Here is a 45,652-nt window from a genome sequence, read left to right as displayed (position 1 = left end):
CTTTTGGTTGAGCGTATTGACTGATTTACAAAATCGAGGCGTGGAGGATATCTTAATTGCCTGCATCGATAATCTAAAAGGATTTTCAGAAGCGATACAGAGTGTTTTTCCCGACACCGAAGTACAGACCTGTGTAGTACATCAAATCCGTAACAGCCTAAAGTATGTAGCCAGTAAGGATCAAAAGGAGTTCATGAACGATCTAAAACCCGTATATCGGGCCGATACGTTGGATCTAGCCGAGCTTCGGATGGATGAACTTCAGGATAAATGGGGTGAAAAGTATCCTGTGGTCATTGACTCCTGGCGACGCAACTGGGATCGTCTGACCACCTATTTCCGATACGATAAATCCATCCGAAAGTTGATCTACACGACTAACACGATCGAAGGATTTCATCGCCAAGTGCGTAAGGCTTTAAAACCATCTAGCATGCTTAGAAAAAATCTTTGAAAATCCGGGTTAATTTTTATTAACATACAATTATCTCTTTTCATATCTTAATACTATTTGCCATTTTAACCTTCTCATCTAACAACATATGTGAGTATATTTCTGTTGTTTTAACGTGTTGATGATGTAACATTTCTTTACCAGCATAAATCCCATGTTTTTCTATAACCATTACTGCATATGTATGCCTAAAATTATGCCATGTAATCTTTTTCTTTATCCCAGCTAAATGAAGCCATCTTTCTAATATTTTATTATTGTTTGCAGAATACTTTAATCCTTTAAAAACTTGCTCCGAGTCCTTTCCAATTGTTCCCATGTATTCAAAAGCTTGATCTGAAATTGGATGAATTATAAATTCATCAGGTTTTTTACTTTTTAAACGCAAAACATGCTTATTTTTTGAATCATATGAATACGATTTCCATTTTAAGGGAAAAACATCACTAACCCTAAGACCAGATACTATACAGAATAAAGCAGCCCTTTTAATTGTTTCATTTTCACAAGGTGTTGTTTGTAGCCTTTTTAATTCATCTACTTCTAAAAATTCACGAAATGGATTTTCACTTTTAGGAGACTGAACGCGTGCAGTAAAATTCTTTGAAATTAAGCCCTGTAAATAAGCTTCTTTTACTGCAGCCTTGAATTTATTGAAATACATATGTTTGGAATTTGCACTTAGCATCTTCATTTGACTCTTGAGAGTAGTTGTATTTTCCAAATATGCCTTAAAATTCTCACACAACTTTTCATTCAAATCTTTAAATAAACAGCGATTATTCATGAAATCACTAAAATATTTAAATGAACTTTTCCAACTATTGTAATTCCCATCTGATGTTGCACGCTTTTTACATTCTGTTTTATAAAAATCTAAAAAGCTTTCTTTCTGCGCAAAAAATGATCCTTCTTCAAATGCTCCTGTCAATAGTTTATTTTCCCTCTCAACTCTAATTTTTTCTGCTGCGAGCTTTATAATTTGATTTTTTTGTTTTTCATAAGAATCCTTAGTCTTTTTATTGTAATACATTTTTAAAAACTCTCTTCGAGTTGCTTTACCAGTCTTTGGATTTAAAATAGGTGGATAATAGTCTAAATAAAGACTCATCCTACCATCCTTTAGCTGATTTTCTCTTAATTTAACTTTAATCATGATTTTTTATTTAAATAATTCATAAATATTTTCTCGTGCGATTATTACTCTCGAGCCCAATTTTGTCACCTTCAAACGTTCATCTTTTATCAATCTCCATAATGTTGTACGACTAACTCTCAATAGCTGACAAGTTTCATTGATATTAAGGAATGGTTTTTCAACCATTAAACTATTTGTATTTTGAACACTAATTTTATTTTGAGTGTCGATGTGAGATTTAATCATTTTTTCTTCACGTATTTTTCTTTTATAAAAGCGACTATTACACTTTTTACAACAGAATCGTGTAACTGTAGTCTTAGCAATAAATGAATTACCACAATAATCACATAGCCTACTGATCTGAATATTACTTGACATGTTTATCCATTTTTCTAATCAATTCATTATGTTTACAGAAGTTTCATTATGTTTCATAATTCCACCCAAGTAAATATTTAGTTGTACTTTTTTGTATTTCTGTACGTCAAACCCAAATCACGTACAAATTACTAACAAAGCATATATTTAAATATAAATAATAATCAAACAAAAAAGCGCTTAAAATGTTAATTTTAAGCGCTTTATAAGCATTAATAATTATTGTTTATTATCGTTAATTACGATTTATTTGCCGATACAAAACTTAGAAAATATATTTTCCAGCAAATCGTCCGTAGTAACCGTACCTGTTATTTCACCTAAATGATGTAGAGCTTGGCGGATATCCATTGCTAAGAAATCCGAGGTAATAGGATTTTCGATGCCGTATAATACTTTTTCTAATGCAGTTTGTGTGTTTTGTAATGCTTCTACGTGGCGAATATTGGTAACCATTACATCATCTGTATTGATATTAGATAGATTAACTTGATTCAACAATTCCTCCTTTAATTCTTCAATACCAATTTGTTCTTTAGCGGAGATATATAGCGGATTTAAAATCGTGAACGCTACGCGCTGCGCTTCAGTCAATAAATCAGACTTATTGATAATAGTGACAAAAGGAATATTTAATCCTTGAACGTCTCGTATCTGTTCTTGTACTGCTACAACCTCATCTTGCGTTGGATCAAATAAGTAAATTATAAGACGCGCTTGTTTCATTTTCTCGCGTGTTCGCTCTACTCCTTTTGCCTCTATAATATCTACTGTCTCGCGAATCCCAGCTGTATCTATAAAACGAAAAGTTATTCCTTTAATGTTGATTTCATCTTCGATAGTATCACGTGTTGTACCCGCAATATCCGATACGATAGCACGCTCTTCATTCAGTAGAGCATTCAACAGTGTAGATTTACCTACATTTGGCTTTCCTGCTATCACTACAGGAACGCCATTTTTTAAAACATTTCCTTGTTCGAAAGAAGAAATAAGTTTCTGTATAACTGCGTATATTTTCTGAATCAAACTTTTTAATTGATCCCTATTAGCGAATTCGACATCTTCTTCTCCGAAATCTAATTCTAGCTCAATTAACGATGCGAAATGTACTAAGTCTTCACGAAGTTTCTTCAGTTGATCAGAAAAACCACCACGCATTTGCTGCATAGCGACTTGGTGTGAGGCTGCCGAATTAGAGGCTATCAAATCTGCTACAGCTTCTGCTTGAGACAAATCTAACCCTCCATTTAAAAATGCGCGTAACGTAAATTCACCAGGTCTTGCAGCCCGCCCGCCTTTACGTATCAATAAATTAATGACACGCTCAACAATATATTTGGAATTGTGTGTGGAGATTTCAACTGAATTTTCTTTTGTATACGAATTTGGACCAACAAATATGGAAACTAATACCTCATCTATGATTTCTTCCCCTTCTCGAATAGTTCCGAAATGAATCGTATGGGAAGTCTGTTTCGTTAAATCTTTTCCTTTGAAAACCGAATTCACTAAATTAATAGCTTCTACACCCGAAACCCGAATAACAGCTATTGCTCCTTGCGAGCCTGGCGATGTAGCCAATGCTACAATTGTATCTTGTGTATTTGATGTACTGATAGACATAGCAACAAAGGTACTAACATAGTTTAAGAAAAAGAATTATCGTTTTTCAATACATACTTTAAACCTAACAAGGTATTTACAATCTAATACATTTGATTTAACTATTTTTGCAATTAAGTATTATCCAATTGAATATGCATTATATAAACACACTCATATTTGTCATTGCATTATTGCCGTCATTTTTACTTGCGGATACGTATCCTGAAGTTATTTTTGATAATAGTATCGTAAAAGGTTCCTATGCTAAAAGTCAGGTTTCCTACTCGGGGCAAAGTTGGGTCGAGAATGTCAATAAGCATTTATTGGTTTCAGACACATTATTTTTTACACCAGGAAATTCCCTATCCTTAAAGTATCTTTCGAATGCTAACGGTGATTGGGAAACTTATATTAATTATAGTAGACAAAAGTATAATTATACGGTTGATGATTCAGATGTATTGAATCTGAGAATAAATATACAATCCAATAAAACTACTGTAAAAGATTTACCTAAAATATTTATTAGACAGCATCATGCGTCCTCGGATACACTTTCGTTGGAACCATTTATAGCTAAAATCGAGCATAAAAAATGGATTCACATACGTATTCCAGTTAAAAATTTTAAAATTTCAAATTACCAAACCCCTATTTTGGGAATTGGTTTCGCCCAACATGCTGCTTCTGACACTTATCACCATCTGTTTATAGACCAGATAGAATTTTTGCCAAATAAGTATTCTGAAATCCCCTTACAATCTGGGGCAATTCTAAGTTCTGTCAAAGGGTATGATAAATCTGTTCATTTAAGCTGGCAACTTCCACTAACTCCAAGTATACGCTATATAAAAATATATCGTTCACAAGACGGAAAAACCTTCAATCCAGTAAGTATTAGACCAATCCACATGCAATCGTGTTTGGATATTGTGCCATTAGTTGGACAAAAATACTTTTACAAAATTGCTTGGGTTGATTACAATTACAAAGAGTCTCCTACCTCAGCAGTAAAAGAAGTTGAGACAACAGCCTTGGATGACAAAGAAATACTTAAACTTGTTCAATTGGCTAACGCAAATTATCTTGTTGAAAATTTTGATATCAACAGTGGTATGTATATGCCCTTCAGGTCAAAAAATAAAGTAGTAGTTTCCACAAAAGAATCTGCTGGAGCTATTCTTTCTTTAATCGTAGGTGTTGAAAATGAATTTGTTAAACGTCAAACTGCGTTAAATAGAATTTCAAAAATTGCATTCTTTTTATTAAAGTCCCAAACTAAAAATGGTTTTTTTGCTTCTTACTATGATGCTCGAAAAGCAATTCCAGAATATAGAAATGATAAAGCAATCTATGATGTAGAGGCAACAGGATCCATCATTGAGGCATTACTAATAGCCAGAGAATACTTTAATGAAAACAATGAAGCAGAGAGTGATTTACGTAAACGTATAACACAGCTATACCAACAAGTAAATTGGACCGCGATTAAACATGACGAGGTATTCCTGAAATCCAAGCTTTCATTAGTAGATGAAAAAAATGATAAGGAAAAACCACTATCCGGCATTGAGAATGCAATTAATACCTATTTGTTAGCTATTGGCCATTCGAAATACGCTATTCCATCCTCAAGTTATTTTGATGCTGTTTATAATAGATTCGAAAAAATAAAGCAAGATACTACACAGTCTATAAATCCTTACTTCTATAATGAATCCATTATTCAAGACGAATTTCATGCTTTACAAACAAAACAAAGAATAGATACTACAGTACAAATTTCTGTATTAAATCCTACTACACTTTATGGCGTGTATTTACCATTTGGTAAACTTAATCACAGTCTATTAGACTTATATAAGCCTTTTCTAACTATACGACCATCAATTATCAATGATTCATTAATTAATTGGAATGAGACACTCCTTAATTATTTGCAATATGTAAAACGTAGAGATAACGAGATAGGTTTAGGTGCAAGTAACAGTGATATATGGGGTTTTTACAAAAACAAAGACAGTGCCTCCGAATATAAGATAAATCCCGCTATTGGCCCCTCCTCTATCAGTATTGATAAGACTATTGGTACTAAAGCTTTAATAAATCTTTACAAGCAATATGGAAACATTTTATTTACCGAATATGGATTTCGTTCATGGCTTGATTTACAGAATGATGATGTTTCGGATGAATATATCTCGGCCAACCAAGTTGCAATTGCAGTCATGATTGAAAATGCCAACACGGGTTTGATATGGAATTTATATGAAAAAATTCCAGAACTAAAATCCGCTCGTGAAGCTTTATTCAGTAAGGGTAAATAATGAAGGAAAAATAATTATCTTAGTAGCATACATAACAGTTATATTTTATACATGAAAAAATTACTAGTACTCTCTTTTTTAGCTGGCGTATTTACGCTCAATGCATGTAAGCAACAACAGTTAACTATTCTCCCTGGTGCAGTAGTAAGTAAAGATGGAACAGACGATGGTTTGAAAAACGTGAAATCTGAATTTAATGATGCATCTAGAACAGATGAAGGCATTAAATTTTCGTTATCCTCAGACGTATTGTTTCCAACTAACTCATCATACTTGACAGAGAAAGCTAAAACTGAGCTTAATAAACTAGTTAAAATATTGAACCAAGATAGAAGTAAGAAAATTCGTGTAGATGGTCATACTGATGCAACGGGTGAGGTAAATTATAATATCTGGTTGTCAGAAAAGAGAGCTGCTTCAGTTAAAAAATATTTGGAAGATGGTGGAGTAACGGGTAGTCGAATTACTACTAAAGGATTAGGTCCCAATAACCCAATCGCTGATAATAAAACAGCAGACGGCCGCCAAAAAAATAGACGTGTAGAAATTATAATTTTAAATTAGTTTTCAAATTCATATATAATACGAAACGCCCAACAATAATTATTTGTTGGGCGTCTTGTATTAAAAATTTTAATCTTATTGCTTTAAAGCATCCAATTTGTCTTGAACAGCTTTTGCTTTATCTTCAACTTGCAAGAAATCATATACACTTTTCAATCCACGCAATGCACTTTCATTATTTGATTCTAATTCAACAACTTTACTAAAGTACGCTTCAGCAGGTTTAATTTTCTCCTTCAATGCATTCACTTTCGTATTATATTGATTATTTGTCAAAGCTTTATCTGCATTAATCTCACTAAGTTCATCTTTTATAATATTTACTAAAGTCACTCCTGCATTTATATTCGCATCAACATAAGAAGGATCAATTTCTATAGCTTTTTTGTAAGCTTCCAATGCTTTCTCTGAATTCTGTAATGATGACTCTGCAATCCCTAAATAAAAATACAACGTTTTATTTGTTGGCTCTTTAGCGATTTGTGAATTCAATTCATCTAAAATACCTGTAGTATTTCCCAATGCAATATTGTAGTTAATATTTTGATTTGCTATTTCATTATCCTCTGGATACATTTTTGCTGCCATACCAGCATATTTGATTGCATTGGTAGTGTCGTTCAATGACAAATACAAATTAGGAATATCTTTTACAATTTTTTTATGTTCAGAATAGTCTTTTCTGTCAATTAATGCTAAATACTTTTCTAATCCCTTTTGGAAATCTTGACTCTGAACAGCAGCGATACCAGCATAATAAGTCAAAGTTGTATCACCTGGCATATAATTTAATGCGTCATTGAAAGAAGCATATGCTCCTGTGAAATCTTGTTTTTCCCAAGCTGCAACACCTTTGTTAAAACTGAAAGCATATAAATTATGCTCACTGTTTTTAATGTTTTCCTCTTGCTTTTTGTCTTTATCTAAACTTCTTGCCGTAGCAATAGCCTGTTTGGCTAAATTAATCTGCTCTTCATTATTATTATCAGCACCAATATTTCCATATACTAACGAATATATTGTCCATGCTTCTGCCGACTCCTTTGTTTTATCATGTAAAACAGCAGCATCAATTGCTTCCTTTGCAGTGTTGATATACGTAGTTCCTAACTGTGGAGTACCAGCTTGCTTAACTTCAAAATATTTTTGAAAGTTTGTTTGAGCCTTTTTTACATTTCCTGTTTGAGCAAATAATGAACCTGCCGAAACGAATATGGCTGCAAAAATAAGTCCTTTTTTAATGTTCATATGTTTAGTATTTAATTATTCGAAATTTGATTTAAAAGCGTTTTCACACGATCTAATTGTTCTTGATCATCAGATGTTTCGTAAAACAAAGAAAGACCTTTCAATGCATTCTCAGCGTAAGGGCGAATACCATTTGCTTTTAATAAATAATTTTGCGCAGAATACTGTGCTTCTAAATTATCTTTGTTCGCTAAAAATTCATTTAAGTGTATTAATCCCAATGCTAAATTTGCATCATAATTGCTATCATCCAAATCTAAAACTTTTCCGTAATATTTTTTAGCTTCTGCAGTATTTCCTACATTGTCATTTGCAAAGCCTGCCAAGTAATACAAATCCAGATTATCTGGTTCGTATTTAATAGCTTCCGCAATTATTGGTGTAATGGCCTGATAAGTTTTATTCTCCGCAAATGCATCAATTAATAAAAATAGAATCGTTTTGTCGTCTGGATAAATCTCGCGTGCCTTTTGCAAAGTACTCAGATAGTTCTGATTATCTTTATTAGATTTATAGAGTTTTGCAAGCGAGATGTAGGTTAATGGCTCAACCTCTTCTCCAACTACTAGCTTTTTATAATAATTGATTGCTTCTTCTGTCTTGCCAGCCTCAGCAGATAAAAAAGCTAAATTACGCAACACATCTTCAGACTGTGAACCCAATCGTTCGACTTCCAAAAAGCTCTTGTACGCATTTTCATATTCTTTTTTCTCCACTTCCTTATTTGCCTTATAAATATAGGCAGCAAGTAAGTTTTGATTGACGTAATTCAACTCGTTTTCGTAGTTGTGGTAATCTTTCTGACGAATACGCGTAAGTGCATCTTTTGTTACGTCTATATGATCTTTATCTCCTTTGATTTTACGGGTTGAGTCTGCATATGCCAAAGAGCTATAAACCATTGCACGCAAAATATTATTCTTTCTGGATGAAGAATCTCTCTTAGTTTTATAAGCGGCATCAATAAATTTTTTGGCATTTTCCAATTCCTTTATATCACCTTTAATAGTATACCGTGCAAAACTGTTGGAGCTCTCTTTATAATTAGATTGCGCAACAACAGTTGTGCCTAAGCATACAAATAATAATGAAGCGGTAAGTGCTCTCATATTTTTATTTATTCTTCTGAGTCAGTATTATTTTCTTGATCTACAGTTGAATCTTCAGTGCCTTCTATTTCCTCTATTTCTTCTTCCTCTTCACGCGCTACTTTAGTAATTGATGCGATTTCATCATTCTCCTTTAATGTAATCAAACGAACACCTTGTGTTGCACGTCCCATCACACGTAATGTGTCTACACCAATTCTAATTACAACACCAGACTTATTGATAATCATTAAATCATCATTATCAGTCACTCCTTTTATTGCAACTAATTCACCTGTTTTCTCCGTAACACTAATTGTTTTTACTCCTTTACCACCACGGTTTGTAATGCGGTAATCGTCGATATCGGTACGTTTACCGTAACCTTTCTCTGAAACAACTAATACAGATACTTCCGAACTATCAACACTAATCATGCCAACTACTTCGTCTTTTTCATGCGCAAGTGTAATACCACGCACACCAGTTGCTGTACGTCCCATTGGTCTTACCGTTGATTCATTGAATCGGATTGCTCGACCAGAGCGCAATGCCATTACAATTTCACTTGTTCCGCTAGTCAAACATGCTTCAATCAATTGGTCACCTTCATTGATGTTTATCGCGTTAATACCATTTGCACGTGGACGTGAATAAGCCTCCAACGAAGTTTTCTTAATAGTACCTTGCTTAGTACACATGATGATAAAGTTGTTTTCCAAGTATTCTTGGTCTTTCAAGTTTTTCACCAATATGTAGGCTTTAATTTTTTCTTCTTTCGGAATATTGATAATGTTCTGCAATGCACGACCTCTTGAAGTGCGACTTCCTTCCGGAATCTCAAATGCACGTAACCAGAAACAACGTCCCGATTCGGTGAACAACAACATGTAGTTATGTGCTGTTGCCGTAATAATATGCTCTGTAAAGTCTTCATCACGCGTATTAGATCCGATCGACCCTTTACCACCGCGACCTTGACGTTTGTATTCAGATAATGGTGTACGTTTTACGTAACTATTGTGTGATATAGTGATAACGATTTCCTCATCATCGATGAAATCTTCCATTGTCATATCTTCAGCAGAATGCACTACAGTGGAACGACGCTCATCACCATATTTATCTTTAATTTCGATTAATTCATCTTTGATGATTTGATAACGCAAACTTTCATCAGCTAGTATCTGCTTCAAGTATTCAATTGTCTTCATCAATTCAGCGTATTCGTCTTTGATCTTATCACGTTCTAGTCCTGTTAGACGACGTAATGTCATATCTAAAATTGCACGAGCCTGAATGTCTGTAAGACCGAATTTATCCATTAAGCCCACTCGAGCTTCTTCTGGAGTTTCTGAATTACGAATCAATTTGATCACTTCATCCAAATGATCTAACGCTATTAAATATCCTTCTAAGATATGTGCGCGCTTCTCAGCTTCGGACAATTCATACTTTGTACGACGAACGATAACATCATGACGATGCTCAACGAAGACCTCAATCATGTCTTTCAAGTTCATCATCATAGGTCTGCCTTTCACTAAGGCAATATTATTTACCGAAAACGATGTTTGAAGCGAAGTATATTTGAAAAGATTATTTAATACAACATTCGCATTTGCGTCACGTTTTACTTCGTAAATGATTCGTACATCTTTAGCTGATTCGTCACGAATTTCTGAAATACCTTCCAGTTTTTTCTCATTCACTAATTCAGCTGTACGTTTAATCATATCGGACTTATTCACTAAATAAGGAATTTCCGTAACAACGATTATTTCGCGACCAGCTTTAGTTGTTTCGATTTCTGCCTTTGCACGCATTACAATACGTCCACGACCAGTTTCGAATGCTTCTCGGACACCATGGTGACCATAAATTAAACCACCTGTTGGAAAATCGGGAGCCTTAATATGTTGCATTAATTCAGAGATTTCAATATCTCTGTTATCTATATATGCAATCGTACCGTTTAATACCTCAGTTAAATTATGTGGTGCCATGTTAGTGGCCATACCTACAGCAATACCTGAAGCCCCATTTACTAATAAATTAGGAATACGTGTTGGTAGAACAGTAGGCTCTTTCAACGAGTCGTCAAAGTTAAGCTGGAAATCAACTGTATCCTTATTAATATCAGCCAACATTTCTTCAGCAATTTTGCGAAGGCGTGCCTCTGTATAACGCATAGCTGCTGGAGGATCCCCATCCAATGAGCCATAGTTACCCTGACCATCTACCATCGGATAGCGCATAGACCAATCCTGAGCCATACGTACCATTGCATCGTACACAGAAGAGTCACCATGTGGGTGATATTTACCCATTACGTCACCTACGATACGCGCTGATTTTTTGAACGGCTTTCCTGAAGTTACACCTAACTCTTCCATACCGTACAAAATACGTCTATGTACGGGTTTTAGACCGTCTCTCGCGTCTGGTAATGCACGAGAAACAATTACGGACATCGAATAATCGATGTACGCAGATTTCATCTGGTCTTCAATATTGATTTTCACGATCCTGTCGTTAGCAGGAACTAAATTATTGTCATTTTCTGTTTCTTCAGCCATATTTTAAATAGGAATCTGTAAACTAATTTTATGCTACGAATTATTACAATACGATACCTTGCGAAGGTACAATTTTTTATCGACAAAAAGGTGATTTGAGCGAATTAAACTTAGCATTTATTACAGGGTTTGTAGATCAAATTGACAGGCATAAATTTATGGAATTTAAAAGATTATGAAGTATCATTCTATTAGGGTTTAAGCTTATTTTGATATTTAAATTTTACAAAAAAGTAATAAATGATGAATATTTTACAAAGAATACTATTTTATTTTGCTAATAAATCAAAAAAGCTATTATATTTGCCTGAAAAATTAAAGCAAACACAAACAACAATGAAACATAATTTTGGAGCAGGGCCATGTATATTACCTCAAGAGGTATTTCAAGAGGCTGCAAAAGCAGTTCTTGAATTCAATAATACAGGGTTATCGATATTAGAAATCTCTCACCGTTCTAAGGAGTTTGAAGAGGTTGTAGCAGAGACGGAGAGTTTAGTTCGTGAATTATTAAATGTTCCAGAAAATTACTCCGTGCTATTTTTGCAAGGTGGAGCTAGCCAACAATTTGCGATGATCCCAATGAACCTTTTACCAGAAGGTGGTAAAGCGGCTTATTTGGATACTGGTGTTTGGGCGAGCAAAGCGGCTAAAGAAGCAAAAAACTTTGGGCAAATCGAAATCGTTGCGTCTTCAAAAGATAGCAACTATACATACATACCTAAGGATTTCGAAATTCCTGCGGATGCAACATACTTCCATTACACTTCAAATAACACAATCTACGGTACAGAAATTTTTGAAAAACCAAAAACCTCTATCCCTACTGTGGTAGATATGTCATCGGATATATTGAGTAGAGAAATCAATGTCGCAGATTTTGATTTGATCTATGCAGGTGCTCAAAAAAATATGGGTCCTGCTGGTGTTACTCTTGTAATTGTTAAAAATGATTTATTAGGAAAATCAGGTCGTACAGTTCCTAGTATTTTCAATTACAACGAACATATCAAAGCAGGTTCAATGTATAACACCCCTCCTGTTTATTCAATCTTTGTTTCTATGTTGAATTTACGTTGGTTGAAAGCTAAAGGTGGTATTAAAACTATTGAACAAGAAAATATCATCAAAGCACGTACATTGTACGATGAAATAGAAAGAAATCCTTTCTTCAAGGGTACAGCGGCAGTAGAAGATCGCTCTAGAATGAACATTACTTTTGTAATGGACACTCCAGAATTAGAAGCGGAATTCTTAGCTTTGGCAAAAGAACGTAATTTAATCGGTATCAAAGGCCACCGCTCAGTAGGCGGTTTCAGAGCTTCTGTGTACAATGCTTTGACAATTACATCTATCAATGCTTTGGTAGACGCTATGCGTGAGTTTGAGGAAAGTCATAAATAAAAAAAATACTATAAATGAAAATATTAGCCAATGATGGGATTGATCCTATCGGTAAAATTATATTACAAAATGCTGGTTTCACTGTGGATACAGAACACATTCCACAAGCAGAGTTAGCAGAAAGATTAAACGAATACGATGCTATCACGGTACGTAGTGCAACGAAAGTTCGCAAAGAATTAATCGACGCTTGTCCAAATATTAAAGCCATCGGACGTGGTGGTGTAGGTATGGACAATATTGATGTAGATTACGCACGCTCCAAAGGTATTGCTGTTGTAAATACACCAGCTGCTTCATCACATTCTGTTGCAGAATTGGTGTTTGCTCACTTATTAACTGGGGTGCGTTTCTTGCATGATTCAAACCGTAAAATGCCTGTAGATGGCAATGTGAATTTTGCAGGCTTGAAAAAACTTTACGCTGCTGGTGTTGAGCTCAAAGGTAAAACATTAGGTGTTGTAGGTTTTGGTCGTATCGGTCGCGAGACTGCTAAAATTGCTTTAGGTGTAGGAATGGATGTCTTATATTACGATTTATTCGAAGGTCCTAAAGCGTTGACACTTGATTTTTCAGGAAATGTTTCTGTTGATATTCCCGTAAAACAAGTGGAATTAAAAGATTTATTCGCTGCTTCAGATTTTATATCTGTTCACGTTCCTTTCTTAGAAAAACCAGTTATTGGCAAAGAAGAATTCGAATTGTTAAAAGATGGTGTAGGTCTTGTGAATGCTTCTCGTGGTGGTGTGATCGACGAGTTGGAATTAATCAATGCTTTGAATTCAGGTAAAGTTGCTTTTGCAGGTTTAGATGTATTTGATGATGAGCCAAATCCACGGATCGATTTATTGAAACACCCGAAAGTATCTTTGACACCGCATATCGGTGCTGCAACGAACGAAGCGCAAGAGCGTATCGGCGAAGAGTTAGCACAATTGCTTATTGAAAACCTGAAGAAGTAATTCTTCCGCATAAAACATATGCGGCACAAGCGCTTTTTTAAGCATTTTGTGCCGCATTTTTGTATATGTATATTTGTGAAATTTATTTTAACGTAGCTAAAAATATTTACTAATTATAACATGAAAGTTTTAAAATTTGGTGGTACTTCAGTAGGAAGTGCAGCACGCATCAAAGGGTTGCTGGATATCGTAAACCCAAATGAGCGTCAAATCGTAGTATTATCTGCGGTTTCGGGCACTACAAATGCCTTAGTAGAGATTTCTCAAGCATTCTCAGATAGAGATAAAGTAAAAGCTTTAGATTTAATTAAAGCACATAAAGATAAATACGAAGATTTAATAAAAGAACTTTTTGCTTCAGCAGAAGGTTTACAAAAAGGTAAAGAGCTCATCGATTATCACTTCAATTTAATAGCTGATTTCGGTAACCATGATGTCTTCACTCCTACGGAAGAAAAGAATATTTTGGCGCAAGGCGAATTGCTATCAACTACTTTATGGCATTTGTACTTGACTGAAATAAATATTCCTTCTGTGTTATTGCCAGCGTTAGATTTCATGAAAATCGATGATGACAATGAACCAATTGTAGAATATATCACCGAAAAATTAACCCCATTTTTGGAGCAAAATTCTGAAAACAAATTATTCATTACGCAAGGTTTTATTTGTAGAAATTCATTCGGTGAGATTGATAATTTGCGTCGCGGTGGCTCGGATTATACAGCATCGTTGATTGGCGCAGCTATCAAAGCAGATGAAGTTCAAATTTGGACAGACATCGATGGAATGCATAACAACGACCCTCGTATAGTGACAGGAACAAAACCAATTGCAAATTTGAGTTTTGATGAAGCTGCTGAGTTGGCTTATTTCGGAGCAAAAATTTTACATCCACAATCTGTATTTCCTGCACAAAAATACAATGTTCCGGTTCGTTTGTTAAACACAATGGATCCAACAGCACAAGGAACTTTAATCTCTAAAAATGGAGCGGAAAAAGGTTCTATTCGTGCGATTGCGGCCAAAGATGGCATCACAGCTATCCATATCCACTCTTCGCGCATGTTGTTAGCTTATGGTTTCTTGCGTAAAGTTTTCGAAATTTTCGAACGTTATAAAACACCTATTGATATGATCACAACTTCAGAAGTTGCTGTATCTCTATCCATTGATGACACGAGCAATTTGTTAGAAATTATCAAAGAAGTAGAATTGTTTGGTAAAGTTGGTGTTGATGAAGGTCAGACTATTATTTGTGTTGTAGGTGATTTTGGAGCAAATACGCATGGTTATGCAGCGCGTGTATTAGACGCAGTAAAACATTTGCCAATCAGAATGATTTCATATGGCGGATCTGATTATAATGTTTCCATTTTATTGGACACAAAACATAAAACCGAAGCATTACGTTCATTACACAATAGATTATTTTAACTGCTAGAAATCTACCATGTTTCAAAATAAACAAATTCAAGAGAGTTTAAGTAAGCAAGAGACACCATTTTATTTTTACGATTTAGAATTACTAAATCGCACATTGGATGCTGCAAAAAAAGCTGCTGATAAACGCAATTTTCATATTCATTACGCATTAAAAGCAAATTTCAATGATCGAATTTTGTCAGTCATACAATCAAAAGGTTTTGGTGCGGACTGTGTAAGTGGAAACGAAGTTGAAAAGTCTATTGAAGTTGGATTTACTGCCGAAAAGATTACGTTTGCTGGTGTTGGAAAGTCAGACAAAGAAATTATTGCTGCACTAAAACATAAGATTTTTGCTTTCAACGTGGAATCCATTCAAGAATTGGAAGTTATCAATGAACTTGCGGAACAAATTGGTGAAAAAGCAAATGTTTCATTGCGTATCAACCCCAATGTTGATGCACATACGCATCATTACATTACAACAGGTTTGGACGAAAACAAATTTGGTGTTCCTAATTCAGAACTTGAAAAAGCAGCTTCAGTGATTAAGAACTGTGCAAATATTAACCTTATAGGTTTACATTTTCATATAGGTTCGCAGATAACGGATATGACGGTTTTCAAAAGTTTGTGTGTGAAAGTAAATGAGTGGAAAAACTTCTTTGAAGAGCGCGGAACATACATCAAAGTGATCAATGTTGGTGGTGGTTTAGGTGTGGATTATAAAAATCCTGACGAAAATCCAATTCCTGATTTTGAAGCTTACTTTGATGTATTTGATAAATTTTTGGAACGTACAGCTCAACACGAAGTGCATTTCGAATTAGGAAGAGCTTTGGTCGCACAATGTGGAACTTTAGTGAGTAAAGTTCTTTATACTAAAAGTGGTGTAAAGAAAAATTTTCTAATCTTGGATGCAGGGATGACTGAATTAATGCGTCCAGCATTGTATCAAGCATACCATAAAATTGAGAAAATCGCTGAAGTATCAGCGACGGATAAAATTCAGAACTATGATGTCGTTGGTCCAATTTGTGAAAGTTCAGATTGCTTTGGTAAAGAAGTAGAACTACCTGTAAGTAAACGTGGCGATTTGATTGCTATTCGTACTGCTGGTGCTTATGGTGAAGTAATGGCTTCCAACTATAATTTACGCAATGAGATAAGACATTATTTCAAGGAGAAATAATAATAATTTATTATGATTTCAAAAAGTCCAATCACCTAACGATTGGACTTTTTTAGTTTTGCAGCAAGCAATCAAACTTCTTAGCCAGATAGTTGTTCTTTATATAGACTAATTACTCATCATTATGCAAGAACAAAGAAATGAAAAAGAAGAATGGGAAGGAAAAATCCCAGAAGTAGTTAATGAAGAAAAGGACGACAAGCCTGCGGGTAAAAATATAATACTTGTAATTCTTATTGCGATTATTATACTGGCTATAATTTATTATTTTTTCTTCAGAGACACTGAAAATATGTTTAGCTAAGTTTTTAAGTGATTTTACTATGAAATGTTATAGTAAAATCACTTTCCATGCTGACATAATATCATTCGCTGCAATATATTCTTTGGCTTTTTCTTGAAGGTGGATATCTCGAGTTGATTCATCACCAATAAAAGCATTTGTCAACTCTTGAATAATTGGCTCCATACGAAAATTATCTACTTCGATTTCTGTCGGAAGAACATCCAAACTTGCTAATTTCTCCTTTTCCTCCAAAGTAAATACCGAAGAATTTCTTACAAATGCAGGTAAATTAGTATATGACATTATTTTATCTTCTCAATAATTTTATCTGCAAACTCGCTTGTTTTCAACAATGTTGCATTCTCCATTAGATTATAGAAATCAACCGTTACAGTTTTATCTTTTATAGTTTTTGATAATGCCTCAACGATACTATCGGCTGCTTCTTGCCAGCCCAAATATTCCAACATCATTACACCACTTAATATCACAGATGAAGGATTCATTGTATTTGTATTTGCAAAACGAGGCGCTGTACCGTGTGTAGCTTCAAAAATAGCATGACCTGTATTGTAATTAATATTAGCGCCAGGAGCAATACCTATTCCACCTACCATAGCTGCTAATGCATCTGAAATATAATCTCCGTTAAGATTTAATGTTGCTATAACAGAAAAATCTTTTGGAGCTAACAATATTTGCTGTAAAAAGTTATCAGCAATCATGTCTTTAATAATTATTTTCCCTGACAGCTCAGCTTCTTTCTGTTCTGCATTCGCGACTTCTTGACCCTTTTCTGCTTTAGTTTTTTCCCATTGACCCCATGTATACGTTAAATCAGTGAATTCATTTTCGGCTACATCGAATCCCCATTGCTTAAAAGCACCTTCCGTATATTTCATGATATTACCTTTGTGGACAATAGTTACCGAAGGTAAATTATGTGCTATTGCATGTTTTATAGCAGAACGAACCAATCTTTTTGAACCTTCTTCAGAAACGATTTTAATTCCAATTCCTGTATTGGCATTAAATGAATAATCAACATTCAAGTCATTTAACAAGAAATTTTGCAATTTCTGCGCATCAGCAGCTCCCGCTGTAAATTCTATTCCAGCGTAGATATCTTCAGTATTTTCACGAAAGACAACCATATCTACGTCCTGTGGACGCTTCACTGGCGATGGTACGCCTTCATACCATTTTGTAGGACGAAGACATACATATAAATCCAACTCTTTACGCAAAGCAACATTCAGCGAGCGAATACCACCACCAATTGGTGTAGTTAAAGGACCTTTGATGCCAACAAGATATTCTTTGAATGTTTTTAATGTCTCTTCAGGCAACCAGCTTCCAGTTTCATTAAAAGCTTTCTCTCCTGCTAAAACTTCTTTCCAAATAATCGAACGATTACCTGCATACGCTTTATTGACAGCAGCGTCAAACACTCGTACCGAAGCATTCCAAATATCAGGTCCAATTCCATCGCCAATAATGAATGGTATAATTGTTTTGTTAGGAACGTTTAACTTCCCATTTGCTCCCATTGTGATTTTTTCGCCCATGATAAATAGTTTTAGTTGGTCTTATCCTTATTAAATATATTCCCAATTTCGCGTGATATTTTTCTGAATATTGGAGAAGTTTGCACAGATTCATACTCATCTATATGCTGATTTTCTTGACGACTAGGGAAAATAATAACCAAATTTTGATTTTTATAATAGCGTCCCACGCGTTTTGCTAGTCCATCCAAAGAATCTCGGTAGGACACCTCTCCGCTCCTTGACGAAACAAAAACAAGTAATGAATCAGAATTACTGAAAGTTGCTAAACCATAAATATTGTCCCAGTCTTCGTAATTACCGAAACTGACTTCGACACTCGATTTTAACTTCTTCCGTACTTCATCCAATTTTTCTTCTGTACGTGTATCACATACAAAACATATTGGTAAGGACAATTCTTGAGCCAATTTTAATATTTTTTCTAACCAATATTCAAAGCCAACTTCTGATTCAGCTAATGGTGGTACAAAAACTGTTATTGAACGATGAGAAATCAAAGGTTTGTCAATTCTACACATGAAAAGTGTAGTATCAGTTTTATTCAAAATACTTTCAGACTTCTCGCCTACAATTTTATCAACTATTGATGCTACGCTTGGCCAGCCCATCAAAATACAATCGGCTAAAATTTTATCTGACATGCGAGCGATACCTAGTGGAATATTTATATCAACAGTCGTCAACAATTCTACTTCCGTCTCTGCTCCAGAAGCATATTTCGCTGTATTTTCAAGATTACGCCTAGCTTCAATAATATTCTTTTCCGCTTGCTCGTCATCAGGAACAACACTAATTATATTTAGTGGATAAGGAGACTTCTTTGATTTGATTAAAGTTGCAAAATCCAAAATAGGTTCAATATTATTCATGTTTGCAATAGGAATCATAATTTGTTCTTCCGATTCGATAACATGCTCAATATGTTCATTATCTTGATGTCCTTCACGAACTACTTTCTTCGAAGCGCTCTCTGTGACCATCGTGGCAATTATGCACGTTACTAAAATCAAGACGATCGTACCATTAAGGACATTTTCATCAATAATATTATTATTGTATCCGACCATAATGACAGCCAATGTAGCGGCAGCATGCGCATTGCTTAATCCAAAAATCAAATTGCGTTGACTAGTGGAATATTTAAATGTCAATTGAGTAGCTGTAGCAGCTAAAAATTTTCCTAATACAGCAACAATAGTTAATGTTCCAGCAACAATTAATGCAGTAGGGCCTTTCGTCAGCACACTGATATCTACAATCATACCTACTGATATCAGAAAGAAAGGAATAAAAATTGCATTTCCAATAAATTCTATGCGATTCATTAACGCAGATGAATGCGGTATCAATTTATTTAATGCTAGTCCTGCCACGAAAGCACCTATAATAGGTTCTAATCCTGCTATCTCTGCCATGAATGCTGCAAAAAACACAACCGTCAAAACAAAAATATAATGACCAGTTTTCTCGGCATCAATTTTTTGAAAAAACCATTTCGCTATACGTGGAATAATTCCAAACATTATGAGTAAAAATACAGCAAAAGAAACCCCTAGCGTAACCCAAAATTCTTGCGTGATATTTCCTTGGGAAGCGCCTGTTATTACGGCCAAAATAATTAAGACAGCCGTATCAGTTAAAATAGTTCCGCCGATAGTAATGGCTACAGCTTCATTTTTAGATATCCCATACCTACTTACTATAGGATAAGAAACCAATGTGTGCGTAGCGAACATACTAGCTATTAATATACTTGGCAGAAAACTATATTCTAGAATATAGAAGCAAACAGGAAACCCAATAGCTATTGGAATAATAAACGTAAAAAATCCAAAAAGACCACTTTTATGTCTCGTCTTCTTAAACTCATTCATATCTAACTCAAGCCCAGCTATAAACATAATATAAAGCAAACCTATAGTGGAGAATAAATTAACCGCTGAATTGTTCTCCAGCCAATTAAGGCCATGCGGACCTATAACAACCCCTGCTAAAATCAAACCTATAATCCCCGGAACGCGGATTGAGCGCAACAGAATTGGAGCTAAAAGAATAATAAGTAAAACTAACGAGAAAATTAAGACAGGATTCGTAAGTGGCGCTTGAAAAGCATGTAAAATGTGATCTATAACTTTATTATTCATCGTGTTCTGCTATATCTGTTCTAATTTTATCTGAATGAATAAAATATTCGCAGTTAAAATACGAAAAAAAGATAGCAATCAGGAATTTTTGGATTAGTTACTTAAACTGTATCGTTTTTATTGGAGAAATCTTGGTAATCAACATAGAAGGAATTATTGTAGTGATAAAAACCAATACAATAACCGAAATATTGAGCACTACGACCGTCAAAACATCAATGTGCATCGGTACGTATTCTAAATAATATATACTTGGATCAAGCTTAAAGAAATGTGTTGCTCGCTGAAAAAAATAGGCTGAAATGGCAACTAAATTTCCAATCAATAATCCATAACCGATTATATATAAAGAATTCATCATAAAAACCTTACGTAAAGCGGTATTGTTCATTCCCAACGCTTTAAGAATGCCGATCATATTGGTTCTTTCAAGAATAGTGATTAATAATGATGAAATCATATTTATAACTGCTACAATAACCATGAGCACGAAGATAATATCATCGTTCATATCGAGCATTTCGAGCCAATTAAATACATCAGCCCAATAATCAATCACGTGTGTTGCTTTCAATGACACGGGTAAAACTTCATTTACAGCATCTGTCGATTGCTCTAATTGTGCAAAATCATTTACTCGAATCTCATATGCTCCAGTTTCATTTACAAGCAGCTGATTTAATCTTCGAATAACTTCAATTGAACCTACTACATAATTTTTGTCCCAATCATCTGAATTTGTACGATAAATTCCTTGAATCAAAAACTTACGCTTTCGGGTTCTATTATCTTGAACGAAAGACATGATCAAATCATCACCTACTTTTAAGTTTAATCTGTTCGCCAAGTAATGCGATATTAAAAGCTGTTGATCAGCATTTTCTGCGGACAAATCTAAGGCATTTCCTTCGACTAGACTCTTCTTCAAAAAGCGCTGATCATAATCCGGTTCAACTCCCTTTAACATCACTCCCTCGACTTCCGAATTCACATTGATGATTCCCACTTTGGTGGCAAAACCGTTTACAGATTCAATATTAGGAATATTTAAAATCTGAGTGGTTTGTGAATCACTAAGGAAAACAGGTCTTAATTCGTAGTCCGCTAATGTCTGTTTTGTTACAACGATATCCCCAAAAAAACCGCGTTGTTTGGTAGTAATTTCCTCTTTGAATCCTCGAAGAATTGCTACTGATAGTAATATTGCTATGATAGCTATAGACAAAGCACCTATAGTAACACGGACTATAAGTTTTGAAAAAGTTCGCTGACCTTTTAAGTTTATTCTATTCGCTAAAAATAAAGGAAAATTCAATCTGCAATATTATTTTGTAACTTCGCAAAGTTAATAAATTTTGGCACTTGACAAATTTTGCCATACTGTTTTAAAATAAAAGTATTAAGAAAATATGCGTATAGTTTTTATGGGAACTCCAGAGTTCGCGGTGGCTTCATTGAAAGCATTGCTTGATGCTGGAGAAAATGTAGTTGCCGTAATCACCGCTCCAGACAAACCAGCCGGAAGAGGACAAAAATTAAATCAATCTGCGGTTAAGGTTTTTGCTGAAGCTAATAATTTGCCCGTTCTGCAACCCGAAAAACTTAGAGATCTGCAATTTATTGAAGACCTTAGATCGTATAATGCAGACCTACAAGTTGTAGTCGCATTCCGCATGCTTCCAGAAATTGTTTGGAATATGCCTCCTTTGGGTACTATCAATGTTCATGCCTCTTTATTGCCTCAATACCGTGGTGCCGCTCCTATAAATCATGCAGTTATTAACGGTGAGAAAGAAACAGGTGTAACTACATTTCTACTACAACATCAAATAGATACTGGAAATATATTGCTTGCGACCAAGGTTGAAATTGCTGATACAGACAATGCTGGAATTGTTCACGACAAGTTAATGCATGCAGGTGCTGAAACTTTGATCAAAACGCTAAATGGACTTCGAAATAAGACCATAACTCCTATACCGCAAGAAGACCTTAATCAAGAAGATTTAAAGCACGCACCAAAAATTTTTAAAGAAGATTGCCTTATCAATTGGGAAAATTCAACGGAAAAAATTTATAATCAAATTCGCGGTCTAAGTCCATATCCAGCGGCATTTACATTTCTGAACGATAAAGTGCTTAAGATATTTGAGACAAAAAAAGAAATTGTTGAACACAACAATCAGCCAGGCACTTTTCAATCTGATGGCAAGACATTTCTAAAGTTTGCAACAAATGATGGTTATCTCCATTTGAATGCCATTCAAATGGAAGGCAAAAAGCGCATGGAAATTAGCGAATTTTTAAAAGGGTATCGGTTTGAGAAATAATTGTTTTAGATCTTAATATTATTCTTCTTCGTAAACTATAATATCCCCTGGCTGACAGTCTAAAGCTTTGCAGATTGCTGCTAAAGTAGATAGACGGATAGCTTTCGCTTTATTGTTCTTTAATATCGATAGGTTGGATAATGTTATACCGACATGTTCACTCAATTCATTGAGCGACATACGTCTTTTTGCCATCACTTGATCCAAACGAATTACTAACTTTTTCATTTTAATAAAGTTTATATTGGAAAAACATTTTAGCTACAAAAAGGTTTTACATTATGAAACAAAAATAATTTATTGCTTTATAATGAGTTATTAACATATATTAATAAATTTTGGAATGATTTTTGAAGTCAGAAAACAACTTCCAAAGTATTTATAACTCCTTAATAATGAAGCGATAAATTACAAATTTATTACACAAAATGACGTAAAAATTTAGTATTTTTGCAACATCTAGAAAAAAGGTATAAAAATTAATGAGACAGCTCAAAATTACACAATCGATCACGAATCGTGAATCTCAATCTCTTGACAAGTATTTACATGAAATTGGTAAAGTTGACCTAATTACTGCTGAAGAAGAGGTAATATTAGCGCAACGTATTCGCGAGGGTGATCAAGTGGCATTAGAGAAATTAACAAAAACCAACTTACGTTTCGTCGTTTCTGTTGCTAAACAATATCAGAATCAAGGCCTTACATTAGGTGACTTGATTAATGAAGGTAACTTAGGCCTTATTAAAGCAGCAAAACGTTTTGACGAAACTAAAGGTTTTAAATTTATCTCCTATGCTGTGTGGTGGATTCGTCAGTCTATTTTGCAAGCTATCGCTGAACAATCACGTATCGTACGTCTTCCCCTAAACCAAGTGGGATCATTAAGTAAAATCAGCAAGGCTTTCTCCAAATTAGAACAAGAGTACGAACGCGAGCCTTCTCCAGAAGAATTAGCGGATATCTTAGAAACTACAGTAGATAAGGTTTCAGATACGTTGAGTAATTCAGGTAGACACGTATCAATGGATGCACCATTTGTACAAGGTGAAGAAAATACACTATTAGATGTATTAGAAAATTCTGATCCAGATACAGATAGTTCATTGATTGACGAGTCATTATCAGAAGAAATCAAACGTTCACTATCTACATTAACAGAAAGAGAAAGAGAGATTATCGTATTATTCTTCGGATTAGGATCAAACCACCCACTATCACTTGAAGAGATCGGTGAAAAATTTAACTTAACGAGAGAGCGAGTACGCCAAATTAAAGACAAAGCTTTGCAACGTCTTCGTCACACTTCTCGTAGCAAAATTTTAAAATCTTATTTAGGCTAATTTATTAGCTCATAAAAATTTGGAAAGCGCAAGATAGTATCTCGCGCTTTATTTTTTTGTCAAAATTTCATTATAAGACAATATAAAGATGAAAATTTGACAGCTACAATTATTCAAATCAGACAAAAATTCCGATTATAAGCTCAAAAAACTCAAAGGCATTTCATTTGTTAAAATACTGATGTAAGCGAAAGGAACATAACACATGAATTTTAATAATTATACAATCAAAGCGCAAGAAGCTATTCAAAAAGCATCGGAAATTGCAGCCGGCAATCAGCAACAAGCAATTGAGCCAGCACATATACTCAAAGCATTACTAACTGTAGATGAGAATATTATTTCTCACTTATTGAAGAAACTAAATGCAAATATAAACTACATCAGTACGGAAGCTGATAAATTAGTTGATTCTTTACCAAAAGTTTCAGGTAGTAATATTTATTTAAGCAATAATGCAGCAACTGTTTTGCAGAAGGCAACTAGTTACTTGAAAGAATTTAACGATGAGTATGTGTCTATTGAACATCTTTTATTAGCACTTCTCTCCTCTTCAGACAAAGTGGGAAGTCTCTTAAAAGATCAAGGAATAAATGAAAAAGATTTAAAATTAGCTATAAAAGAATTGAGAGGAAATAATAGAGTGACAGACCCAAATGCAGAAGCTACATATAATGCATTAGGCAAATACGCACGCAACTTGAATGAGTTCGCGGAATCAGGAAAATTGGATCCTGTAATCGGACGTGATGAAGAAATTCGTCGTGTGATGCAAATTCTATCGCGTAGAACGAAGAATAATCCAATATTGGTTGGTGAGCCAGGTGTAGGTAAAACTGCGATTGCTGAAGGTATTGCGCACCGTATTATCAAAGGTGACGCACCAGAAAACTTGAAATCTAAAACTGTATTCTCCCTAGATATGGGAGCTTTGATTGCTGGTGCGAAATATAAAGGTGAATTTGAAGAGCGCTTGAAAGCTGTGGTTAAAGAGGTTTCGGATTCTGATGGAGAAATCATTTTATTCATCGATGAGATTCATACATTAGTTGGTGCAGGTGGTGGCGAAGGTGCAATGGATGCCGCTAATATCTTGAAACCTGCTTTAGCTCGTGGTGAATTACGTGCTATAGGTGCAACCACATTGAATGAGTATCAAAAATATTTTGAAAAAGACAAAGCCCTTGAGCGTCGCTTCCAAAAGGTGATGGTCGAAGAACCGGATACACAAGATGCAATTTCTATCCTTCGTGGTTTAAAAGAGCGTTACGAAACGCACCACAAAGTGCGTATTCTCGACGAATCGATTATTGCGGCTGTTGAATTGTCTCAACGATATATCACAGATCGTTTCTTACCAGATAAAGCGATTGACTTGGTAGATGAAGCAGCTTCCAAACTACGTCTGGAAATGGATTCTGTGCCAGAAGCGGTAGATGAATTGGATCGTCGTATCATGCAATTAGAAATTGAGCGTGAAGCGATAAAACGTGAGAAAGATGAGAAAAAAGTAGCTGAATTATCTGAAACTATAGCAAATCTATCATCTGAACGTGATTCACTGAAAGCAGCATGGCAATCGGAAAAGACTTTGGTCGATCGTGTAAACCAAGAAGTTCAAAATATTGAGAACTACAAATTGGAAGCCGACCAAGCAGAGCGCCAAGGCGATTATGGAAAAGTGGCTGAATTCCGTTATGGTAAAATAAAGGAAGCACAAGATACCGTTGAAAAACTTAAAGCAGAACTGAACGAAAAACAAAAAAGTTCTCGCATGCTGAAAGAAGAAGTTACGGCTGAAGATATTGCAGATGTGGTATCACGTTGGACAGGCATTCCTGTTAGCAAAATGGTACAATCAGAGCGTGAGAAATTATTGAACCTTGAGGCTGAATTGCACAAACGTGTGGCTGGACAAGAAGAAGCTATTGAAGCGATTTCAGATGCAATTCGCCGTTCACGCGCTGGACTAAGTGATGCAAAACGTCCAATTGGTTCTTTTATTTTCTTAGGGACCACGGGTGTAGGTAAGACAGAATTAGCAAAAGCTTTAGCTGAATTCTTGTTTGATGATGAACAAGCTTTAGTTCGTATCGACATGTCTGAATACCAAGAACGTCATTCCGTATCGCGTTTAATTGGTGCACCTCCAGGATATGTGGGTTATGATGAAGGTGGTCAATTGACAGAAGCAGTACGTCGTCGTCCGTATTCAGTTGTCTTATTGGATGAGATTGAAAAAGCGCATCCAGACGTATTCAATATCTTGCTGCAAGTATTGGATGATGGACATTTGACAGATAATAAAGGTCGCGTGGTGAACTTTAAAAATACGATTATCATTATGACTTCAAATACAGGTTCACACATCATACAAGAAAATTTCTCTACATTGACAGATGTGAATCGTGACGAAATCATAGCGAAAACAAAAGATGAAGTTTTTGATTTACTGCAAAAATCCATTCGTCCAGAGTTTTTGAACCGTATTGATGAGATCATTATGTTCACGCCGCTGAGTAGAAATGAAATTGGAGATATTGTCCGTATGCAATTCAATCACGTAACGCGTCAATTGGCAGAACAAAATATTCAATTGACAGCGACCGAAGAAGCTTTAGATTGGTTGGCACAATTGGGATACGATCCGATTTACGGTGCACGTCCATTGAAACGTGTTATTCAAAAACGTATTTTGAACGAATTGTCCAAAGAAATATTAGCTGGCAAAGTTACATCAGATTCAGCTATTCAATTGGATGTGTTTGATGGTAAATTTGTATTTTTAAATAAATCAGTGGGATAATATCTAATAATTCTCCTTGTTTTAGTGGTTCTTTTCAGACATGAGAAGAACCTTTTTATTTTTTTCACATCTATTTAAGGCGTATTCATAAATAAGTAATATTTTAGCAAAAGATAACTAATATATAAATCTGTGGAAATTAATTGGTATGAGGTCTGGGCAAAAATCTTTATAAATAAAGATGAAAAGGCTTTTCAAAAATTGTTTCTTCATTTTTATAATGATTTAGTACACTTTTCTAATGCTATAGTAGGAGATCTTGAATTAGCCGAAGATATTGTATCCGACATCATGCTAACTATTTGGAAAGGTGAAATTGATTATAAGTCAATTAAAAATGTAAAAACATACCTTTTCAAGGCCACAAAAAACCGTAGCTTAAATACTATTAATAGGGACAAAATCCATCTAAAGTATGTGCATTCAAAAGTTATAACAGAATATGCTAGTAGCCCCGAACAATTATTACTTGATAAAGAATTAAAAGATATATTAGATAATGCAATAAATAATCTACCTGAAAAGACTAAAATGGCATTTGTACTTGTTAAAGATAATTCACTCACCTACCAAGAGGTTGCTGATATTATGGGTATAAGCAAAAATACGGTTGATAGGCATATTCAAATCGCCATTCAAAAAATAAAATCAACTTTATCCATTTTAAAGAGCTAATAACCATAGTTATACAAAAATATCCAATTTTGGATTGGTGATAATGATCAGTTAGTTTGTCTTAGTTATATAACCAAGACACAATGACAGAAGATCAATTTTATAATCTACTACATAAATATATTGCAGGTTCAATTTCGACTGATGAATTGGAACTTTTAAATAAGGAATTGGATCGAAATGCTGATCGCATGTCGGTATTTAACTATCTAACAAATAGCGCCGTAAAAAAAGATAGTGCTGAGATCCTTGATGAAAAATTTCAAAAAATATTAAATAATGTTGAAAGTAAAGAAATCAACGATTTTTCATCATCTAAAATAAAACTTTACAAAAATATATCTACATATATTGCAGCGGCTTTAATTCTAATCATAGGCTATTTCTCCTTTCAAACAATTTTTTCAAACCCGAATACCAGCAATACTTACAATATTGCAACCAAATATGGTGAACGAAAAGAATTTGTATTACCTGACGGAACGAAAGTATGGCTTAACGCCGGCTCTACAGTGCGCTATAAATTAGACGAATCGCAAAAAATACGCACAGTTAAGTTAGATGGAGAAGGATTTTTTGATGTAGAACATAATAAAGAATTTCCAATGGTAATAACCGCCAAAGAAATGGAAATAAAAGTAGTAGGTACATCGTTTAATGTTCGCGCTTATAAAGATGAACCTTTAAGCGAAGCAAGTTTATTATCGGGCAAGATTGAACTTCAAATAAAATCAGATAATAAAATAATTCAACAAACTGTAATGATCCCTGGTGAGAAAATAAAAGTTCTTAGCGAGAATCAACAATTGCTATCGACTAATCTGAAATATAAAGAAACTGAAAGTAATAATACACCTTTAAATATTTCAAAAACACAAATCACACTTCTAGAAAATAATACCTCTCCTCAAGAAACAGCTTGGAAAGAAAATGTTCTCATTATGGAAGGCGAAAGTTTAAAACAAGCATTGCCAAAACTAGAAAGGTGGTTTGGTTCAAAATTAGCCATTCAAAATCCAGTTTTAGATACAGTAAAAATTACTGGACCGTTCCAAGAACAAAGTATTGAAGAATTAATTCAGATCTTAAAATTATCAGGACTTACTATTAATTATAAAAAAGATAAAAATAACCAAATAACACTTTACTAACTATGAAATGAGATAAGGAAATCAATTAAAAAAGGGGACAGAATCTATCCCCCACTTATTGTAATGAATCAATTTTTAAGTACAATGCCCTGAGAAAGTAAGGTACTTTAACCAATTCAATCAAATTTATGAAAATTAATTCACTCTATTGCAGTGAACAATCACTGCTATTAAAAACTTTTATGATGGTAAAACTCATCATTTGTTTTATTCTTACAAGCACACTTCAAGTCGCAGCAAACAATTTAAAAGGGCAAGAAAAAATAAGTCTTAGATTGCATAATAGTAATCTAAAAACCGTTTTGAATGCTATTGAAAAACAAACAAATCTGAAGTTTGTCTACTTAGATAAATTGGTTGAAAATAAAGAAATAGAACAGCTAAACATTTCTAATCAACCTTGGAATCAAGTATTAGGACCCATTTTACAAAATGTAGGTTTATCTCTTCAATCTATTAATGATAATCGCATTGTCTTATCTCCTATCAAACCTACTCAAGAAGGAGCTATTATCAAGGGTATCATTACAGACAAACAAGGTTCACCACTTACTGGTGTTAGTGTTGTTGTCAAGGAAAACAATACAGGAGGTAGTACGGATATAGATGGTAAGTTTGAATTAAAAACTACAGTCAAAGAGCCGACATTAATAATTAGTTACGTTGGTTATATCACACAGACGATTCCATATTCCTCGGCTGATTTAAAAGTTGTATTAGATGAAGATTTGACAGCTTTAAATGAAATCGTAGTTGTTGGTTTTGGTACTCAGAAAAAGGCTAACTTAACAGGAGCTGTATCATCTGTTGATATGGAGAAAGTACTTGGAGATAGACCTGTAAGTTCTGCTTCTCAAGCTTTGCAAGGAGCTGTACCAGGGATGCAGGTTACATTTGGTAGCGGAAGACCAGGCCAAAGTACTGATTTAAATATCAGAGGAATCACGTCAATTAACGGAGGATCCCCATTAATTTTAGTTGATAATGTTCCTATGTCTTTGGATAATGTTAATCCCAAAGACATTCAAAATGTCACGGTATTGAAAGATGCAGCAGCAGCTTCAATATATGGTGCAAGAGCAGCCTTCGGTGTTGTCTTGATCACAACCAAAAAAGGAGCTAAAAACCAACCTACACAATTCAATTATTCTACAAATCTAACTTCATCGAGTGCCACAAGTCTACCAGAAAAAGCTTCACCGCTGGAATTTATCCAAGCACTTAAAGATTTTGGGAATACAACATATTGGACAGGACAGAATGTGGATACATGGTTAGGATTATTACAAGAATATCAGAGCAATCCAACTAAATATCCAGAAGGAATTACTACTGTAAACGGGACTCGCTATGCCTTAAAAGAATACGATATGTACAATGAAGTTTTTGAAAAAGGCTTTGAACAACTACATAATCTATCAGTAAGTGGAGGTAGTGAAAAAATTGCCTATCGTCTATCGGGTATGTTTACGAACGAAGATGGCATCATGGCTAGTGATAAAGATTCGTACAAAAAATACAATTTGAATTCGTATGTGAGTGCGGAGATCGCTCGAAATCTTAATATTTCAGGTAATATCTTGTATAGGAATGATGCAAGAAGAACACCAATGAATATGGGTGAAATGTTTTATAGAGCAATCTCACATGGCTCCTTCATCAATACAGGATTTGATATCGGAATGGATGGAACTGAAGTTCCTTATGGCACACCAAATAATTACTTGAAATATGAAGAACCAAGTGTCTTAAAAAGAGATGATTTCCGATTATTCGGAAAATTGGAGTACTCTCCTATTAAAGGATTAAATGTAACTGGTGAATACACTTTTAATAAAAACCACGATAACGACACTTACTATCAAGTACGTCATAAATACATGAATCCTAATAATTATACTGAAGAATATCTTTTTAACAACGAATACTATCAACGCACGAATTATACAACGCAGTACAACGCTTTGAATTTATATGCTAGTTATAACCATGCACTAGAAAATCATAATTTCAAGTACTTGATAGGTACTAACTATGAAAAAAGTCATAACCAAAGCTTTTGGGCTAATCGTGCTGATTTATTAAGTCCAAGCTCCCCTTCTTTAGGCACAAGTACTGGTAATCAGAGTGTAGGTGATGGTTTCGGTCAATACGCAGTCTTAGGATATTTTGGGCGTATCAACTACGATTATAACAATAAGTATTTGTTAGAAATAAACGGTCGATTTGATGGTTCTTCACGCTTTTTAGAAGGTTCTAAATTTGGATTTTTCCCATCTGTTTCCGCTGGTTGGAATATCGCAGAAGAAAACTTTATGTCTGACATAAAAAATCAAGTAAACCTATTGAAGTTAAGAGGGTCATTTGGAGAAATTGGAAACCAGGTTGTATTAAATAGTTCAGGAAGTCAAGTGTATTTCCCTGTTACACCGAATATGAATACTTCTAATGCCAACTGGATTAATCCAATAACAGGTATTAGACAATTAACAATCGCGCCTCCTAGTCTTGTTTCTTCAACATTTACTTGGGAAAATGTGCGTACATTAAATTTAGGTGTGGATTTAGGCATTCTTCAAGGCCGACTTAACACTAGCTTCGATTGGTTCAAAAGACAAACAATTGGAATGCTGTATCAAGGAGCTGATTTGCCAGCAGTATTAGGTGCGACTCCTCCATTCCAAAACAGTACAAACTTAGAATCTAAAGGTTGGGAATGGGAATTGACTTGGAAAGATAATATCAATAAATTTAATTATTCATTAGGATTTAATTTGTCCGATAACCAAGGATATATTACCAAACTTGAAAACAGCACTGGATTAATCAACTCATATTATGAAGGAAAGCAAATAGGCGAAATTTGGGGTTATGTTTCAGAACGCCTTTATACAGTTGAGGACTTTGTAGAAGGCTCACTAAATGCAAATCTGACAGGAGGAACATTAAAACAAGGAATTGCAGGTTTTACTGGCGTTGCACAGAATCCAGGCGATATCAAGTATGCCGATTTAGATGGTGATGGTTTAATTTTCTCAGGTAATGGGACACTGTCTAATCCAGGAGACATGAAAGTCATTGGAAATAATACGAGAAGATATCAATATGGAATAAATGGTAACTTTAATTACAAAAACATAGATCTTTCCATCTTCCTACAAGGTGTTGGAAAGAGAGATATCTGGATGAGTAATCATATTTTTTGGCCATTTAACAATGAATTCAATACTGTATTCAAGCATAACATGGATTATTGGACGCCAGAAAACACAGAATCACACTATGGTCGCGTGTATGCAAATGCAGGCTTAAATACTTCTGCGAATAAAAGAGTGCAAACCAGATTCTTACAGGATGGATCGTACTTGCGTATCCGTAACATCACTTTGGGTTATAATTTGCCACAAGAGCTTCTACGCACAAAATTTATCAAATCAGTCCGTTTATTCGCGACAGGTGAAAACCTATTCACATTTGACAATCTACCAACAGGCTTTGAAGCTGATGGTGCTGATTTGGGCTCAGGGGGTATTTATCCATTCCTGAAGAAATATAGTTTTGGTTTGAATTTTAACTTTTAAACGGTGAATCTTACAATGAAAAAATCAATTTTACATATAGGTCTAGTAATCGCTTTAGGACTATCAACAACAAGTTGTAGTAATCTTTTGGAATTATCACCCGAAGGTACACTTACAGAAAATACGACATTTACATCTTATTCAAATTTTGTTGCCTATTCATGGCAATTTTATGGGACATTCCCTGGTTATAGTAATTCTGTACCTAATTCAGAAGTAAATACCGATTTATTTGCATTAGCAAATGCAAATGCGACTTCAGACTGGCTTTGGAATCGTGTAGTAACACCAAGTAGCTCTGGAGATTACAACACACCTTACAATAATATTCGCAGTATTAATATTATGCTGGATAATATTGATAAGCCGAATCAATTGACAGATACGGAAAAAAAACATATGCGTAGTCTCGGCTATTTCTTTAAGGCTTATCATTATATGGATTTGTTAAATAAATATGGCAAAGCAATATGGGTAGAGAATGCACTTACCGATGGCGATGATGATATTCTCTATGGAAATACCTCATCAAGAGAAGAGATCGCTACTAAAATTTTAGAAATGCTCAACTATGCTGAAGAAAATATTAAACCAACTGGCGACGGCACAAATTCAATTAACACGAATGTAGTGCGCGCTTTACTCTCTCGATTTGGCTTGCGCGAAGGAACATGGAGAAAATATCACGGATTGCAACAAGCAGAAGTATATTTACGAGCTAGCGCTGAAGCTTCTAAAAAATTAATTACTAATATTCCTGATTTACATTCTGATTATGATGAACTTTTTAATAGTGAATCTTTAGCAAGCAATAAAGAAGTGTTATTGTATAAACAATATGAGGTAAATCAAATCACACACACCTTGGCTTCTTTAGCACGTAACTCTTCAGGACGTTGGGATTTGACAAAGGCGGCAGTAGATTTATATTTATTGAAAGATGGTCAAACGAGATACACAAGCCCTATGTTTGATGGAGATACTGATCCTTACAAAGAATTCAGAAATAGAGATACGCGTTTATATTTCACAGTTCCTCCTCCATATAAAACTGTAGTGAATCACCCAAGTTACACTTGGACACATACTACGAATCCTGCTGATCGTGAATACATTGATTTGATGAACACGTTATCCATTCCTACACGCAAAACATTACCAGCTGTGAATTGGCAGGGTTTAGTATTAGCACAAGAGCCCCATTTTGTTGATTATAATCTTGGACAGCCATTTAATGTAACTTATACAGGATATAGATTCTACAAATTCAGTAATAAAATAAAGATGTTACAAAATGAGGACATCAATGACGCTCCAATTTTCCGAATGGGCGAAGTACTATTAAATTATGCTGAAGCAAAATATGAATTAGGAGAATTTGATCAAAGTATAGCTAATAGTACGATCAATAAGTTACGTGCTAGAGGTCAAGTTTCTTCCCTACAAATTGCTACTATTGCAAATGATCCAACCAGAGACCCTAATGTATCTCCAATACTTTGGGAAATCCGTAGAGAACGTGCGGTAGAACTTATGGGAGAAGGATTTAGATTTGATGATCTTCGACGTTGGAAAAAAATGGATTATGCTGCAAAACGTAAAATTGGAAGATATATTACAAAAGGAATTGATGTACCGCAAAATTCGATTATACCTATTTTGAATGGTGCATCAGCGGGATATATCGCTTACGAAGATGTACCTCCTGCATTCTCTGATCATTATTATTTATACCCGATTCCTTCAGCAGAAATTGTATTAAACAATAATATAACACAAAATCCTGAATGGCAATAGGTACACAAATTAATGTCTAGTAAATTTACTTACTAGACATTATATTTCCATTTAATCAAAATACTTTAAATATGCTTAAGATAAAACACATACTATACTTTATCCTATTTTTAGCCTTATCTGCAAATGCGCAATCAAAAAAGCCAAATATTGTATTTATAATGGCTGATGATTTGGGTATTGGTGATCTTGGTGCGTATGGCCAGACTAAAATCAAAACTCCCAATCTAGATAAATTGGCTCAGCAGGGAGCAAAATTTACACAATTCTATGCAGGTACATCTGTGTGCGCGCCATCACGCGCATCCCTAATGACAGGAATGCATACCGGACACACTTATGTACGTGGAAACAAAGAAATTGAGCCCGAAGGTCAAGAACCCTTAGCTGACTCTATACGAACTTTTGCGATGGATTTACAACAAAATGGATATGTAACTGGAGCATTTGGGAAATGGGGACTTGGAATGGTCGGAACGAGCGGAGATCCAAACCTTAAAGGATTCGACACCTTTTACGGATATAATTGTCAGCGACAATCACACCGCTACTACCCTACGCATTTGTGGCACAATGACAACCGCGTAATCCTTGCTGGAAACAATCTAACAGACAAAGTTCATTATGCGCCTACTCTTATCCAAGAACAGACATTGAAATTTATTGATGACAATAAAGAAAAGCCTTTCTTCCTTTTTGTGCCTACAGTATTGCCTCATGCTGAATTAGCTGGCCCTGATGATGAATATTTCAAAATGTATGAAAATGCTTTTGTGGAGACTCCGCACAAAGGTCAAGATTACGGGGCAAATGCAACCATAGGTGGATATGCTTCTGTGGACAAGCCACGCGCCACATTTGCTGCAATGGTCACGCGTATGGATGCTTACGTGGGTCAAATAATTAATAAACTTGATGAATTGGGGTTGCGCGAAAATACAATCATCCTATTTACAAGTGACAATGGTGCACATCGTGAAGGTGGAGCTGATCCTGATTTTTTCAACAGTACAGCAGGTTTTAAAGGTGTCAAAAGGTCGCTATATGAAGGTGGTGTACGTACTCCACTAATCGTAAATTGGAAAAACAAAATTGCTCCCAACCAAGATATTAAACATGTTGGAGCATTTTGGGATGTGTACAACACAATGTTAGAAATCGCTAATTTAACAGCATCTACTCAAAGTGATGGGCTATCGTTTTTGCCGACACTCGTAAAAAATGGAAAACAAAAGAAACATACATATTTGTATTGGGAATTTCATGAAGATGGAGGAAGACAAGCAGTTCTATCCAAAGGTTGGAAATTAATTAAACAAAATGTCAAATCACCTAAAGATTCTTATTTCGAACTTTATAATATTGACAAAGATCCATTCGAACAAAATAATTTAGCGACTTCAAATCCTAAAAAAGTTAAACAACTTGCTAAGTTCATAGATGAAGCACATACTGAAAGTGAAATATATCCTTTGTTAGCTAAATAAAGCGCATCAATACCGAATATAAAATAAGGTTCTTTCTAACTACTGAAAGAACCTTATTGTTTTTACCACTTACCCCCAGGTAACCCCGTCTAGTTTTGGCACAATACGGCATACCATTTGATGATAATAATGCAAAAGAAAAGTTGCAAAATGAAAATTAAAAATATCCAAAAAGTAGTAGGTCCAATGCCAATAGGTGATCCATTTATCTTAGGCGCTTACCATTATGACAAATATCCGGAAGGCAATGGTAAATTCGGACCTAAAGCCTCTTTAGAAGGTAAAAATTTAGGTAACGATTTTGACAAAAATGCGGATTGGCGAATGTATCACGGCAAAGAAATACCAGGATTTCCATTCCATCCGCATAGAGGATTTGAGATTATTACCATTGCGGAAGAAGGATTTGCTGATCATTTTGATTCCAAAGGATCAAAAGGTCGTTATGGTGAAGGCGATGTGCAATTAATGAGTGCAGGGTCAGGTGTACTGCACGGGGAGATGTTCCCTCTGATACACGAAGATAAATATAATCCGTTGCGTCTATTTCAAATTTGGTTGAATCTTCCAGGAGCTAGTAAGATGACCGAACCACAATATAAAATGTTGTGGCATGAGAACATTCCAATAGCAAAAGTTGGTGAGGATGTTAAAGTCAAAGTTATTTTGGGTGAATACAATGGCATAAAGTCTATTGATGCTTTACCATACTCATGGGCAAAAGATCCAAGCCATCATGTCGGCATCGCTTTAGTAGATTTAGCTCCAAATGCAACATGCACTTTAGATGCTGTCTCAGAGACTATGAATAGATTTGTTTTCTTTTATGATGGTTCAGGAAGTATTGATATTGAAGACAATACTTTGCATCAAAATTATATAGCAGACCTTAATGGCGGTGAGGAAATCGTCATAAAAAATAGCGGTGAACGCACAAAGTTATTAATCTTAGAAGGTGAACCGATAAATGAACCTGTGGCAGCTTATGGACCAATTGTCATGAATACAAAAGAAGAATTGGATCAGGCATTTGCTGATTATCGAAAAACACAATTTGGTGGATGGCCTTGGGGGCATGAAGAAATTGATGTCGTACACCCAAAAGATGCTGGTCGCTTTGCCAGTTATAATTTCGGGAAAGAATTAGACAAACCTAATGCTTAACAATAAAGGAGTTCAATTCACATTTGAACTCCTTTTTTTAGTAATTGAACTTCGATTTTATTTTCTTGAATAATTTTATTATCTTCTCACAAAGTAAAATGAATTATGGATAGTGCAATTGTGATAAGAAAATACAAAACAGAAGATCGTACAGCATTACTGCAAATCATAAAAAACAATACACCAAAATATTTTGCAGAAACCGAAATTGAAGATTATAAAACGTATCTAGAAGAAGAAATTCAAGACTATTTTGTTGCTGAACTGGATGATAAAATTATTGCTGGAGCAGGAATAAATTACGATAGAGACAAGCAAATCGCTAAGATAAGTTGGGATATTGTAGATATTGGCTTTCATAAGCAAGGAATCGGCTCTTTGTTATTAAATCATCGTTTGGAAATCATTACAAATCGTAAAAATATCAAATCCATCATCGTACGTACTTCACAACATGCGTATGCCTTCTATGAAAAAAATGGCTTCAAATTGCTCGAGCGACATAAAGATTATTGGGCTGAAGGATTTGATATGTATAAAATGAGTTTGCCAAAAAATAAAATTGTCGGAGCAGAATAGTAATTTTAAATTTTATAATTAAGTAAATATGAATAGTTCAAAACCCATTGGGATAATATTAGTAGCTGTAGTTTTTATAATAATAATCCTGATGTTTGGATTACCTACTTATAATGTTTGGCAGCAAGAAATGGCTGGAAAGGCTGAAATGGCTAAAGCCGAACAAAACCGTAAAATATTAATCGAAGAGGCACGTGCGCGGTTGGAGGCAGAAAAACTAAATGCACAGGCAGAGGTCGAGCGTGCTAAAGGTATGGCTGAGGCTATGAAATTAGAAATTGGCACACTAAATAGCACGTATAATCAGTACCTATTCATTCGCACACTTGAGAAATTAGCTGACAAAGGTGATTTGCCACAAATTATATACATGCCATCGGAAGGTCTAGTACCTGTCTTGGATGTCAATCATTCTAAAAAATCAGTGCAACCTGTTGAGTAAAGGATGATTTCGAATATCATTCTTACAAATAAAGCCTTCAATTTTTGAAGGCTTTATTTGTATTTATTAAGTCTTGAACTTCTAGATTTCTACATCGATTAGGGCTGCTAGAGGAATTAAAACCCCGCTTTTGATTTGCACATATTTGTCCGTAACAGACCAAACTGTTGTTTCCACACGCAATGGTCCATCTATAGTATTAAAAACAATGGAAGCTTTTGATTTGAATTCGTTGCCAAGACGCTGGGCCTCTACCAATTTACTTCTCAATTCTTCGGATCTATTTGTCTCAGCGGCTATAAATTTATGATTTAAGATATCTTCTTTCTCGATTATTGTTCCTATCATGTTTATTTAGATTTAAATCCGACATTTAATTATTAGATAAGTAAATATAAATAAATGCAGAAATAAATGAAAGAATGCAACAAAAGAAATACGCAAATTAATAGATTTAGCGGATGATCAATGTAGCTTTAAACAACATAGTGTTACTATTGATTATGAGTTCATTCTTATCTGGATAAAGTAGCGACAAGCGAGCCTTTAAATTGGAAATTATACTTGTCGACTCTTGATTATTCAAATGATGATTTACATGATTGCTCACCTCTAATTTTATCTGATCTCCTACACTATTAAATTTTATACGTATAGGGTATTTTTCCAAAGAATTGTATCCATATATAAGTGCATTTTGAATTAACGGAAAAAGTATAAATGGTGCTATAACACTCGAAGAATTAACTGCAATATTATTGTGCAATTTCACATAGAAATTAGATTCAGCGAGAATTTGATATGCAGAAATATAACTTTCTATGTTTTCAATTTCTTTCGATAATTCTAAATCCTCCACCAAATTTACAGCAGTCATCTTAGAGAGATATTCTTGGAGAGATTCTAACTGATTTTGTTTGAGAGCCAATTTAATTAGCTGCGTATCCAACATAGCAGAATGAACACTTAAAGCAGCAGCCAATTGCATTTTCTCAATATCAACTTCTTGCTCTTTATTAAATAAGTTTGAGATGAAATTTTTCATGTTATTCTAAGCCTGACACACCTCCCGACACAACCAATTTCATCGCATCTGTAGCAGACATATTTAATTTTGATACATATTTGCTTTCCACCACAACAACCTGTCCTGCTAGTGAATAAGAAAACGGAAAGTAAACAATTACTTCACCTTCCAAACCAATTTTCGCTAAGTCTCGTTGCGTTAAAAAACCAATTTTTTTTAAACCCATATCATTCACTTTTACTAATACAGGTTCGTTGAATTTTTTAGCATCACCAACAAAAGCCTCGGTAAAATCCTTAATCGAAGAATATAGTGTATTAAATAATGGAATTCTATTTACTGTACGACTTAGCCAATTACGGATAGGCTCAGTTACGAAAGTGGTAAATATAAAACCAACCAATATTAGAATACAAATTACCATTAATAAACCTCCTCCAGGAATGTATAACGGATGCCCATTTTCATCTTCCAGAAAATGCTGCGAAATATTAAGTGCATTATCGAGTGAAGCGAAAATCCAAATAATAAGAAATACAGCACCAGCAACAGGCACAACAAAAAGTATACCTTTAATTAGATAATATAAAACCCTTTGAAACAACTTCTTAAACATATTAATTTAGATTATTCGTAATAATAAACCCGTTTGACACGAGCCGAAATGCCCGTTAGCAATTCATATGGAATAGTACCAATTCGTCGAGATGCCTCAGACACATCTGGAAATACAATTACTTCGTCTCCCTCTTTTGCATATACATCAGTCACATCAAGCATACACATATCCATACAAATATTACCTACCGTCCGAACCATTTGACCATTCACTAGCATTTCTCCGACTCCTTTTCCAAAGCGTCTATTATAACCATCGGCATAGCCAATTTTCACAGTAGCAATAATGGAATCTCGCGTCAAAACACCTTTTCTATCGTAGCCGACGGTCTCTGTTTTTGGAATATGTTTGATTTGAGTTATTGTAGTTTTCAATATTCCAACTTCTTCCAAATCCAAATCTTGTGAACTCATGTCATAACCATAAAGACCTATTCCTAAACGAACCATATCCATATGGGCTTCTGGATGCTGAGTGATACCCGAAGTATTGCAAATATGTCGAATAAAATCACAGCGCAAGGCATTTTTGATTTTATTGACTATAGTATTATAAACAGTAATTTGATTTGCTGTGAAATCAATCAAATCTTTAGATCCTGCTCCTACCAAATGAGAGAAAACAGATACAACTTTCACCTCTTTATGATATATTAAAATATCAAGTAAATCATCGATTTCGCTTTCCATAAATCCAAGTCTGTGCATGCCAGTATCCAATTTCAAATGTATCGGATAATTCTGTATATTCTGATCTCTTAAATATTCAACAAATGCTTTAAGTATTCGCAAGGAATATATCTCAGGTTCAATATTATATTGAATAATATCATCGAATGCACTTTCATGTGGACTTAGAACCATTATGGGCAATTTGACTCCTGCACGTCGCAATTCACTACCTTCATCTACAAATGCTACAGTCAAATAATCCACATTATTAAATTGCAATACATTCGCGACCTCAAACGAACCACTGCCATATGAGAAAGCCTTAACCATTGCCATCATTTTCACAGAAGAATCTATTTTAGAACGGTATTCCTTAAGATTATGCTCCAACGCTTTCAAATTAATTTGCAAAACTGTTTCGTGCGATTTTTCTGTTAACCGACGACTTAGTGATTCTAATTTAAATTTTCGTGCCCCTTTAATTAAAATGACTGCATTCGAAAAGTCCAATTGCGACAAATTTGCCAATAATTCTTCGGTATGATCAAAATAGTGAATGTTTGCTTTCGAAGTTGGAACAAATGATTTAAATCGATTACCAATCAAAACAATTTCTTCCAAAGAGACTGAACTAAGTAAATTCTGTAATTTAGTCTGAAATTTTTCGGTCCACTCCTCACCCTCAAAATCACTTAAAACCAACATCTTTCTTTCAAATTGATTTTGTTGATTCAAAAAATCCAAAGCAATATTGAGTGAAGCTAAATCATTTGAATATGTATCGTCAATAATACTACTGTGGTTCTTTCCCTTCTTAAGCTTTAGACGCATATCCAAAGACTTTAATGTGCGCATTCTCTCCTGGATTACATTAACGTCATATCCCATCTCTAGCATGAACAGTACGCAAGTAAGCGCATTATCAATTGAAGCTTTGTCCGTAAATGGAATTTCAATTTGAAATTCCAAATGCTTGTAGGCGAGCGACAGTTGAGAAGTCAAATTTAAATTTAATATTGATTTTACTTGTAGCTTATCTGTCGGTAAATTTCCCCAACTAACTACGCGCGATTCGGATAAAAACTCCTCAGAAAGTTGTGCAGAAGGCGCAATAATTTTTTCAGCGTGAGTAAACAACTTCCATTTCTCTTGCAATTTTTCATCTTTCGAAGAAAAACCTTCACTATGCGCTGTTCCCAATGAGGTGAAAATTCCCCAATTTGGCTGAATCATTTTCTGCAAATAGTGCATTTCATCGCGCTTACTTATTCCTGCCTCAATAAAAGCCAATTCAAAATCATTCGATAAATTCCATAGAGACAACGCCACACCAAGCTGGGAATTATAGCTTTTGGGACTTTGATACACTTTTTCATCATACTTGAGAAGTTGCACCAACCAATCCTTTACTATAGTTTTGCCATTAGTTCCGGTAATACCAACAATCGGTATATTAAGTGTATTCCGATGCCGTGTAGCCATGGCTTGCAAAGCGCGCAACGTATCTTCTACCCAAATAAAATTCGCATCAGAATAAGAATTAATATTCAGATTTAAATCGGAAACAACAAAATTTCGAATGCCTTTCTCATAGGCATCTTTTATATATTTATGTCCATCTTGATGACCCTTCAAGGCAAAAAACACACTTTGTTCTCCTGTACGTATTTTACGTGTATCGTACGCCAGCTTATCAAATGTCAAATCTGGATTTGGAAGCGTCTTTTTTAATAATTTTAAACTTTCGAGGAAATCAGATATTACGTACATAGCTTTGTTGTTAATACAAATTTGACCATAATTTTTTAATATGTCTTCTATTTTTTCAAGATTTGTACTATGGAAGATTTCGAAAGAAATAAAAAGAAATATACTCCCCATCAGGCAAAATTAAAGATGGAAAGTTATTGTGCGTATCAGGAGCGCGCGCAACAAGAAGTTCGTGACAAATTATATGAAATGGGTCTATATGAGAATGATGTAGAAAATATTATTGCAAATTTAATTTCTGAGAATTTTTTAAATGAGGAACGTTTCGCTAGAGCTTATGTGCGCGGTAAATTTCGAATGAAAGATTGGGGAAGAGTTAAAATTATACAACACCTTAAATCAAAAAGAATTACGCCACCATTGATTAAAATCGCACTAAAAGAAATCGATCATGATGAATATATTGAGAAGCTTGATCATCTTATCAAAAAGAAAGCAGGTGATGATATCCAAAGATTATCATACACAGATAAAGCCAAATTGGTGCGCTATATTCAATCGAAAGGCTACGAGAGTGATTTAATTTTTCAAAGATTGAAAGATTAGTATTTTTGTTAAATGACAAAAATGTAACAGAATTAATATTTTGTTGAAACTAAGATTTATTTATTTTTACGGAATAATTCATATTATATCAAAAGATTAGACAGCTCTACATGCGCATAAGACTTGTTCAGTATATACTTTCAATTATTCTATTGACTTGTTTGGCTTACAAGACATCTTCTACTTTGCTGCATGCCGTTTCCCACGAAATTGAATTTTTAGAGCATTTTGTTGGAGAAAAGGAAACGAAAGAGGTTGAAAAATTATACGAGATAGAAGTCTTTTTTCAGTCACACATTGGTTTTTTCTTTAGTTCAAATAGTCGCAAACTGGATTTTTTTGATCCCAAAAAAATGCTTCCTTTCCGACATTTTCATTTGCATTACCCGCCTCCAAATAGTATAGCGTAAAAACTATATCTTTTATTTATTAATACAAATTTTCATTTAAAATCATATAACTATGACTATCAAAACTATCGTCATTATAAGTGCTATTTTGGGTATCGCTAACACAGCAAGTGCTCAACAAATAAACGAGAAAGAATTAAAAGTAAATGTTCAAACGATTTCTAAACCATTTGCTGTTTTAAACAGTATAGAGCCCGTAACATTTAATTACAATACGGATAAATATAAAGCATTCGAATTACCGAAAACAAAACAGTTTGGTTTTACTACAGAAAATGCGTCACCAGAAGTTGTTAAGACGCAATCCAAAATTTATAAAACTGGTAAAAATGCGACTAAAGCAATGAAATATGACGAAGTAAACAACGAAAACTTAATTCCTGTTTTAGTAGCTGCCATCAAAGAACAACAAGCCGAGATTATAGCTCTTCGCAAAGAATTAGAAAATTTGAAAAAAGCAGCTGAATAACGAAAGAATAAGGGGATTTTGATGAGCAAAATCCCCTTTACCATTTATAAACCAATTTGACAAATTGTAGAACTCTGTTTAGAAAGCATATACCAATGCTAATGATACTTGTGAAGCAGATTTTGTTGCTGTAGTGAAATCGCTTTTCAAGAAAGGTTTTGAATCATCCGAATCAAATCTGAACTCAGGAATCAAAGACAATCCTCCATGAGTTAATTTTCCTGACAATGTCAATGAGGTTACTGATGCTCCATCAACCGCCCCCACATCTTTAAATTTAAAGTATTCACCTCTCGCGCCTATTTGAACATTTTCAGTAATACTATATTTAGGATACAATGCAACTCCTTGATACCCTCCATCTGTCTTGAATGAATAATCAGCAGCATTAAGACCTAACGAGAATTTTTCTGTAAAATCATAACTAGCCACTAAATCATAAATAGTACCAGAGGAATATTCATCTTTTCCTCCTGCAGAGGAACCAGTTAAGAAATTAGCATATACACTTAATCCATCCACTGGAGCTAAACTCAATTGGGCACCAAAATGCGAGACACCGTTTAAATCTTTATATTCATTCCAATCATTAAACAATCCAGCCATTAAAGACACTTTGTCAGAGAACGCATACGTACCTTTAATACCTGCATTTTGAAATGGTCCAGCTCCGAATAAATATGAAGTACTATAGTGAAAATTTGCAGCTGGCGAAATTACTTCATATCCAATGAATGTTCCCATAAAACCTGCTGTCATTGAAAATTTTTCTGTGAAAGCATAATCCATATAGAGATTTTGAATATGAAATGTATTGCTTTCATTAGCACTTTCTCCATCTCCGTTTAAAAGTGATTGGTATTGTCCACGAGGACCAAAAGATAATTCGCCTACAAATGAAGCTTTACCAGTTGATTTCTTTAAGCCTAAACTTATCATTCCAAAAGAAATAGAATTATGATCGTTAGCAAAATATGTTCCGATATTTTCACCTTTTGCAAAATCATATTTGTAATAAGCATCAGCAGACCCAGAAATTTCAATTCCACTAGTATTTTCTTGCGCATAAGCGAATGCACCCATCATAAATAACGACAATAGTAAAGATTTTTTTCTCATAAACTTGTTTTTAATTTGTGTTAATAGGTTAATTAATTATTTTGAATAAAAATAATTCCATATTCAACAAAAACCACATTAAAAATTACATTATTTACATAAAATATATTGCGATTTTTATTTTTCAATAAAATTACAAGACAAATAATGGAAATATTTAAATACAAAACAAGAAAAATTGCAATTTTTAAATAAAAAACTAATTAAAAACCTTAACAATTATTCATTTTATTGATTTTAAACACATAATTAACCAAAATAAAACAACAAAAGAATTGAAAATATAATCAAAAACAATTTTACAAGATAAATTCTAAAAATAATTCTACTCAAAACTCAGATTTACAATTTTTATTACCTGTCCTAAAATTATTATCACTGATTATCAAACAAATGGAGCTTTTATGCAGAAAAAAGCGCTTTTATTTTGAAAAAAATTTTGAAGAAATGGATTATAGCTCTATATTTGCATCATCAAATCGGGAAGGACGCGATGTTCGAAACAGAATTGAAAGACTTAAAAAAGCGAAAGTAGCTCAGTTGGTAGAGCACAACCTTGCCAAGGTTGGGGTCGCGAGTTCGAATCTCGTCTTTCGCTCCCAGAGTTGCCTAGGTGGTGGAACTGGTAGACACGCAGGACTTAAAATCCTGTTCCTGTTAAAGGAGTGCGGGTTCGATTCCCGCCCTAGGTACTTCAAACCCTTGATAACACATTGTTATTCAAGGGTTTTGTTTTTTATAAGGTGTAAAGAAAGTGTAAAAGTTTGCGAGATATTATTTGAAAAAACTAAATTATAGATAGGTGTTTTGTAACATAGAAAATATGGGTTCAAATACCTACGACTCCACAAAACAACTTGAAATTCAATAATTTACAAGATTAACACCCAAAACTACACCCAGTTTTGGGTGTAGTTATATTAATACAATTCAAAATTATGTTGAAGAGTTTATTTAATAATATTCATTAATCGTATTTTGCTGTAACTCGCGAAAGGTGTATTAAAAGTTCGAATCCTGCCACCCCGACAAAAGCCACTGATTATCAGTGGCTTTTTCTTTTTTCGGACACATTTCGGATAAATTATATCTGAATATTGATTATTCAATAACCTAAGCAAAGTTAAGTTAAGCTAGAAGAATAACCCTTCTTAAAGAATGATTGGAACATAATGCTTGTTTCTATAGAGCGTGAAAAGTTCATCTTATTCTTATAAAAAATCAAGAGGGCTAGGAGTCTTTTGCTTGTCTATGTCAGTGATATGAGTGTAGATCATAGTCGTTTTTATATTTTC

General features: G+C 34.4%; 37 protein-coding genes, 2 tRNA genes and 1 pseudogene. 24 read left to right on the top strand and 16 right to left on the bottom strand.

The genetic code is table 11. The features are described from left to right. A pseudogene (locus FLS47_RS07210) lies at positions 1 to 424 on the top strand (IS256 family transposase); the annotation flags it as partial. Between the two features lie 70 nt (positions 425 to 494). Here the strand turns inward: FLS47_RS07210 and FLS47_RS07205 are convergent. The 3 genes from FLS47_RS07205 to mnmE form a co-directional block, all read right to left on the bottom strand. Next, a complete protein-coding gene (locus tag FLS47_RS07205; RefSeq protein ID WP_149913704.1) occupies positions 495 to 1,610 on the bottom strand; it encodes a tyrosine-type recombinase/integrase in 1,116 nt (371 codons plus the stop codon). Positions 1,611 to 1,616: 6 nt separating this feature from the next. Further along, on the bottom strand, positions 1,617 to 1,778 hold the full coding sequence (locus FLS47_RS18980) for a helix-turn-helix domain-containing protein (RefSeq protein WP_223225170.1): 162 nt from the start codon (positions 1,776 to 1,778) through the stop codon (positions 1,617 to 1,619). A 441-nt stretch (positions 1,779 to 2,219) separates the two neighbouring features. Then, positions 2,220 to 3,599 (bottom strand): tRNA uridine-5-carboxymethylaminomethyl(34) synthesis GTPase MnmE, encoded by a 1,380-nt coding sequence (gene mnmE, locus FLS47_RS07195; RefSeq protein WP_149913702.1) that lies wholly within the window; start codon positions 3,597 to 3,599, stop codon positions 2,220 to 2,222. 134 nt (positions 3,600 to 3,733) lie between these two features. Between mnmE and FLS47_RS07190 the strand changes: the two genes are divergently transcribed. Together FLS47_RS07190 and FLS47_RS07185 are read left to right on the top strand one after the other, a co-directional pair. Beyond that, positions 3,734 to 5,908, top strand: coding sequence for a glucoamylase family protein (locus tag FLS47_RS07190; protein ID WP_149913701.1), 2,175 nt, complete (start codon positions 3,734 to 3,736; stop codon positions 5,906 to 5,908). Positions 5,909 to 5,959: 51 nt separating this feature from the next. Beyond that, positions 5,960 to 6,472, top strand: coding sequence for an OmpA family protein (locus FLS47_RS07185; RefSeq protein WP_149913700.1), 513 nt, complete (start codon positions 5,960 to 5,962; stop codon positions 6,470 to 6,472). Positions 6,473 to 6,547: 75 nt separating this feature from the next. Here the strand turns inward: FLS47_RS07185 and FLS47_RS07180 are convergent, their stop codons facing one another. From FLS47_RS07180 to gyrA, 3 genes are read right to left on the bottom strand one after another with little or no spacing between them, the layout of a single operon-like run. Next, positions 6,548 to 7,720, bottom strand: coding sequence for a tetratricopeptide repeat protein (locus FLS47_RS07180; RefSeq protein WP_149913699.1), 1,173 nt, complete (start codon positions 7,718 to 7,720; stop codon positions 6,548 to 6,550). Positions 7,721 to 7,731: 11 nt separating this feature from the next. Further along, positions 7,732 to 8,829 (bottom strand): tetratricopeptide repeat protein, encoded by a 1,098-nt coding sequence (locus FLS47_RS07175; RefSeq protein ID WP_149913698.1) that lies wholly within the window; start codon positions 8,827 to 8,829, stop codon positions 7,732 to 7,734. An 8-nt stretch (positions 8,830 to 8,837) separates the two neighbouring features. Next, the gene (gyrA, locus tag FLS47_RS07170) at positions 8,838 to 11,387 is read right to left on the bottom strand and encodes a DNA gyrase subunit A (RefSeq protein ID WP_149913697.1); all 2,550 of its coding nucleotides are present in this window, start codon (positions 11,385 to 11,387) and stop codon (positions 8,838 to 8,840) included. 336 nt (positions 11,388 to 11,723) lie between these two features. On the opposite strand from gyrA, the gene serC reads away from it, so the two are divergent. The 5 genes from serC (at position 11,724) to FLS47_RS07145 (ending at position 16,674) form a co-directional block, all read left to right on the top strand. Continuing rightward, positions 11,724 to 12,791, top strand: a complete 1,068-nt coding sequence (gene serC / locus FLS47_RS07165; RefSeq protein ID WP_149913696.1) for a 3-phosphoserine/phosphohydroxythreonine transaminase — start codon at positions 11,724 to 11,726, stop codon at positions 12,789 to 12,791. Positions 12,792 to 12,805: 14 nt separating this feature from the next. Further along, positions 12,806 to 13,753 (top strand): D-2-hydroxyacid dehydrogenase, encoded by a 948-nt coding sequence (locus FLS47_RS07160; protein ID WP_149913695.1) that lies wholly within the window; start codon positions 12,806 to 12,808, stop codon positions 13,751 to 13,753. A 120-nt stretch (positions 13,754 to 13,873) separates the two neighbouring features. Next, positions 13,874 to 15,190, top strand: a complete 1,317-nt coding sequence (locus FLS47_RS07155; protein ID WP_149913694.1) for an aspartate kinase — start codon at positions 13,874 to 13,876, stop codon at positions 15,188 to 15,190. A gap of 16 nt (positions 15,191 to 15,206) precedes the next feature. Continuing rightward, positions 15,207 to 16,370, top strand: coding sequence for a diaminopimelate decarboxylase (lysA, locus tag FLS47_RS07150; protein WP_149913693.1), 1,164 nt, complete (start codon positions 15,207 to 15,209; stop codon positions 16,368 to 16,370). A 124-nt stretch (positions 16,371 to 16,494) separates the two neighbouring features. Beyond that, complete coding sequence (locus tag FLS47_RS07145; protein WP_149913692.1) at positions 16,495 to 16,674, top strand: hypothetical protein; 180 nt, start codon at positions 16,495 to 16,497, stop codon at positions 16,672 to 16,674. A 27-nt stretch (positions 16,675 to 16,701) separates the two neighbouring features. On the opposite strand, the gene FLS47_RS07140 is transcribed toward FLS47_RS07145, so the two are convergent. The 4 genes from FLS47_RS07140 to FLS47_RS07125 all read right to left on the bottom strand — a co-directional run bounded on the left by FLS47_RS07140 (position 16,702) and on the right by FLS47_RS07125 (position 21,686). Next, positions 16,702 to 16,959, bottom strand: a complete 258-nt coding sequence (locus FLS47_RS07140) for a hypothetical protein (protein ID WP_149913691.1) — start codon at positions 16,957 to 16,959, stop codon at positions 16,702 to 16,704. Continuing rightward, a complete protein-coding gene (gene icd / locus FLS47_RS07135; protein WP_149913690.1) occupies positions 16,959 to 18,224 on the bottom strand; it encodes an NADP-dependent isocitrate dehydrogenase in 1,266 nt (421 codons plus the stop codon). The genes FLS47_RS07140 and icd overlap by 1 nt, the downstream gene beginning before the upstream one ends. Before the next feature lie 11 nt (positions 18,225 to 18,235). Continuing rightward, the gene (locus FLS47_RS07130; RefSeq protein ID WP_149913689.1) at positions 18,236 to 20,371 is read right to left on the bottom strand and encodes a cation:proton antiporter; all 2,136 of its coding nucleotides are present in this window, start codon (positions 20,369 to 20,371) and stop codon (positions 18,236 to 18,238) included. Between the two features lie 97 nt (positions 20,372 to 20,468). Continuing rightward, positions 20,469 to 21,686, bottom strand: a complete 1,218-nt coding sequence (locus tag FLS47_RS07125; RefSeq protein WP_149913688.1) for an ABC transporter permease — start codon at positions 21,684 to 21,686, stop codon at positions 20,469 to 20,471. A 94-nt stretch (positions 21,687 to 21,780) separates the two neighbouring features. Here FLS47_RS07125 and fmt point away from each other — a divergent pair, with 94 nt between their 5' ends. Continuing rightward, complete coding sequence (gene fmt, locus FLS47_RS07120; protein WP_149913687.1) at positions 21,781 to 22,701, top strand: methionyl-tRNA formyltransferase; 921 nt, start codon at positions 21,781 to 21,783, stop codon at positions 22,699 to 22,701. Between the two features lie 18 nt (positions 22,702 to 22,719). On the opposite strand, the gene FLS47_RS07115 is transcribed toward fmt, so the two are convergent. Further along, positions 22,720 to 22,929, bottom strand: coding sequence for a helix-turn-helix domain-containing protein (locus FLS47_RS07115; protein ID WP_149913686.1), 210 nt, complete (start codon positions 22,927 to 22,929; stop codon positions 22,720 to 22,722). A gap of 254 nt (positions 22,930 to 23,183) precedes the next feature. Between FLS47_RS07115 and FLS47_RS07110 the strand changes: the two genes are divergently transcribed. The 10 genes from FLS47_RS07110 to FLS47_RS07065 all read left to right on the top strand — a co-directional run bounded on the left by FLS47_RS07110 (position 23,184) and on the right by FLS47_RS07065 (position 37,726). Beyond that, positions 23,184 to 24,044, top strand: a complete 861-nt coding sequence (locus tag FLS47_RS07110; RefSeq protein ID WP_079642450.1) for a sigma-70 family RNA polymerase sigma factor — start codon at positions 23,184 to 23,186, stop codon at positions 24,042 to 24,044. A 205-nt stretch (positions 24,045 to 24,249) separates the two neighbouring features. Beyond that, positions 24,250 to 26,850, top strand: coding sequence for an ATP-dependent chaperone ClpB (gene clpB / locus FLS47_RS07105; RefSeq protein WP_149913685.1), 2,601 nt, complete (start codon positions 24,250 to 24,252; stop codon positions 26,848 to 26,850). A 132-nt stretch (positions 26,851 to 26,982) separates the two neighbouring features. Continuing rightward, positions 26,983 to 27,525: an RNA polymerase sigma-70 factor gene (locus FLS47_RS07100; RefSeq protein ID WP_188347380.1), complete on the top strand. Its 543-nt coding sequence runs from the start codon at positions 26,983 to 26,985 to the stop codon at positions 27,523 to 27,525. A gap of 83 nt (positions 27,526 to 27,608) precedes the next feature. After that, positions 27,609 to 28,676: a FecR family protein gene (locus FLS47_RS07095; RefSeq protein ID WP_149913683.1), complete on the top strand. Its 1,068-nt coding sequence runs from the start codon at positions 27,609 to 27,611 to the stop codon at positions 28,674 to 28,676. Between the two features lie 182 nt (positions 28,677 to 28,858). After that, positions 28,859 to 32,257: a SusC/RagA family TonB-linked outer membrane protein gene (locus FLS47_RS07090; RefSeq protein WP_188347379.1), complete on the top strand. Its 3,399-nt coding sequence runs from the start codon at positions 28,859 to 28,861 to the stop codon at positions 32,255 to 32,257. A 15-nt stretch (positions 32,258 to 32,272) separates the two neighbouring features. Continuing rightward, positions 32,273 to 34,054, top strand: a complete 1,782-nt coding sequence (locus FLS47_RS07085; protein WP_149913681.1) for a RagB/SusD family nutrient uptake outer membrane protein — start codon at positions 32,273 to 32,275, stop codon at positions 34,052 to 34,054. Between the two features lie 71 nt (positions 34,055 to 34,125). Further along, the gene (locus FLS47_RS07080) at positions 34,126 to 35,541 is read left to right on the top strand and encodes an arylsulfatase (RefSeq protein WP_149913680.1); all 1,416 of its coding nucleotides are present in this window, start codon (positions 34,126 to 34,128) and stop codon (positions 35,539 to 35,541) included. A 150-nt stretch (positions 35,542 to 35,691) separates the two neighbouring features. Beyond that, positions 35,692 to 36,705 carry a pirin family protein gene (locus FLS47_RS07075; RefSeq protein ID WP_149913679.1) on the top strand — a complete coding sequence of 338 codons (1,014 nt, stop codon included), beginning with the start codon at positions 35,692 to 35,694 and terminating at the stop codon, positions 36,703 to 36,705. Between the two features lie 105 nt (positions 36,706 to 36,810). After that, the gene (locus FLS47_RS07070; protein ID WP_149913678.1) at positions 36,811 to 37,284 is read left to right on the top strand and encodes a GNAT family N-acetyltransferase; all 474 of its coding nucleotides are present in this window, start codon (positions 36,811 to 36,813) and stop codon (positions 37,282 to 37,284) included. A gap of 28 nt (positions 37,285 to 37,312) precedes the next feature. Then, on the top strand, positions 37,313 to 37,726 hold the full coding sequence (locus FLS47_RS07065) for a flotillin family protein (protein WP_149913677.1): 414 nt from the start codon (positions 37,313 to 37,315) through the stop codon (positions 37,724 to 37,726). A gap of 81 nt (positions 37,727 to 37,807) precedes the next feature. Here FLS47_RS07065 and FLS47_RS07060 read toward each other — a convergent pair whose 3' ends face one another. From FLS47_RS07060 to FLS47_RS07045, 4 genes are all read right to left on the bottom strand, one after another. After that, complete coding sequence (locus FLS47_RS07060; protein ID WP_149913676.1) at positions 37,808 to 38,074, bottom strand: hypothetical protein; 267 nt, start codon at positions 38,072 to 38,074, stop codon at positions 37,808 to 37,810. 106 nt (positions 38,075 to 38,180) lie between these two features. Continuing rightward, positions 38,181 to 38,771 (bottom strand): LytS family sensor histidine kinase, encoded by a 591-nt coding sequence (locus FLS47_RS07055; protein WP_149913675.1) that lies wholly within the window; start codon positions 38,769 to 38,771, stop codon positions 38,181 to 38,183. 1 nt (position 38,772) lies between these two features. Then, on the bottom strand, positions 38,773 to 39,369 hold the full coding sequence (locus tag FLS47_RS07050; protein WP_149913674.1) for a DUF502 domain-containing protein: 597 nt from the start codon (positions 39,367 to 39,369) through the stop codon (positions 38,773 to 38,775). A gap of 11 nt (positions 39,370 to 39,380) precedes the next feature. Beyond that, the gene (locus FLS47_RS07045; RefSeq protein WP_149913673.1) at positions 39,381 to 41,813 is read right to left on the bottom strand and encodes a bifunctional UDP-N-acetylmuramoyl-tripeptide:D-alanyl-D-alanine ligase/alanine racemase; all 2,433 of its coding nucleotides are present in this window, start codon (positions 41,811 to 41,813) and stop codon (positions 39,381 to 39,383) included. A 69-nt stretch (positions 41,814 to 41,882) separates the two neighbouring features. Here FLS47_RS07045 and FLS47_RS07040 point away from each other — a divergent pair, with 69 nt between their 5' ends. From FLS47_RS07040 to FLS47_RS07030, 3 genes are all read left to right on the top strand, one after another. Next, complete coding sequence (locus FLS47_RS07040; protein WP_149913672.1) at positions 41,883 to 42,359, top strand: regulatory protein RecX; 477 nt, start codon at positions 41,883 to 41,885, stop codon at positions 42,357 to 42,359. A gap of 110 nt (positions 42,360 to 42,469) precedes the next feature. Then, complete coding sequence (locus tag FLS47_RS07035) at positions 42,470 to 42,769, top strand: hypothetical protein (RefSeq protein WP_149913671.1); 300 nt, start codon at positions 42,470 to 42,472, stop codon at positions 42,767 to 42,769. A gap of 52 nt (positions 42,770 to 42,821) precedes the next feature. Then, on the top strand, positions 42,822 to 43,238 hold the full coding sequence (locus tag FLS47_RS07030) for a tail fiber domain-containing protein (protein WP_149913670.1): 417 nt from the start codon (positions 42,822 to 42,824) through the stop codon (positions 43,236 to 43,238). A 78-nt stretch (positions 43,239 to 43,316) separates the two neighbouring features. Here FLS47_RS07030 and FLS47_RS07025 read toward each other — a convergent pair whose 3' ends face one another. After that, on the bottom strand, positions 43,317 to 44,357 hold the full coding sequence (locus tag FLS47_RS07025) for an outer membrane beta-barrel protein (protein ID WP_149913669.1): 1,041 nt from the start codon (positions 44,355 to 44,357) through the stop codon (positions 43,317 to 43,319). A gap of 525 nt (positions 44,358 to 44,882) precedes the next feature. Here FLS47_RS07025 and FLS47_RS07020 point away from each other — a divergent pair. Continuing rightward, a tRNA-Gly gene (locus tag FLS47_RS07020) sits at positions 44,883 to 44,955 on the top strand. Positions 44,956 to 44,964: 9 nt separating this feature from the next. Beyond that, positions 44,965 to 45,049 (top strand) — tRNA-Leu (locus FLS47_RS07015). The last annotated feature ends 603 nt before the right edge of the window (positions 45,050 to 45,652 follow it).

This window comes from Sphingobacterium cavernae, from assembly GCF_008520265.1.
Classification (GTDB): Bacteria; Bacteroidota; Bacteroidia; order Sphingobacteriales; family Sphingobacteriaceae; genus Sphingobacterium; species Sphingobacterium cavernae.
Note: the sequence above shows the minus strand (reverse complement) of the source record. Positions and strands in the feature narration are given on the sequence as shown.

What these genes read in the sequence shown, in the direction of transcription:
- FLS47_RS07030 (WP_149913670.1), top strand. Translation starts at nt 42,822, where the DNA reads ATGACTATCAAAACTATCGTCATTATAAGTGCTATTTTGGGTATCGCT.
- FLS47_RS07050 (WP_149913674.1), bottom strand. Translation starts at nt 39,369, where the DNA reads ATGTTTAAGAAGTTGTTTCAAAGGGTTTTATATTATCTAATTAAAGGT.
- FLS47_RS07095 (WP_149913683.1), top strand. Translation starts at nt 27,609, where the DNA reads ATGACAGAAGATCAATTTTATAATCTACTACATAAATATATTGCAGGT.
- FLS47_RS07140 (WP_149913691.1), bottom strand. Translation starts at nt 16,959, where the DNA reads ATGTCATATACTAATTTACCTGCATTTGTAAGAAATTCTTCGGTATTT.
- mnmE (WP_149913702.1), bottom strand. Translation starts at nt 3,599, where the DNA reads ATGTCTATCAGTACATCAAATACACAAGATACAATTGTAGCATTGGCT.
- icd (WP_149913690.1), bottom strand. Translation starts at nt 18,224, where the DNA reads ATGGGCGAAAAAATCACAATGGGAGCAAATGGGAAGTTAAACGTTCCT.
- FLS47_RS07160 (WP_149913695.1), top strand. Translation starts at nt 12,806, where the DNA reads ATGAAAATATTAGCCAATGATGGGATTGATCCTATCGGTAAAATTATA.
- FLS47_RS07080 (WP_149913680.1), top strand. Translation starts at nt 34,126, where the DNA reads ATGCTTAAGATAAAACACATACTATACTTTATCCTATTTTTAGCCTTA.
- FLS47_RS07205 (WP_149913704.1), bottom strand. Translation starts at nt 1,610, where the DNA reads ATGATTAAAGTTAAATTAAGAGAAAATCAGCTAAAGGATGGTAGGATG.
- FLS47_RS07145 (WP_149913692.1), top strand. Translation starts at nt 16,495, where the DNA reads ATGCAAGAACAAAGAAATGAAAAAGAAGAATGGGAAGGAAAAATCCCA.
- FLS47_RS07070 (WP_149913678.1), top strand. Translation starts at nt 36,811, where the DNA reads ATGGATAGTGCAATTGTGATAAGAAAATACAAAACAGAAGATCGTACA.
- FLS47_RS07075 (WP_149913679.1), top strand. Translation starts at nt 35,692, where the DNA reads ATGAAAATTAAAAATATCCAAAAAGTAGTAGGTCCAATGCCAATAGGT.
- FLS47_RS07115 (WP_149913686.1), bottom strand. Translation starts at nt 22,929, where the DNA reads ATGAAAAAGTTAGTAATTCGTTTGGATCAAGTGATGGCAAAAAGACGT.
- FLS47_RS07155 (WP_149913694.1), top strand. Translation starts at nt 13,874, where the DNA reads ATGAAAGTTTTAAAATTTGGTGGTACTTCAGTAGGAAGTGCAGCACGC.
- FLS47_RS07110 (WP_079642450.1), top strand. Translation starts at nt 23,184, where the DNA reads ATGAGACAGCTCAAAATTACACAATCGATCACGAATCGTGAATCTCAA.
- FLS47_RS07040 (WP_149913672.1), top strand. Translation starts at nt 41,883, where the DNA reads ATGGAAGATTTCGAAAGAAATAAAAAGAAATATACTCCCCATCAGGCA.
- serC (WP_149913696.1), top strand. Translation starts at nt 11,724, where the DNA reads ATGAAACATAATTTTGGAGCAGGGCCATGTATATTACCTCAAGAGGTA.
- FLS47_RS07190 (WP_149913701.1), top strand. Translation starts at nt 3,734, where the DNA reads ATGCATTATATAAACACACTCATATTTGTCATTGCATTATTGCCGTCA.
- FLS47_RS07035 (WP_149913671.1), top strand. Translation starts at nt 42,470, where the DNA reads ATGCGCATAAGACTTGTTCAGTATATACTTTCAATTATTCTATTGACT.
- fmt (WP_149913687.1), top strand. Translation starts at nt 21,781, where the DNA reads ATGCGTATAGTTTTTATGGGAACTCCAGAGTTCGCGGTGGCTTCATTG.
- FLS47_RS07180 (WP_149913699.1), bottom strand. Translation starts at nt 7,720, where the DNA reads ATGAACATTAAAAAAGGACTTATTTTTGCAGCCATATTCGTTTCGGCA.
- FLS47_RS07130 (WP_149913689.1), bottom strand. Translation starts at nt 20,371, where the DNA reads ATGAATAATAAAGTTATAGATCACATTTTACATGCTTTTCAAGCGCCA.
- FLS47_RS07090 (WP_188347379.1), top strand. Translation starts at nt 28,859, where the DNA reads ATGATGGTAAAACTCATCATTTGTTTTATTCTTACAAGCACACTTCAA.
- FLS47_RS07045 (WP_149913673.1), bottom strand. Translation starts at nt 41,813, where the DNA reads ATGTACGTAATATCTGATTTCCTCGAAAGTTTAAAATTATTAAAAAAG.
- FLS47_RS07065 (WP_149913677.1), top strand. Translation starts at nt 37,313, where the DNA reads ATGAATAGTTCAAAACCCATTGGGATAATATTAGTAGCTGTAGTTTTT.
- lysA (WP_149913693.1), top strand. Translation starts at nt 15,207, where the DNA reads ATGTTTCAAAATAAACAAATTCAAGAGAGTTTAAGTAAGCAAGAGACA.
- FLS47_RS07060 (WP_149913676.1), bottom strand. Translation starts at nt 38,074, where the DNA reads ATGATAGGAACAATAATCGAGAAAGAAGATATCTTAAATCATAAATTT.
- FLS47_RS07025 (WP_149913669.1), bottom strand. Translation starts at nt 44,357, where the DNA reads ATGAGAAAAAAATCTTTACTATTGTCGTTATTTATGATGGGTGCATTC.
- FLS47_RS07185 (WP_149913700.1), top strand. Translation starts at nt 5,960, where the DNA reads ATGAAAAAATTACTAGTACTCTCTTTTTTAGCTGGCGTATTTACGCTC.
- clpB (WP_149913685.1), top strand. Translation starts at nt 24,250, where the DNA reads ATGAATTTTAATAATTATACAATCAAAGCGCAAGAAGCTATTCAAAAA.
- gyrA (WP_149913697.1), bottom strand. Translation starts at nt 11,387, where the DNA reads ATGGCTGAAGAAACAGAAAATGACAATAATTTAGTTCCTGCTAACGAC.
- FLS47_RS07055 (WP_149913675.1), bottom strand. Translation starts at nt 38,771, where the DNA reads ATGAAAAATTTCATCTCAAACTTATTTAATAAAGAGCAAGAAGTTGAT.
- FLS47_RS07085 (WP_149913681.1), top strand. Translation starts at nt 32,273, where the DNA reads ATGAAAAAATCAATTTTACATATAGGTCTAGTAATCGCTTTAGGACTA.
- FLS47_RS18980 (WP_223225170.1), bottom strand. Translation starts at nt 1,778, where the DNA reads ATGGTTGAAAAACCATTCCTTAATATCAATGAAACTTGTCAGCTATTG.
- FLS47_RS07175 (WP_149913698.1), bottom strand. Translation starts at nt 8,829, where the DNA reads ATGAGAGCACTTACCGCTTCATTATTATTTGTATGCTTAGGCACAACT.